The sequence below is a fragment of the Lentzea aerocolonigenes genome (assembly GCF_000955955.1).
Classification (GTDB): Bacteria; Actinomycetota; Actinomycetes; order Mycobacteriales; family Pseudonocardiaceae; genus Lentzea; species Lentzea aerocolonigenes_A.
The window spans coordinates 1-45,169 of record NZ_JYJG01000162.1 but is presented as its reverse complement, the minus strand read 5'-3'; the positions used below and the strand labels follow the sequence as shown (position 1 = coordinate 45,169).

Genomic DNA, 45,169 nt, shown 5'->3' with positions numbered 1-45,169 from the left:
GGCCGAGAACCAGCGCGAGCGCCCCGAACAGCGCCGCGAGCGCCCCGGAACGTCCCGGAACGTCGCGGAACGTCCCGGAACGTCAGGCGAGCAGATCTTTGAGCAGCAGCTCGAAGTCGAGGGCCTCACGCCCGGCCGGCACCACGGCGTAGGTCGAGTCCAGGAACCGGCCCAGCTCGTCCGCCGACAGGTGGAACACGGCGTGCGAGTCCTCGGTGAAGAGCTCGAGCACGAGCACGTCCCCGTGGTCCGGCCGCAGCCGCACGTCACCGATGCCCGCGGGCGACAGCAGCCCGTCCGACAGCAGCTCGCGCCCGCACACCCAGGTCGACTCCTGGTCCCTCGTCTGGAACCGCATGGTGACCGCGTGCGGATCGTCCGAGCGGTACTGGAGGTCGACGTTCATCGGCTCGACCGTGCCGTCCGGCCTGATGAACTCGACGACGGTGGCAGTGCCGATCCGGGTCTCGTTGAACATCGCCGTTCCTCCTCCGCGAGGGTGCTGCCATCCACACGGACGCTGTTCGGGATCGGTTCAACGGTTCCCCGAAAAAAAGTTCGGGCTACGTGCAGGGGCCGGCGCCGACGGACTGGTCCGAGCACCAGCCGGGGTTCTGAGCAGGCGCTTCCTGGGTTGCGAACGGGGTGAGAGCGAACGCGAGAGCCGCCAGTGCGGCGATGAGGATCTTCATGACTCGTGCACGCCCGAGCCGCGACAAAGGTTGCCTTGATCTCCGTGCGGGGTACCTGAAGTCGCATGACCGTTTACGGCATCCACGCGTCACATGAGCAGATCCACCCCACCGCCCTGCTCACGGCCGTGCAACGAGCCGAACAGGCCGGCTTCACAGCCGCGATGAGCTCCGACCACTTCTCCCCGTGGAGCTCCAGACAGGGCCACTCGGGGTTCGCCTGGTCCTGGCTCGGCGCCGCACTGCAGGCCACGAACCTCCCGTTCGGCGTGGTCACCGCCCCGGGCCAGCGCTACCACCCGGCCATCACGGCCCAGGCGATCGGCACCCTCGCCGCGATGTACCCAGGCCGGTTCTGGGCCGCCCTCGGCACCGGCGAGGCCAGCAACGAGCACATCACCGGCGACGGCTGGCCGCGCAAGGACCTCCGCAACGCCAGACTCCGGGAGTGCGTGGACGTCATCCGTGCGCTCCTCGACGGCGAGGAGGTCAGCCACGACGGCCTCATCCGCGTCGACCGCGCGAAACTCTGGACGCTGCCCGACGAGCCGCCACAGCTCATCGGTGCCGCCGTCAGCCCCGAGACCGCGCGTTGGTGCGCCGAGTGGGCCGACGGGTTGATCACGGTCAACGCCCCACCCGAGCGGCTGCGGGAACTGGCCGGCGCCTACCGGGACGCGGGCGGCCGCGGCAAGCTCCACCTGCAGGTGCACCTCAGCTGGGCGGAAGACGACGACACCGCGCTCAAGATCGCGCACGAGCAGTGGCGCACCAACGTGTTCAAACCACCGGTCTGCTGGGACCTGGAACTGGCCGAGCACTTCGACGTGGTCGCGGAGCACGTCACGCCGGAAGAGGTCGCACAGGTCGTCAACGTGTCGTCAGACCTCAAGTGGCACCTCGAGCAGCTGCACAACTACAGCGAGCTCGGATTCGAGGAGATCTACCTGCACCACGTCGGCCAGGACCTGATTCCGTTCATCGACGCATTCGTTGAGGTGACCCGATGATCCGCACGTCAGACGTCTGGTGGAAGAACGCCGTTCTCTACTGCCTCGACGTGGAGACCTTCTCCGACAACGGTTTCAAAGGCGCCACCGAACGCATCGACCACCTCCACGCACTAGGGGTCACGTGTGTGTGGCTGATGCCGTTCTATCCCACGCCCGAACGCGACGACGGCTACGACATCACGGATTTCTACGGCGTGGACCCGCGCCTCGGGTCATTGGGTGACTTCGTGGAGTTCGTTCGCGCGGCACGCGACCGGGGCATGCGCGTCATCGCGGACCTCGTCGTCAACCACACCTCGGACCAGCACCCGTGGTTCCACGACCCCGAGAAGCGCGACTGGTACGTCTGGGCCGACGAGCCCCAGACCGACGGCCCGCAGGGGATCACGTTCCCGGACAAGGAGAACAGCCTCTGGCAGTACTCCGAAGAGGTCGGCAAGTACTACCTGCACCGCTTCTACAAGCACCAGCCCGACCTGAACGTCTCGAACCCGGAGGTCCGCGACGAGATCGCCCGGATCATGGGCTTCTGGATGGAACTGGGCCTGAGCGGCTTCCGCGTCGACGCCGTCCCGTTCCTGCTGGAGCACAACGACCCCACGGACGCCCTCTCGCTGCCCGACCCGCACGACTACCTCACCGACCTGCGCGCGTTCCTCAACCGCCGCAACGGCGAGGGCGTGCTGCTGGGCGAGGTGAACCTGCCGTACAAGGACACGATGGCCTACTACGGCCAGGGCGTCGGCGACGAGCTGACGATGTGCTTCGACTTCGTGGGCATGCAGGCGATGTACCTGGCGTTGGCGCGGCAGTCGAGCGGACCGCTGGTCAAGGCGTTGCAGGAACGCCCGCAGCCGCCGCGCGACGGACACTGGGCGACGTTCGTCCGCAACCACGACGAACTGACCCTCGACAAACTGCCGGAGGACGAACGCCAGGAGGTCTTCGACGCGTTCGGCCCGGACCCGTCGATGCAGCTCTACGGCCGCGGTCTGCGCCGACGGCTGCCGGGCATGCTGAAGGACGACCAGCGCCGCATCCGCATGGTCTACAGCCTGCTGTTCACGCTGCCGGGCACGCCGGTGCTGTTCTACGGAGAAGAAATCGGTCTGAAGGAAGACCTGAAGCTGGAAGGCAGGCTGGCGGTGCGCGTGCCGATGGACTGGGAGGCCGCGAAGGAGCAACGCCACGACCCCGAGTCGTTGCTGACCTGGATGCGCCAGCTCATCCAGCTCTACCGGGAGTGCCCCGAACTCGCGTGGGGCGACTTCCAGGTCCTCGACGCGGGTGACCCGACCGTGTTCGCCCATCGCGCGGACTGCGACGGCGGCACCGTGATCGCCGCGCACAACCTCGCGAACAGGGAGATCACCGTGAGGATCCCGGCGGAAGGCGTGCTCACGGACCTGCTGACCGGCAAGCGGGTGAGGCCCGCGAAGAGCGGTGCCAAGGTCGATCTCGCGCCGTACGACTGCCGCTGGTTCCGCCTGCAGTAGCGAAAGGCGGTCGGCTGGCGACAAACGAGCATGCCGGTTCCCGATCAGCCGACCGCCGACGACAAGCTCGGCTTCGACCAGTTCGCGGTACCGCTGGCGACGAGGATCAGCGCAACCAACCGCGCGGGCACGCCCTGGACCATCGGCGTGTACGGCGAGTGGGGCAGCGGCAAGACCAGTTTCCTGATGATGGTCGACCAGGCGTTGCGGGCTCGCGGCATCAAGCCGATCTGGTTCAACGCCTGGAAGTACGTCCGCGAGGAGAACCTCTGGTCTGCCCTGATCGAGCGGATCATCACCGAATCGAAGCTGTCTGTGCCCTGGTACCGCCGTCCGTGGGCGCGCCTGCGGATCTGGTGGAAGTCGATCGACTTCAGGGCAGGTGCCTGGGAGGTCTGCCGCAAGACGTTCGTGCTGCTGTTCCGGGTAGCGTTACTCGCGGTGCTCATCCTGATGGCGATCAGCCTGGTGCCCGTGCCATCGAACCCCGTGGCGAACTCCCTCGCAGCGAACCCGATCTTCAGTTCACCCGTCGTCCGGGTTCTCGTCGCGTTGTTCGCGGGGCTGGGCGCCAAACCGGACGCGCTGCTCAAGCTCTTCGACATCAAGCTCGGCGCGGACCTCTCGAAGTTCCGCCGCAGCCAGGCCCACCGCGAACAGAGCGCGCTGCTCGACGACTTCAACCGGGAGTTCCGCGGCGTGCTGGACGTGGTGCACGCGTCGAAGCCGTTGGTGGTCATCATCGACGATCTCGACAGGTGCCTGCCGGAGCAGACGCTGCAGATCGTCGAGACCGTGAAGCTCGTGCTGGACGAACCCGGCTGCGTCTTCCTGCTCGCGGTCGACCGGGAGATCATCGAGCACGCGATCGCGGTGAAGTACAAGGACCTGCACGCAGGTGGACGCGAGCTGGGGGAGACCTATTTCGAGAAGGTCGTGCAGCTGCCGTACTCGCTGCCGCCTGCCGCCGAGACACGGGTGGAGGACTTCATCCGGTCGCTGTCGGACGACGTCGACGTGCACGACTGCGTGCCTGTCCTGCGCGGTAGCCCGCCCTACAACCCGCGCCGGATCAAGCGCAGCGTCCAGGCCTTTAGCCTGCTCAAGGAGTTCGCTGACGGCGTGGTGCCGCCCGTGCTCGCGAAACTCGTCGTGATCCAGGCGCAGTACCGGCAGGTGTACCGGGCAGTGGTGGACGACCACACGTTGCTCGCACGGCTGGAAGAGGCCTACCGCACACCCGCAGTGCTGGAACGGGACGAGCCGGACCTGGTGCTGGTGGAACAGGTGAAGCGGTTCTCCGAGCTGTACCCGGCGCTCAGGTCGTTGCTGTCGCTGAAGATCTCGGAGCGGGACACTTTCGTGGGCGTCGACATGGAACGCTACGTGTCGTTCGTGAAGGCCGTGTCCACGGTGGACTCGACCGCGACGGTCGCCGCTGCTTCGCGCACGGACCTGCTGCTCAGCTACGCGGCGGAGGACACAAGGTGGGGCGAGTGGGTGGCCTCCCAGCTGACTGGGCTCGGAGCGGGGGTGTCCGTGGCCGATCCGGACATCGGCGGGTTCGAGGCCCACAGCCGGATGATCCTGCTCGTGTCGCCCGCCGCTCTCACCGACGAACGCACACAGCGGTCGCTGGCGGCGGCGATCGCGGCGCGCCTCGTGGTCGTCTTCGTGATGGTGCAACGGACCGAGCTTCCGGCGTCGCTCGCCGATCAGCCGATGACCAGCCTGCTCGACCTGGACCAGGCGACGGCACGGGCCCGCCTCGCCCGCCGGCTCGACCTCCCGTTGACAGAGGTCAAGACCGCGGGCGCGTTTCCCGGCACCGGCTCGGCGATCGACAACGTTCCGGTGGCACGACTCGTCGAGGTGCCCCGTCCGGCTCTTCAGCGCCAGATCGAGAAGTGCTTCGCCACGGCAGCGGTGGGCAGGCCGACGATCTGTGCTCTGGTCGGCATCAGCGGTGGCGGCAAGACGACCCTCGCGCGCACCTACGCCGAGGCACACACCAGCGCGTACGAGGTGATCTGGATCCTCCGTGCGGACACCTTGGACGAAGACGTCGCGAGGCTGGCCAGGGCGTTGCAGGTGGCGCCGGAGCAGGCGATCCAGAGCCTCACCGCGCGCGGACGGTGGCTGCTCGTCTTCGACGGCGCCGGCAGCCCGCACACCTTGCTCGATCGGCTTCCTGGCGTTGGCGGAGGCGATGTGCTGATCACCTCGACCGATCCGGACTGGGCCGAGTACGGCACGGTGATCGAGGTGCCGGCGATGTTCGGCGACGACTCGCTCTCGCTGCTCGGGCCGGGAGATCTCGACGTCCTCCGCGACATCGCGAGGAAGCTCGGCCACCTCCCGCTCGCGCTGTCTCTCGCCGGTGCGTACATGCGCCAGACCGGGGCGTCCGCAGTCGCGTACCGAACGCTGCTCGAGGAGCGCGGAACGTCCCTTCATCCGGAGCTCAGGAACGTTCTCGGCCCGGTCGACTCCTTCGACCGAGTCACGTCCGATCTGCTGAAGGTGCTGGCGATGACCGCGTTCCCGCTCGACCGGGAGGTGGTGCTGGGGATCCTGGACGTGGACGCGCACAGCTTCGACAACGCGGTTCGCGCTCTGCACCGGGTGTCGCTGCTGTCCTCAGCGGGTCGCTGGCTCGCGGTCCATCTGGTCGTGCGAGCGCTCGTCCGGGATCTGATCCACGACAGCTTCGGCCCCGATCTGATCGATCGCACCCTGACCGCACTCCGCATGAACCCACCTGATGGCGGCGACGGTGTCCTGCCTCTGGTCGAGTTCACCACGAACGTGAAGCTCGTGGTGCGGGTCGCCGAGCGACACGACGTCGCCTTGCGGCTCTGCGCGGATCTGCTCGTTGAAACCGGGAGGCGGTGGCTCGAACGGGGCAGCGACGAACGGGACCTGGCCGAGTACGCGCTGCGGTTGCAACCGGACCACAGCGGCGCCATCAGTCTGCTGGCCGCCGTGCAACAGCGTCAGCCCGCGGAAACGGTGCTCATTTCGCTCGGCGCGGACGTGGACGGCGACCAGACGGTCGCCAAGGTGTTCTGCGTGTTGCAGGAAGGCCGCTCGGAGATGGCTGCTCCGGGAGTCGTCCACCGGTATGCCGTCTACTCACGGCGCTTCGCGCATGTGGACTGCGCGCAACACGAGGAGCGTCTGCGTTACCTCGTCTCGGGGGCCTGGCGGCCTGACTGCGCGCTGATGATCGTCGGCGCGGACGACGGTGTGACCGACCAGGGCGAGGAACAGCTGCTGGTGGCCGCCAAGGTCGGGGTGCGCGCGGTCGTATTCGCCGTCGTCGGACCCGGTCAGGACGACCTGCTCCTCGCGGACCTGGAAGAACTGGCGGCCGAGCTCGCGTTCGAGCACTCGGCTGTGGTCCGGCTCACGAGTCTGGACGACGTGCGCGGGCTGGTGCCGGTGCTGGACCACGACGTACCGGCCGTTCGCGACCGGCCGTTCTTGATGCCGGTTGCCAGGACCGACGTCGCTGCGGGTGAACCGCCGGAGTTCACCGGGCGGATCGTGCGAGGCCAGGTGAGTGTGGACGACGTCGTTGAGCTGAGAGGTCAGGGCGCCGGCGCCACCACGGTCGGGGTTTCCGCGATCAAGTTGGCCGATGAGCTGGTGACCACCGCGTTCGCGGGCGACCTGGTGCGCGTGGTGCTTCCCGCACCCAACTGGCACGAGTTCAAGCCCGTCCAGGTGGTGGCGGCGCCGGGCACGACGCGGATGTGCCAGGAGATCCAGGCGTTCCTGATGCTGCCGTTGCCTCCGGCGGACACCCAGCTGGTCCTGCGCGGGGTGCGCGTGGACGCGAAGCTTGTGGATCTCGGCTCCGCGGATGTGCCGGAAGGTGCCGCCCTGGTCGCGTTGTCGCTGAACGTCCCCGTGGTGCTGGAGGTCGGCGACCGGTTCGGCACCGATCGCGGTTCCGGTGTGGTCACACGACTTGTCAAGTGAAGCTTGCGGATTCTTTACGGTTCACGTGAAGATATCTTCGAGACAGCGTCGTCGACCGAAGGATTTTCAGGTGAGCGCGTACGGACTGCACCGCGTCCTCGAGCCCGCGGGTGTGCTGCCGCAGCAGGCGTGGCGGCTGGACGCGGAACCCGTCCCCGCGGCCGACGAGGTGATCGTCGCGGTCGAGCGGCTCAACCTGGACGCTGCGTCGTTCCGGCAGCTCAGGGAGCAGCACGGCAGCGGTGACGCGGTTCGGCAGGCCGTGCTCGACATCGTTTCCGAGCGCGGCAAGATGCAGAACCCGGTCACCGGCTCTGGCGGCATGCTGCTCGGCACGGTCCTCGAAGTCGGCCCGGAGTCACCGCTCGGCCTCAAGGCGGGCGACCGGATCGCGACGCTGGTCAGCCTCACGCTGACGCCGCTGAAGATCAACGACGGCCTGCAGGACTGGGACGGCGAGGACGAGCAGGTGCCGTGCCGGGGCACCGCGGTGTTGTTCGGACGGTCCATCGCGGCCGTGCTCCCGGAGGACATGCCCAACGAGCTGGCGCTGTCCGTGCTGGACGTGTGCGGGGCGCCGGCGTTGACCGATCGAGTGGTCCGCCAGCACCCCGGCGGGTCCGTGCTGGTGCTCGGCGGTGGTGGCAAGTCCGGTTCGCTCTCTCTCGCGGCCGCACGTCAGGCCGGTGCGACGCGTCTTGTCGCACTCGTCCCCACCGAAAAGGAAGCCGAGCAGGTCCGCAAGGCAGGCCTCGCTGACGAGGTCGTCATCGCGGACGCACGCAACCCCGTCGCCGTGGCCGAAGCGGTCGGCAAGCAGGTTGATGTCACGGTCGTGTGTGTGGACGTGCCGGGGTGCGAGCACGGCGCCATCCTCGCTACCGGCGACGGCGGCACCGTGATCTTCTTCTCCATGGCCACCTCGTTCAGCGCGGCGGCTCTCGGCGCCGAAGGTCTCGCCGCCGACGTGGAGATGCTGGTCGGCAACGGGTATGTGCCTGGTCACGCCGCGTTCGCGTTGGACCTGGTCCGGACCCAGCCGGGTGTGCGCGCGTTGTTCGAGCAACGGCAGACTGCGTGACGTGAGTACGCAACTTTTGGTCGGCGGACGCATCTACGCACCGGATGCGACGGCCATGGCCGTCACGGACGGCGTCATCGTGTGGATCGGCCAGGACTCGGTGGGCCGCGCGCTGCACCCCGACGCCGAGGTCATCGAGCTGCACGGTGCCTTCGTCGCGCCCGCGTTCGTCGACGCCCACGTGCACGCCACGTCCGCCGGACTGCTGCTGACCGGCCTCGACCTGACCCGCACGACCTCCATCGCGGAAATCCTCCAACTCGTTCGCGACGCCGAGGGCCCGATGGTGTGGGGGCATGGGTGGGACGAGACGCGATGGCAGGAGAACCGGCCGCCGACGCGTGCGGAGATCGACGACGCCGCGCAGGGCAAGACGGTCTACCTGTCGCGCATCGACGTGCACTCGGCGCTCGTGTCGTCGAACCTGATCACCGACGACGCGCGCACGGCCGACGGCTTCTCGGACGACGGCCCACTCTCTCGCGCCGCCCATCACGTCGTGCGTCGCGTGGCGCGCGATGCGATCACGTCCGAGCAACGCCAGGCCGCGCAGCTCACGTTCCTCCGCCACGCTGCTTCGATGGGCATCGCATCAGTCCACGAATGCGCGGGCCCGGACATCTCCGGCGAGGACGACCTGCGCGAACTGCTCCAGCACACCGAAGGCCCCGAGGTCGTCGCCTACTGGGGTTCGCACGAGAAGCCGTCAGTCGAGGTCCGAGGCCTCGCCGGCGACCACTTCGTCGACGGCGCGCTCGGCTCCCGCACGGCCGCTCTCACCGAGCCCTACGCCGACGCCTCGACCTCAGGCGCGCTGTACCTGACCGGCCAGCAGATCGCGGACCACCTGATCAAGTGCACCGAAGAGGGCATCCAGGCGGGGTTCCACGTCATCGGCGACGCGGGCATGGCCGCCGTGATCGAGGGCTTCGAGATCGCGGAGAAGGCCCTCGGCACGCCCGAGCTGGCTTCCGCACGCCACCGCCTCGAGCACGTCGAGATGGTCTCGTCGGAGCAGGCCCAGAAACTGGCCGGGTGGGGCGTCATCGCCTCGGTTCAGCCGCTTTTCGACGCCGAGTGGGGCGGGCCGGCAGGAATGTACGTTCAGCGCCTCGGGGCTGAGCGCGGAGTGGGGCTGAATCCCTATTCACGTCTTGCGGCGGCGGGCGTCGTGCTGGCGTTCGGCTCGGACACCCCGGTGACCGCCATCGACCCGTGGGCCGCCGTGCGCGCCGCCGTGCACCACAAGACCGATGGCCACGGAATCTCGCCGCGCGCTGCTTTCACCGCCCACACGCGCGGTGGCTGGCGTGCGGCGGGCGTGGACGACGGCCTGACCGGCACGTTGCAGCCCGGCGCTCCCGCGACCTACGCGGTGTGGGAGACGGGCGACCTCGTGGTGGCGGCCAGTGACTCGCGAGTCCAGCGCTGGTCGACCGACCCGCGTTCTGGTGTTCCCGGGCTGCCCGACCTGACCGGTCCGGCGCCCGTCTGCGTGCGAACCGTCCTGAACGGCCGGACAATTCACGAGAGGAAGTGACTCATGGCGTTGCTCGACCTCGACCCCAAGGTCGTCGCCACCGCGCGCGGACTCGCGGCGCGGGCGGCGGAACCGGTGGTGTCCATCGCGAAGGCGCACACCACCGTCGCCGTCGAGCGCGCCACGCTTCGCCTGGCCGGCATCACCGGCGCGGACTCCACCCACCGCGCCGGTGACGTGCCGTGGGTCAACCGCGTGATCGACACGGTCCGCGAGCAGTGCGGGCTGGAGCACGGCGTGGTGCTCCCGGCTTTCCAGGCCCTGAAAGAACACAACCTCGGCAGCCTCACCGAGCTCGCGGAAGCCACCGCGGCGGGCCAGATCCAGTTCAAGATCCCCACTGGCAAGGAGCTGACGGCCGCCAGGAAGGCTGCCACCTCCGCCGTCGCCAAGGGCCTCAAGACGGTCGACCGCAACCGGGTCCAGCGCGACAAGCTCGTCGCCAAGTGGGGAGATCCGGCGCAGCGGCCGTGGATCTACCTGATCGTCGCGACCGGCGACATCGACGAAGACGTCGTGCAGGCCCAGAACGCGGCCCGGGCAGGCGCTGACATCATCGCGGTGATCCGCTCGACCGGCCAAAGCCTGCTCGACTACGTTCCGGAAGGCGCCACGCACCACGGGTTCGCGGGCACGTACGCCACCCAGGAGAACTTCCGCATCATGCGGGCCGCGCTCGACGACGTGTCGAAGGAGGTCGGCCGGTACGTGCGGCTGACCAACTACGCGTCCGGCCTGTGCATGCCGGAAATCGCTGTGCTGGCCGGCCTTCAGCGGCTCGACATGATGCTGAACGACTCGATGTACGGGATTCTGTTCCGCGACATCAACCCGATCCGCACGTTCGTCGACCAGCGCTTCTCCCGCCAGGTCCACGCCCGCGCGGGAATCATCATCAACACCGGCGAGGACAACTACCTCACCACCGCGGACGCCGTCGACGCCGCGCACACCGTCACGGTCAGCCAGCTCCTGAACGAGCACTTCGCCCACGAGGCGGGACTGCCCGACCACCTGCTGGGCCTCGGTCACGCCTTCGAGATCAACCCGAGGGTGCCCGACTCGTTCCGGCTCGAACTCGCCCACGCGCTGCTGGCCCGCGAACTCTTCCCGGACGCACCGCTGAAGTGGATGCCGCCCACCAAGCACATGACGGGCGACGTCTTCAACGGCTACCTGCTGGACGGGTTCTTCAACCTCGCAGGCGTCCTGACAGGACAGTCCATTCTGCTCGTCGGCATGATGACGGAAGCCGTCGTGACGCCGTTCCTGTCCGACCGCGACCTCGCGCTCCAGAACGTCCGGTACGTGCTGAACGCGGCCGGCAGCCTCGCCGAGGACTTCCGGCCGGCCCCGGACGGCTTGATCGTCAAGCGCGCCCACCAGGTTCTGGGCGAGGCAGTGGATCTGCTGGAGCGCATCGTGGACGACGGCCTGCTGAACGCGATCGCGGACGGCACGTTCGGCCTCATGAAGCGCCCAGCGGACAAGGGCAAGGGCGCGGACGGCGTCATCGAGAAGGCAGAGGCGTACTTCAACCCGGCGAGCGACATGCTGGAGGCCCAAGCATGAGCAGGTATGTGAGGCCGTACGGCGACACCACCGGCGACGGCATGGTCCAGACGTCGTTCACGCTGCCGATTCCCTTCGGCCCCAAGGCGGACGGCGCGGCGCAGCAGCTCGCGAACAAGATGGGCATGGACCCCGCCATGGTGGTCCACTCGCACCCGATCGGCGACGACTTCACGTTCTTCGTCGTCTACGGCTCGGTCAAGCACATCGTGGACATGGACGACGTCAAGGTCGTCGAGCGCGAGTACCCGCTGCTGACCCCGTCCGAGGTCAACACCACGCTGAAGAAGGTGTTGCGGCGCAAGCTGGTCGTCGTCGGCGGCTGCATCGGCACCGACGCGCACACCGTGGGCATCGACGCGATCCTCAACATCAAGGGCTTCGCGGGCGAGAAGGGCCTGGAGTACTACCGCGAGCTGAAGGTCGTGAACCTCGGCGCGCAGGTGAGCGTCCCGGAACTGGTGCGCAGCGCCCGTGCGGAGAAGGCCGACGCGGTGCTGATCTCGCAGGTCGTCACGCAACGGGACGCGCACATCCTGAACACGCAGGAGATGTCCGCGGCGTTCCGCGAGGCGATGGGGGACAAGCGGCCGCTGCTCGTCGCGGGCGGACCGCGGTTCGATCCCCTGATGGCAGGGGAACTAGGGGTGGACAGGGTCTTCTCACGCGGCACCACGCCGGGTGAGGTCGCGAGCTACCTGGTGCACGCGATGCAGGAGAAGAAGGGGGTCGCCGCGTGAGCGGGGCTTTGGTCGAAGGTTTTCAGGTGACGCACCGCCGTTACGTGCCGCACTCGCACGCGCACTACGGCGGCAACCTGGTCGACGGTGCCTACGGGCTCGGCATGTTCGGTGACGTCGCCACCGAGCTGCTGATCCACACGGACTCGGACGAGGGGCTGTTCGCGGGGTACAGCTCGGTCGAGTTCGCGGCACCCATCCAGGCCGGCGACGTCGTCGAGGCCACGGCGACGTTGGTGCGCATCGGAAAGCGCTCGCGTGAGATCGAGTTCGAGGCGCGCGTGGTGTGCCGGTCGGCGCCCGAACGCGGACCTTCCGCGGCCGACGTGCTGGCTGCGCCGATCGTCGTAACCCGTGCTCGTGGCACGGTCGTCGCTCCGAAATCCGCAGAATAGGTTCGAACCGGCAGGCGTCCTGCTTCCGGATCCCCGGCCGTGGGAAGGGAGCAGGACAATGCCAACCAGACGAACAGCAGTCCGACATCTCGTGCATGAAGCATCAGGAGCAGCAGCCGGGGGAGGAGTACTTCGACGAAGGTAAATGGGACACCGTCGTCTCGTTATCCATCCTCCGCTACTACACCACGAACGGCACAAAGGCCTACTGCGACGGCAAAGCAGCGTCAGCGGCTGACCAGGGCTGGCGCAAGCTCTACGTGCGGATGGGTGCGGACCAGACCAATCTTCGGTGAATTGACCGCAACCTCAGCCGCGTTCCTCCGTTGGTCAATACAGAGGTAGTTACATGCGGGGAGGGGCGGGGCGCAGTGAAGATCGACCACCACGGGGACACACCTCCGTACGAGCAGGTGCGGGTGCACTACGCCCACGCCATCTCGAACCGGGAACTGCCGGTGGGCGCCAAACTGCCTACGGTGCGCGCATTGGCGAAAGACCTGGGTCTGGCGGTCAACACGGTGGCCCGCGCCTACCGCGAGCTGGAGGAGGCCGGCCTCGTCGAAACCCGAGGCCGCGCGGGCACCGTGGTGAGCGCGAACGGCGACAACAACCGCGAGCGCATCCGTGCGGCGGCGGCCCAGTACGCGTCGATGTCGGCGGAACTGGGCCTCACGCCGCACGAGGCCCTCGACATCGTGCGGGCGGCCTTGTCGCGGTTCTGAGCTACCGCAGGACCATCACCGCGCGTCGAACAGCTCGCGCGCATCGGCGGCCAGCCGCGCCATGTCCTCACCGGCGTGCAGCCACGTCGTGACTGCCGCTGTCCAGGCGTGGCTCACGGTGTCCGCGAGTGTCCACTGCAGCTCGACACGTCCGCGCGAGTGAAAGCGTGCCGTCACGGCGAACTCCTCGTCGTACGACCGCCACGCCCGCCGGTCGTCCCAGCCCAGGAAGTCCGCCGCGAGCTGTTCGAGGAACCGCGCGAACCCGTCGTGGTCCAGCAGTTCGACGCCGCGCCGGGCTTCGAGGCCGTTCGCGCGGAGCTCCACCGACATCGTCGTGATGTCCTGGTCGAAGGCCACGCAGTCGCTCAGCCGGACCTGGGCACCGGTCGTTTCGACGCAGGTGATCACTACTTCCACGGCGCCCAAAATACGCCCCCGGGATCACCCGTTCGCGCACCTCCTGATGCGTCTTGACACAACTAGGCTGCCCCGTGGATCGTGAATAACTGATTCGTCAGTCAATTTAGGAGTGCGAGATGGGGCGGACCGTCAGGGACGGCCTGCGGCTCACGGCCGAACAGGAGCAGTTCGTCGAGCTGGCCCGCGAGTTCGCCGCCAGGGAGATCCGTCCGCGGGGGCGTGCCGTCGACGAGGCCGACACCGAGTCGCCGCTCGACGTGTGGGAGAAGGCGTCCCGGCTCGGGCTGACCAGCTTCATGATCCCGGAGAAGTTCGGCGGCGGTGGCGTCACCGACCTGCTCACCCAGGTGCTCGTCCAGCAGGAGTTGTGCCACGGCGACATCGGCATCGGCAACCTGATCACGTCCAACGGCTTCTTCAGCGCGCCGATCGAGCACCTCGGCACGCCTGAGCAGCAGGAACGTTTCCTCAGTCCACTGGGGACGCAAGCACCGCCGCTCACCGCCGTCGCCGTCACCGAGCCCGGCAGCGGGTCGGACGCGGCGGGCATCCAGACGTCGGCGCGACGCGAAGGCTCCGAGTACGTCCTCAACGGACAGAAGACCTGGATCTCCAACGCGCCGTACGCCTCGACGTTCGTGATCTTCGCGACCGTGGACCCGTCGAAGCGGTCTCGTGGGGTGACCGCGTTCGTCGTGCCCCGGGAGACGGCCGGGCTCACGGTCGGACCGCCGTTCCAGAAGATGGGCCAGCGCGCGATCGTCAACGCCGAGGTGTTCCTCGACGACGTGCGGGTGCCGGTCGAGAACCGGCTCGGCGACGAGGGCCAGGGGTTCGCCGGGCTGATGCGCACGTTCGACGCGTCGCGCATCCTCATCGGCGCTGCCACCACCGGTCTGGCGCGCGCCGCTCTCGACTTCGCTGCTGACTACGCGCGCGAACGGCAGCAGTTCGGCGTGCCGATCATCCAGCACCAGGCGGTGGCGTTCCGGCTCGCGGACATGGCCACCCGCGTCGACACCCGTGCGCGCGGCCGCGTTGTACGACGAGGGGCACGCGGTGGCGCAGGAGTCCGCGATGGCCAAGCTCGTCGGCTCCGAGAACGCCATGTGGTGCACGCACGCCGCGGTGCAGACCCTGGGCGGCTACGGCTACTCGCGCGAGTACCCGGTCGAGCGGTGGATGCGCGACGCCAAGCTCGAGGAGATCGAGGAAGGCACCTCGGACATCCAGCGCCTCGTCATCTCCCGCGGCCTCGGTGCGAGATGATCTTCTCCGACCCCGCGTCCGTCGCGGTCGTAGGTGCCAGCGACGACCCCGCCAAGTGGGGCCACTGGCTCGCGCGCGGTGCGTTGGCCGGCCTTGACCGGCGGGCCGTGCACCTCGTGAACCGCAGTGGTGGCTCGGTTCTCTCACATCCGACGGTCCGGTCCTTGTCGGAACTGCCTGAGGCGCCCGAGCTGGTGGTCTTGGCCGTGCCTGCCGCTGTTGTGCCCGCGGTGGTGGACGAGGCTCTGGCCGTTGGTGTGCGCGGGTTCGTCGGCATCACCTCGGGCATCGACGAAGGGGTGATCGGCCGGATTCGCGAGGCCGGGGCGCGTCTGCTCGGGCCGAACTGCCTGGGGGTGTTCGACGCGGCGACGTCGTTGCACCTCGCGTGGGGGCAGTTCCAGCCCGGCTCGTTGGGCGTGGTGTCGCAGAGCGGGCAGGTCGGGCTGGAGATCGCAGGGCTCGCGGCGGCGTCGGGCATCGGGGTGTCGCGGTTCGTGTCGGTCGGCAACCAGGCTGACGTGACGGCGACGGAAGCGTTGCTGGAACTGGTTTCCCACGACATGACCGCGGTCGTCGGGGTGTACCTGGAGAGCTTCGGGCCGGGGACCATCGCGGCGATGTCGTCCTTGCGAGCGGCCGGGAAACCGGTGGTGTTGCTGACCGTCGGATCGTCCGCCGCTGCCCAGGAAGCCGCCCTGTCACACACCGGAGCGTTGACGTCCTCTTCGGACGTTGTGGACGCGGCCTGTCGCCGTGCTGGTGCGGTGCGGGTTTCGACGCCTGCCGCACTGGTGGACCTCGCCGCTGTTGTGAAGTCCGGGATTCCGCGCGGGCGCCGGGCCGGGATCATCTCCGACTCGGGCGGCCAGGGGGCGATCGCGGCGGATCTCGCGGTGGCCGCTGGACTTTCGGTGCCGGGGTTGTCCTCCGGGCGGAACCCGATCGACCTCGCCGGCGCGGGGGAGCAGGACATGGCGAACTACACCCGCGCGGTCTCGGCTCTGGTGCACGGGGGCGAGGTCGACACCATCGTGTTGTCCGGGTACTTCGGCAGCTATGGAGCGGACACGCCGTCGCTGGAGTCCGCCGAGGTGTCGGTCGCGGCCTCGATCTGTGCTCTGGCAAGGGAAACAGGCGTCTTGGTGACCGTGCACAGCATGTGCGCGGACTCCGCTGCGGTGCGGGCGTTGCGGGCGGGTGGCGTGCCCGTGCAGCACACGATCGAGCGAGCTGTGGCTGCGCTGGGCGACGCTGCCCGGTTCGGCGCGCTCTCTCGCCCGCTCGTCGGCCCCGCGAGCGGCCCGGAATTGTCGGTGCTGCCTGGGAGAATTGAATCAGGGGACCCCTTCGGAGGGGACCCCTGCGCGAGCCTGCCGTACCAGCCGGGCTATCTCGCCGCCCGCGAGCTGCTGAGCTTCGTCAGATTCCCCGAGGCGCACGCGGTCACCAGCCTGGCCGACGTCGAGGCCACCACCCTGCGCGGGCCGTACGCGCTCAAGGCCGACTGGCTGGCCCACAAGAGCGAGCACGGCGGCGTGAAGATCAACCTCGCCGACCCGGCCGCGGCGTTCGAGGAGATGGAGTCGAGGCTCGGCCCCGGCACCTACGTCCTCGAGGAGATGGACACGCGCGAGCACGCGGTCGAGCTGATCATCGGCGCGAAACGCGATCACTCGTTCGGCCCAGTGATTCTCGTGGGGGCGGGCGGCATCCACGCAGAGTTGTTCAAGGACACCGCGATCGAGCTCGCGCCCGTGACTCCCGCCACAGCGCGGGACATGCTGGCACGCCTCATGACCGCCCCGCTCCTGTCCGGCCGGCGTGGCGCACCACCCGTGGACGTGGCAGCGTTGGCCCAGGTGATCGCCCAGATCTCCGAGACGCTCGTGGCCAGACCGGACCTGGCGGAGATCGAGCTGAACCCCGTGCGCGTGGGCCCTGACGGCGTGCTGGCCGTCGACGCGCTGATCATCCCTTCGGGGGACACGTTGAACGACACGAGCGGACGCCGCGTGGCATGAGCATGACCGTTCCTCGCATGAGCGGGGGTGACGCCCTGGTGCGCGCACTCGTCGCGCACGGCACCGAGCTGGTGTTCGGCATCCCCGGCACCCACAACCTCGGCATCTACCGCGCCCTGGCCGAGCACGACGTCAAGCACGTCACGCCGCGCCACGAGCAGGGCGCCGGTTTCGCCGCCGACGGCTACGCCCGCGTCACCGGCAGACCCGGCGTCTGCCTCACCACGAGCGGCCCGGCGGTGCTCAACGCCATGACGGCGGTGACCCAGGCGTACTCCGACTCCGTGCCGGTCCTGCTCATCTCGCCGGGCATGCCGCTGCGGCACCCCGGCCGCGGCAACGGCACCCTCCACGAGGCCCGCCACCTGAGTGCCGCGCTCGAAGCCGTCATCGGCTACTCGAACCGCGTCCACAGCGTCGCCGAAATCCCCCTCGCGGTCGCACAAGCCTTCGCGCACATGACATCCGGCCGCCCCCGCCCGGCCCACCTGGAGATCCCGCTCGACCTCGTCGACGCCCTCGAGAAGGTCAACGAGGTGGCCCCGGTCATCGTCGCCCACCCACCGGCCGACGCCGTCACCATCGCCGCCGCGGCAGGCCGTCTCAACGCGGCCACCCACCCCGGCCTGATCATCGGCGGCGGCGCGAAGGGCGCGGCCGAGGAGATCACCGCCCTCGCCGAACGCCTCGGCGCCCCGGTCGTCGCCACCGCCAACGGCAAAGGCACCTTCTCCGAACGCCACCAGCTCTCCATCGGCGCGGGCCTGCACCACAAGGCGGTGGCCGAGTTCGTCGCCGAATGCGACGTCGTCCTCGCCATCGGCACCGAACTGGCCTCCACCGACCTCTGGAACGGCCCGCTGAAGTTCTCCGGCGACCTGATCCGCATCGACGTCGACCCAGCGCAGATGATCACCAACGCCCTCCCGGACTACCGCCTCGTCGGCGACGCCCAGGCCACCGTCACCGCCCTCAACCAACGCCTCGGCAAGACCAAACCCAACGAGGAAGCGGTGAAACGCGCCGAACGCTGGCAGAGGCTCTTCCGCAAACACGCCAGAACCCAAGGCGCTCCATGGCTTCCACTGATCGAAGCAATGCAGGAAGTCCTGTCCCCAGGCGCCATCGTCGCCGCCGACAGCGCAATGGCCTGCTACTACGGCACTTTGTCCAACCTGCCCCTCGAAGCCCCGGCCAGTTTCCTGTACCCGACGGGCTTCGGCACCCTCGGCTACGGCCTCCCGGCGGCCATCGGCGCCAAGATGGGCGCCCCGGACCGTCAGGTCATAGCCCTGCACGGCGACGGCGGCGTGATGTTCACCCTCCCCGAACTCGCCACCGCGGCCCAGGAACGCCTGCCCCTGCCCGTGATCATCGCCGACAACGGCGGCTACGGCGAGATCCGCAGAGAGATGGCCGACCGCAGCGAACCCGTCCACGGCGTCACCCTCCCGGGCATCGACTTCGCCAAGGTCGCCAAGGGCCTCAACTGCCACGGCCTGACCGTGGACGACGAGGACAAGTTCGCCACAGCCCTGCGCAAGGCCTTCACCGCCGACCGCCCCACCGTGATCCACGTGGTAGGTGCCCTGGCAGGCGCGTGAAGTCCTTGATTTGGCACGAAATGCACCGAGTGATCGTGAGACCATCCCCGGATGGCGGAGGATGAGCTCAGGTTCAGCATCCAAGCCCGCGGCTGGGCATCGGCCACGATCCTGCCGGCCGGGGTCAAGGACCTGATGTGGGCCCAGGAGCAGGCCGCGGACCTCCTGCCGTACCAGCTCCCCGGTGCCCGCAGGCCGACGCTCGGGACCGTCTACGTGCGCCAGGACATCGGCAACGACCTCGACGAGGCCCCGGCCGACCAGCCGCCTGCCCCGGCCTACGACGAGCACGGCCTGCTCGTCGACGCACCGGTCGCGCCGGTCGCGAGGGCGGTCGTGCGGCCACCCTCGAAGTCGGTCCGGTCGGCGCTCGACAACGACGACCACCTGGTGATCACCGGCGGCCCCGGCCAGGGAAAGTCGACCCTCACGCTCCGGCTCACCGCGGACATCGTCAGGGCCTGGTCCTGTACCGGCGAGGCCCCGATCGCGGAACCCGTGGTGCCCCTGCGCCTCCCCGCCCGGCTGCTCGCCACGCATCTGGGGCAGTCGATCTCCGAAACGCTCGCGACGAGCGCTTCCGCCGAATACGGCCGCTACCTGACCGGACCACTCGATCCCGCGCTGTTCGCCCGGCGCGTGTCCGGCCACCGCTGGCTGTTGCTGATCGACGCGCTGGACGAGGTCGCGGACACCGAAGCCCGCGCCGCGATCGTGCACACCCTGGCCGCTTGGGCGGGCAAGGACCCGTATCGCGTCGTCCTCACGACCAGGCCCGCGGAAGGCGGCGCGCTCTCCGCCCTGCAACGCGCCGGTGCGATGCGCTACGAGCTGCTGCCGTTCGACGAGGAGGGGCTGCGCCGGTTCGCCGGGTGCTGGTTCGGCGACGAGGACCAGACTCGCACGTTCCTGCACCAGATCCGCGACGCCCACCTCACCGAACTGGTCGCGGTACCGCTGCTGGCCACCATCGCCGCGATCGTCTTCGAACGGCACGGTGACCGGCCGCTGCCCGGCAACCAGTTCCAGCTCTACGAGTCGTACCTGGGATTCATCTCCTCTTCGCGCTCCACACCGCCGGCGTTCGAACGCCATCGCACCGCCCTGGTCGAAGTCCTGGGCCGCAGCAGGCGCCGCTCCGACGTCTCCCTGAGCACGGCCGTGCGGCGCTGGGTCGAGTGTCACCCCGGCGCGGGCACCGCCGACGAGCTGATCGACCACCTCACCGCCGCGGGACCGTTCGTCCAACGCGGCGGCGACCTCGCCTTCCTGCACCACAGCTTCGCCGAACACGTGGCGGCGACGGCAGAGGCCCGCGAACTGCCCGCCGAGTTCGACCCCAGGGACCCGGCCGTCGCCGAGCTGCTGCACGCGGCGAAGTCGTGGGAGGCGGGCCGTTTCGCCCGCGCGGTGCTCCTGCACTACACGCACCTGCACCCCGACCAGGCGGACGAGCTGCTGCGCCGGCTGCACGGCGGAACCTCGGAGCAGCACCTCATCGCCGCCCGGCTGCTCTGCAAGCACCTGCCCGCGAGCGCGCCGGTGGTCGACGAGTTCCTGACCACCGTGCGCGGCTGGGCGATGACCACCCAGTACCGCGCCGCGAACATCCTGGCCAGAACCAGCAGAGCCACTCATCACCCCGGACTGGCCGACTGGCTCGCCGACCTGTTCCACGACGAAGAGGCGCCCTGGGAGTCACGCGCGGAAGCCGCGACCGCGCTGGCGGTGCGGCTGCGCGACCGGCGTGCGAACGAGGCGATCGCGTTCCTGCGTGCGGGCGTCGAGAACGCCTCAGCTCCGGCAGAACATCGGCTGATCGCGGCGGAAGCCTTGGCGGACAGCGGATCCACCGCACGGGACGCGGCCGAACGCGGCCTGCGCTCTGTCCTCGGCGACCCGTACGCGACGGGGTCCGATCGCCGTGGTGCCGCCGTCGTGCTCGCGGCGTTCGGCGGCGAAGCCCGTGACCACGCGGTCGCCGCACTCCAACGGACCGTGTCCGATGTGGACACACCGGTCGCCGATCTGGTCGAAGCCGCACTGGGACTGATCGAGATCGGCCTGGAGTTCCACGAGCAGTGCGCGGAGATCTTCCTGTCCGTGCTGCGCGATCGGGCACACAGCGTGGAAGGCAGGAAGAAGGCAGCGGTGGGCTTGGCGTCGCTCGGTGACCCGCAGTCGGCGTCACAACTGCTGGAGAAAGTCGCCACCGACCGGAGGCTTCTCCCCAATCTGCGTGCCAACGGAGCGAACGCGCTGGCATCGCTCGGCCCGCGACAGCGTGTGGTCGCGGCGGAACTGGTCGCGACCCAGTGCGGCGGCGCACCCGCGGAACGCCAGTCGCTCACAGTCCACCTCAGCACGCTTTGTCCCAGGGACGTCGCGGCCGAGCACCTCAGGAGGATGCTCTCCGACCCGGCGGAGCAGTGGGGGAGCGTCATCTCGGCGGCGGGCGCGCTCGCGGAGCTGGGACCCGCGTTCCACGACGAGGCGGCCGGGCACCTCCGGTCGGTGCTCGCACACATCGGCCGGTCTCGCTACCTCTTCGTCTCCGCCCTGCGTGCGTTGGCGAGGCTGGGGGAGCCGCATCGCGCCGACGCGATCGCGCAGATCCGTGCGTCGATGGTAGATCTGGGCGTTGATCCGACGAACCGCTGTTACCTCGCGAGCCAGCTGATCCAATGTGGTCCTGAGTACCACGCCGAGGCCGTCGACGAGCTCCTGCTCATCGCGCGAGGCGAGCGGGACCCGGAGGTCGCCTTTCTGGCCTGGCAACAACTGCACTCGTACGGGCCGGCGTGGCGTGAGCAGGCGGGTGCGGAAATGCTCGCGATCGCGCGGGATCAGAACCTGCCCGTGCAGCTCCCCAGCCTGGGATCAGCCTTCTCCGGTGCCGACGTCACCCGGCGCGAGGCAGCCGCTGACGTGCTCACCACCTTGCTGCACGACGACGAACGGACGTTGCGCACACGGCTGCAGGCGTCGCAGGCACTCGTCTGGCTCGGCGGAGCGTTCCACCGCAGAGCAGTGGACGGCGTGGTCCGCCTGCTGCGCTCCGGGGCTGTTCTCGACACGCCGTTCGTGGCCAGGAAGTTCGCGTCGTCGGGGCCCGGCATACGCGCCTCGTTCGCCGAAGCGCTCCACGAGATCCTCGACGACAACGACCAGTCCCGTATCCAACCCGCTTTGGAGGCGCTCGACATCCTCGGCTGCGACGTGCCGGTTGGGGTGATGCGCCGGTACGTCGACGACCAGACGGCTGATCTCGACGACCGGGCGCGCGTGGCGCTGATGCTCACGAGGATCGACCGCACTTGGCTCCCCACCGCGGTGGACCGCGTGTTCGGCGCGTGTGGTGCCATGCCGTTGAGCACTTGGAGGGCGCTCGTCGACGATCTCGCCGCACTCGGAGCCGACGTGAGTGCCAGCCTGTGGGCGCTGGTCCGCGATCCCGATAGGGAATACCAGGAGGTCACCGCTGCCGCGTGTCTACTGGGCACACCTGCGCTCTCCTTGCTGCGCAAGCACGCCGAGTGTGAATGCGGCAGCTTCCTGGCACGGTCGAACGCCTACCTGAGCCTGGCGAACGAGCTGGATCCCTCCGCGCGGCAGGAGGCGGTCGACTTCCATCTGTCGGTCCTGAGGGACGCCGATGAGCAGGTCGTTGTCCGATGCGGTGCGGCAGAGGCGCTCGTAGAACTCGATCGCGTCCATCTGCCGACGATGATCGAGGTCCTCTGGAGGCTCGCGGAGAGCGTTCATCTGACAGTGGACGAGCGCGCTTTCGCCGCCATGGCACTGTCGAGAGTGGACACACCGGTGATACCGCGGCTGGTCGGGTTGATCGTCGCGCTGGCCCGTGATCCAGAGTTGGGAGATGCCATCGCCGGGTGGCTGGCCCGCACGTCGGTGTTACCGCGCAGGCTGCGAACGGAGGTCGAGCGGTTCCTGCTGGCCGACGGTTCGGTCTCGATGGCCCATCGTGGCCCACGGCCCGACATCTGGGACGACCTCCCTCTGCGGGCAGAGGCGGAGAAGGCGGTCCGTGAGGTGATCTCCGGCCCGGAGAGCTGGTCCAACGATCGCCGGGAGGCCGCGCTGGCCCTCGCCAGGCTGTCCGTGCGAACCGATCATGAAGCGCTCGATCTCCTGTTGACGCAGGGAACGACGACGGCGCTCGTGAAGGCCGCCGAGCTGGGCGCGTGGGCACGCGTGCACGGCGATGCGGCCGCGATCGTCCACGATGAAGCACGTCCGATGCGTGAACGCCGGAAGGCAGCGCTGCTCATCGGCGCCATCTCCGCCGAGCCGTCGGTGCACGACTTCCTCCTGGCCGATCGGGATGCGCCGTGGCGAATGCGCATCGACGAACTCCGTTACGCACGTGCGTTCGGTGAGCTTCGGGCGATCCGCGACAACCCGATGGCCATGCCCGCCCAAAGGTGGCGAGCCGTCGAGTTTCTGGGGGACCTCTCAGCGGACGACCGGACGGCCTGTGCCGCCGCACTCACCGCGATCTCGGCCGATCCCGCCGCCGTACCGGCGTTGCGCCGCCGCGCCGCCGCCGATCTCGCCAGCATGGGCGAACTGGGGCGAGCCCAGGCGAAGGCGGTGCTGGAGGCGATGGTCAGGGACGACGGCCTCGGAGTGAACCTGCGTCGTCTCGCCGCGGAGGACATCTGCTCGCGCTGGCCGACCAGGCGCGAGGCGATGTTCAAAGTGCTGCGGGAGTTGCTCCCGATCGCCCGGCCGTTGGACCTGTCTCTTATACACATCCGTCCGCGGTGATTCCCGAGTTGTCGGCCATCGCGGACGATGCCGGGTTCGGCCCGCTGGTCCGGTTGAAGGCGGCGCAGCGGTTGCTCTGGCTGCGACGTGATCTGCGCAGCCGCGCTGTGCTGGTGGCTCACGAGGTCGCTTTCGACGAGAAAACTCCTCGGCATGTGCGGGTGATCGCGGCCGGTTGTGTCGCCGAGTGGAGTGACGAGTGCCGCGAAGAGGCGCGGGCGTTGATCCTCAAGCTGCGCGGTCGCTGAGCCGTTCGCGTGATTGCGCGGCTCGATAGGTTCTCCCACAACGATGTGAGGAGGCCTCGATGCTGGCGGCGGCGATGGCGTTGGTGGCTGTGGCGGTGGTTCCACCTGGACCGGTCACCGTCGAGGTGGTGAGCGTGGGCGGCACGGGATGTCCGCAGGGGACGACGAACGTGGCGATGTCGGAGGACAACGAGGCGTTCACGGTGACCTACAGCGACTTCTTGGTGCAGGCCAAGGGGAGTGAGGCCAAGAAGAGTTGCACGATCGAGCTCGAGCTCAACCACGCGGACGGCTATGCGTACGGGATCGCGGCCACGGACTACCGCGGGTTCGCCAGCCTGGAGCAGGGTGCGAAAGGCACCGCGCGCAACAGTTACCACTTCCCGGGGTTTCCTACGCGGCACAGCATGCACACATATCAGGGGCCGATGAGTGATAACTGGCAGGTGACGGACAAACCTGACTCGGTGGCTCACGGGCCGTGCAAGGACAAGAAGCCGTTGAGCATCGAGACCGAGCTGAAAGTCACCGGCAAGCGGAACGTGAGCTTCATGACGATGGACTCGACGGATTCGAGTGTCAGCACGACGTATCGCCTGCAGTGGAAGAAGTGTTGAAGGAGCGCAGGCGGTGCATGACGGAGTTGCCGCCGCGGCCGAAGTGGTCGTGCAGCATCATGTATTCGGCGTACAGGCGGGTGTAGCCGGAAACCCTCGCGGGGTCGGGGGAGTAGACGTCGCGGCGCACTGAACCCATTGCCGCGGAAGCATCCTGGATCGACGGGTACGCCCCGGCGGCGACGGCTCCGTGGATCGCGGCACCCAGGGCGGCGCCTTCCGCGGAGCCGATCAGGGACACCGGCATGCCCAGGACGTCGGCGTAGATCTGCATGAGCACGGGGTTCTGCGTCAGGCCGCCCGCTGCCACGAACGACTCCACCGGCAGGCCCGCCTCGCGGAACGCCGTGACGATCGTGCGCGTGCCGAACGCGGTGGCTTCCATGAGCGCGCGATACACGTCCTCAGCGCGGGTGGCGAGGGTCTGACCCAGCACGAGGCCGGACAGTGCATGGTCGACCAGGAGAGAGCGGTTGCCGTCGTTCCAGTCGAGGGCGACCAGTCCGTGCGAGCCGACCGGGCGGCCGTCCCCGAGGCGCGACAGCAGCGTGTGGACCGAGATTCCCTCGGAGGCGGCGGTGGCGGAATAAGACGCGGGCACCTGGTGTTCCACGTACCAGGCGAGGATCGAACCGGCGCCGCTCTGGCCCGCCTCGTAGCCCCAGTGGCCAGGCACGATGCCGCCGTCCACGACACCGCACATGCCGGGTACGGGACGCAGCGAAGAGCCCACCATCATGTGGCAGGTCGAGGTGCCCATCACGGCCACCAACCGGCCGGGCGAAGCAGCTCCAGCAGCCGCAACGGTGGCGTGCGCGTCGATGACCCCGCACGCGACCGGAGTGCCCTCCCGAAGTCCCGTCAGCGCAGCGCCCGAAGCGGACAGGCCGCCGACCCGCGTGCCCAACGGCACGATCGGCGCGTCGAGCTTCTGAGCTGCGAAGGAACCGAAATCCGGGTGCAACTGCGCCAAAAGGGCTGGCGACGGGTAGCCGGACTGGTACAGTCCCTTGTAACCGGCGGTGCACGCGTTGCGCACATAGGTTCCGGTCAGCTGCCAGACGATCCAGTCCGCGGCTTCCGCCCAGTGTCCCATGCTGGCGTACACATCAGGTGCCTCTTCGAGCACCTGCAGCGCTTTGGGGAACTCCCACTCCGCTGAGGTCAGTCCTCCGTACATCTCCATCCACTGCTCTGACGCGAAAACGGCGTTGAAGCGCGCGGCCTGCGAAGAAGCCGCGTGGTGGCGCCAGAGTTTCGCCAGGGCGTGCGGGGACGAGGACTGCAGCGGTGTGCCGTCCGCCAGCACCGGAAGCACGGTGCTGGCGGTGAAGTCGGTGCCGATGCCGATCACGTCCGAGGGGGACGCGCCGGCCTCGCGCAACGCCAAAGGCACTGCTCGCAAGGCATCCAGGTAGTCCGAAGGCACCTGGAGCGCCCACTGCGGCTCGGGTTCCAGCACGCCGTGCGCGTAGTCCACGGCAGCGCTGCCCAGCTCGGCCCCGTCCGAGACGCGGACCACCACGGCCCGCGCCGACAGGGTGCCGAAGTCGATCCCCACCACCAACACTTTCCACACCCTCCCGAAAGGACGGACACCATGCACATCGGTGTTCTCGACATCCGAAACAACAAGGCCTTCCTCGTCGACGGTCCAGTCGTACCGCAAAACCTCGTCAAGCAACACGATCTGCGGCGAGGTGACCAGATCTCGGGCGAAGCCCACGAGGACAAGCTGGTCAGCGTCGACACCGTCAACGGGCGCAAGCCGCACAACAGGCCCAGGTTCGCGGACCTGACGCCGCTCTACCCCAACGAAAGGCTGCGGCTCGAGCACGACCCCGACGAGCTCACCAGCCGCACGATCGACCTGGTCATGCCCGTCGGCAAGGGCCAGCGCGCGCTCATCGTGGCGCCGCCCAAGGCCGGCAAGACGATCGTGCTGCAGCAGATCGCGCAGGCGATCGCCAAGAACAACCCCGAAGTCCACCTGATCGTCGCGCTGATCGGCGAGCGGCCAGAAGAGGTCACCGACATGCGCACCACGATCCCCGGCGAGATGTTCACCTCGACCTTCGACGAGCACCCCCGCGAGCACATCCGGGTCGCGGAACTGGCCGTGGAGCGTGCCAAGCGGCTCGTCGAGGACGGCCAGGACGTCGTGATCCTGCTCGACTCCGTCACACGCCTCGGCCGTGCCTACAACCTCGCCGCACCGAACGGCGGCCGCACCCTCAGCGGTGGCATCGACTCCGGCGCCATCACGCCGCCCAAGCAGTTCCTCGGCGCCGCCCGCAACATCGAGGAAGGCGGCTCACTCACGATCTTCGCCACCGCGCTCGTCGAGACCGGCTCGCTGGCCGACACGGTGATCTTCGAGGAGCTCAAGAGCACCGGCAACGCCGAGCTGAAGCTCGACCGCAAGGCCGCGCAGAAGCGTGTCTACCCCGCGATCGACCTCCACCAGTCCAGCACCCGCAAGGCGGAACTCCTGGTGAGCCCACAGGAACTGGCCATCACGGACACGATGCGCCGGGCCATGGCGGACCGCGAGATCGACGTGCTTCTCGAAGGACTGCGCAAGACCCGGAGCAACGCGGAGTTCCTCATGCAGATGTCGAAGTGAAGTCCCGGTGCAGCTCTCGGTCCAGCGCCCGCGTAGGCGCACCCAGCGCGTAGAACAGCAACCCGATGCCGACCACGATCAGCAACGGAACGACCTGCGACAACGTGTAGGCGGTCCGCTCACCCTCGAACGCCGACGGCAGCTCCAGCGGCCAGATCAGCACGACCACGGTGAACGCCACCAGCCCGGTCGTCAGAACCGTTGTCAGCAAGGCGAAAGGCGCGCGGAACGGCCGCGGTGCAGCAGGGAGGCGTCGCCTCAGCACCAGCATCGACGGGAACGTCAGCAGGTAGCTGATGAACGTCGTCGAGATCACCAGCGCGAGCCCGGCGGTGAAGTACTTCTCGGAGTTGCCGCCCGTCAGGTTCAACGCCGTCACCAGCACGACGGAGGCCAGCAGTCCGGAAAGGACGTTCACCCGCAACGGTGTGCCGTGCCGGGCGGAAAGCCGTCCCAGGTAAGCAGGTCCGGCCCCGTCGGCACACGCCACCGCCTGCGCCCGGTGCGCGCCGATCGCCCACGAGACACCGGACGTCAGCACACCGATGATCAACCCGGCCGCACACACGGTTCCCAGCACCGCGCCCGCACCGGTCAGTGTCACGGTCCCATCAGGCGAGACCGAGCCGCCGTACACGGTCAGCACCTGCTTGGCGGCATCGATGAACCCGCCCAGCCCCTGAATGCGATCAGCCGGCACCACCAGCAGGATTCCCAGAATCGGCCCGCCGTACAACAGGAACGACGCGATGCCCGCCCGCAGGATCGCGAACGGCACGGTCTTCTGCGGATCGGTCATCTCCTCCGTCGCGGCCGAGGGCAGCTCGAACCCGACGTAGTTGAAGATCAGCACGGGCACCAGCGCCACGAACCCGGCCCACGTCGGCACGAAGTCCCCGCCGGACAACGGTTGCACGCCGTTCTTGACGGCGTAGACGACGACCGACAGCGTGAAGAAGCCCAGCAGCACGATCCGCGCGATCGCACCCGCGATGGGCACCCACTTGCCGATCCGCAACGACGTGGCGACGGCGAGGACGCCGATCCAGACGAACGCCAGCCCCGCGACGTGCTTGCCGACGAGTCCGAGCGGGAGGAAGAACTTCTCGAACGTCGTCACCGCGATGATCGCCAGCGTGCCGCCCATCCACAGCGGGTTGGACAGCCAGTACAGCACCTGGTTCACGCCGGCCGCCATCCGGCCGAACGCGAGCTTGGTCCACACGTAGGGCCCGCCCTCGACCGGGAACGCCGTGCCCAGCTCGGTGGTCAGGAACCCGTACGGCAGGAAGAACACCACCGCCAGGATCACCATCCAGACGAGGCCCTGTGGCCCGTTGGCGGCGACGCTGCCGATCGTGTCCAGGCCGACGAGGGTGCAGAGCAGGTAGAACGTCACGTCCACCCGGCGGAGTGACTTGCGCAGGTGTGTTCGTTCGCTGAGCCAGTTGCCGCTGAGAGGCTGTACCTCGCTCACGGGCCCTCCAGGTGATTAACTGAGTCGTCAGTCAGTTATAAGGTGGACCATGTGACCGCGGTCATACGCTGAAGTCAAGGGGTGTAGGCGATGAGTTATCTCCAGGTCACCTGGACCGATCCGGCCACGGGCGCGCGCGGCTACCTCGTCATCGATCGACTCGTGCGCGGTGTCAGCAGCGGCGGGCTCAGGATGCGTGCCGGCTGCACGCTCGACGAAGTGCGCGGACTCGCCGAGGGAATGACCGCCAAGGAAGCCCTCAACTACGACCCCGACGCGCGCTACGTGCCGCTCGGGGGCGCGAAGGGCGGCATCGACTTCGATCCGTACGACCCGCGGGCAGAAGAGGTGCTCACGGCGTACCTGTTCGCCATGTCCCCCTACATCGAGCGGTTCTGGACGATGGGGGAGGACCTCGGGCTGCGGCAGTCCACGATCGACACCGCCATCGAGAAGATCGGCCTGCAGTCGTCGATCCAGGCCGTCTACCCGTTGCTGGACGACGAGCAGAAGGCCCGCCAACGGCTCGCGGACGCCTTCGCGGTCGACGTCGACGGCGTGAGCCTGGACGAGCTCGTCGGCGGTTACGGCGTCGCGGAGGCCGCGCTGGCCGGCATCGAGCGCCTGAACCTCCGGAACCCCACGGCCGTGATCCAGGGCTTCGGCTCGATGGGCGGCGCCACGGCCCGTTACCTCGCCAGGGCGGGCGTCAAGATCGTCGGGCTCGCTGATGTCCACGGTGTGGTAGCCAACCCCGCCGGGCTCGACGTGGAAACCCTTTTGCTGTCCCGGGATTCGCACGGCGGGATCGACCGCACCGAGTTGCGGCCGGACGACCTGCGGCTCGACCGCGACAAGTGGCTCGACGTCGAGGCGGACGTGCTCGTCCCGGCCGCCACCAGCTACGCGATCAACGCGGACAACGCGGCATCGGTGCGCGCCAAGCTGATCGTGGAAGCCGCCAACATGCCGGTGACCGCGGAAGCCGAAGCCCTGATCACCGCGTTGATCATCCCGGACGTCGTCGCGAACTCCGCCACGAACTCCTGGTGGTGGTGGACGTTGTTCGGCGACATCGAGGCCACCGCGGAGTCGGCGTTCGCGAAGATCGGCACGAACATGCGCAGGCTCGTCGCGAAGATCGTCGACGCCGAGTCGCCGCGCAAGGCCGCCGCCGAGATCGCGGCAGCGGCGGTGCGGGAGATCGAGCAGCGGTTCTAGCCCCTACCTCGGCTCCACGTACGGGCGGAGCTGAGCGACCACCTCACGCGCGTCCGCATGTCCGATGATCTTCACCTCGTCCTCGTGCCCCGGCTCGTAGCTGACCACCGACGGGCAGGTGTACTGCGTGCCGGGAAGGTCGAACCGCCCCAGCGGTTTCTTGGTCGCCGCCTCGTAGACCACGTACGTGGAGGTCGTGCGGAAGACGGGGATGCGGCCGAGCTTCCCGGAGTCGTCGGGGCAGCTGGTGGCGTTGTACTGCAACGAGTGCGTGTACTCGCACACCACCAGCTGCGCCTTGTCCCGGTACTCCCACTCCGGTACCTGCTGCTGTCCGAACAGATAGGAGACGTTGTGGCCGTCGGAGACGAGGATGGTCGGACGCGGACCTGACGCGGAGAGCGGCTCGGTGCGACCGTCCAGTTGCGACGACTCCAGCACGGCGCCACCCCGGTCGGTGGGGCAGAACGCGGCAGGTTCGGGTTCGTCCTTGCCAGAGGCCAGCACGATCAGCGTCACGGAGATGCCGACGATCGCCAGCACGGCCACGCCCATGACTGTCGCCAGCACGATGCCGCCCGTACGGTTCATGCCGGGCAGGGTCGCACGGGCCGCTTACCCGGCGCTGACTCAGCCGAGCGGGCCGAACAGCCAGGCTCCCGGACCGTCCAGGTCCTCCGAGAAGTAGTACGCCCTGATCGCGGCCAGCAGGTCATCGGTGCCGATCAGGCCATCGCCGTCGTGGTCGAGCCGCGCGTGGATGACCCGCGCGTCGGCCGGGGGCAGGTTCATCAGCGCCCCCGACCACCGCACGTACTCGTCCACGCCGAGCTGGCCGTCGCCGTCCTGGTCGGCGACGGCCATCAACGCGTCGAGGAACGGCAGATAGCTGTCGTCGAACGACTCCGGCCGCTCCAGCAGCCGCCGGGTGAAGGCCAGCTTGTACTCGGTGAGGCTGATCTGGCCGTCGTCGTTCGTGTCCGTCATGGCGGAGAGGTGGTCCCACACACCCAGCAGGTGCTCGTGGAACCGCCTCGCCCGGCGGTCGTCGTCGCTCAGGCCGAACGCCGCGGTGGTCCGTGACCCGGCCCGTTCGAAGTCCGAGCGCTGGATGAACCCGTCCTGGTCGCTGTCGTAGGTCTCGAACCTGCGGGTGAGCTTGCGGTCCAGGAACGCCGTGATGTCCATACCACTTAGTACCCTGTCAGCGCTTCCTCCGACGAGCCGGGGCGCCCACGTAGTCCGCCAGGTGCTCGCCGGTCAGCGTCGACCGGTCGGCCACCAGGTCGGCGGGCGTGCCCTCGAACACGATCTTGCCGCCGTCGTGACCAGCGCCGGGACCGAGGTCGATGATCCAGTCGGCGTGCGCCATCACGGCCTGGTGGTGCTCGATCACGATCACGGACTTGCCCGAGTCGACCAGCCTGTCCAGCAACCCCAGCAGCTGCTCGACGTCGGCCAGGTGCAGGCCCGTGGTCGGCTCGTCCAGGACGTAGATGCCGCCCTTGTCCGCCATGTGCGTGGCCAGCTTCAACCGCTGCCGCTCACCGCCGGACAACGTGGTCAGCGGCTGACCCAGCGAGAGGTAGCCCAGGCCGACGTCCGCCAGCCGCGCCAGGATCGCGTGTGCCGCAGGGGTTTTGGCCTCACCGGAGCCGAAGAACTCCACGGCCTCGGCCACCGGCATCGCCAGCACCTCGGAGATGTCCTTGCCACCGAACTTGAACTCCAGCACGGCCTGGTCGAAACGCTTGCCCTCACACACATCGCACGGCGACTCGATGGTCGCCATGATGCCGAGGTCGGTGAACACCACGCCCGCGCCGTTGCAGTTCGGGCACGCGCCCTCGGAGTTCGCGCTGAACAGGGCGGGCTTCACGCCGTTGGCCTTGGCGAACGCCTTGCGGATCGGCTCGAGCAGCCCGGTGTAGGTCGCGGGGTTGGACCGCCGCGAACCCTTGATCGGCGTCTGGTCGACCACGATCGCGCCGGAGTCCTTCGGCATCGACTGGTGGATCAGCGACGACTTGCCGGAGCCCGCCACACCCGTGACGACCGTCAGCACGCCCAGCGGAATGTCGACGTCGACGTCACGCAGGTTGTTCTTGGCAGCGCCCCGAATTTCGAGCACGCCCGACGCCGAACGCACCGACGACTTCAACGACGACCGGTCGTCCAGATGGCGCCCGGTCACCGTGTCGCTCTTGCGCAGCCCGGCCAGCGTGCCCTCGAAGCAGATCGTGCCGCCATTGCGGCCGGCGCCGGGACCGAGGTCGACGACGTGGTCCGCGATCGCGATCGTCTCCGGCTTGTGCTCGACGACGAGCACGGTGTTCCCCTTGTCCCGCAACCGGAGCAGCAGGTTGTTCATGCGCTCGATGTCGTGCGGGTGCAGCCCGATCGTCGGCTCGTCGAACACGTACGTCACGTCGGTCAGCGCGGATCCGAGGTGCCGGATCATCTTCACGCGCTGCGCCTCACCACCGGACAGCGTCCCAGCAGGACGGTTCAGCGACAGGTACCCGAGGCCGATCTCGACGAACGAGTCCAGCGTGTGCACGAGCTTGTCCACCAGCGGTGCGACGGACTTGTCCTTCAGGCCGCGCATCCAGTCGGCGAGATCGCTGATCTGCATGTCGCACAGGTCCGCGATCGACACGCCCTTGATCTTGGACGACCGCGCGGCCTCGGTGAGCCGCGTGCCGGAGCACTCCGGGCAGACACCGAACGTCGCGGCGCGGTCCACGAAAGCGCGGATGTGCGGCTGCAGCGCCTCGCGGTCCTTCGACAGCATCGACTTCTGCAGCTTCGGGATCAGGCCCTCGTAGGTCAGGTTGATGCCGTTGACCTTGACCTTCACCGGGTCCTTGTACAGGAAGTCGTGCAGCTCCCGCTTGGTGTACTTGCGGATCGGCTTGGCCGGGTCGAGGAAGCCGGACTGCGCGAAGACCTGCACGGTCCACTGGTTGTCGACGCTGTAGCCGGGCACCTTGATCGCGCCTTCCTGGATCGACTTCGACTCGTCGTAGACCTCGGTGAGGTCGATGTCGGAGATCTGGCCGCGGCCTTCACAGCGCGGGCACATGCCGCCGGTGATGGAGAACTCGCGGCGCTCCTTGACCTTCTGGCCGCCCTTCTCGATCACGACCGCACCCGCGCCGGAGATCGAGGCGACGTTGAACGAGAACGCCTGCGGGCCACCGATGTGCGGCGTGCCGAGTCTGCTGAACAGGATCCGCAGCATCGCGTTCACGTCGGTCGCGGTGCCGACGGTCGAGCGCGGGTCGGCGCCCATCCGCTGCTGGTCGACCAGGATCGCGGTGGTGATGCCCTCCAGCAGGTACACCTCCGGGCGCGGCAGGGTCGGCATGAAGCCCTGGATGAACGCGCTGTAGGTCTCGTTGATCAGCCGCTGCGACTCGGCGGCGATCGTGCCGAACACCAGCGAGCTCTTGCCGGAGCCGGACACGCCGGTGAAGACCGTCAGGCGCCGCTTCGGGATCTCGACGTCGACGTCTTTGAGGTTGTTCACGCGCGCGCCCTGCACGCGGATCAGGTCGTGGGTGTCGGCTTCATGCGTCATGGCGGAAAACCTAACTCCGCGACCCTGCCCGTGCTTCTTGATTCGTGATTGCTTACCCGCGAATCCGGTAGTGGTAGGTGCAGACCTCGCGGAACCCCGTGCGTTCGTAGAGCCGGAACGCGGACGTGTTCGCCTTCTCCATCTGCAGATATAAGTGGTTCGCCTCGCGCGCGGCCGCCCATGAGGCCAGTGCGGCGAGCACGGACCGTGCGGCGCCCTGACCTCGTGCGTGGGGCAACGTCGCCATGCCGAACACCCCGGCCCAGCCCTCCTCGGCCACCGCCCGCCCCACCGCCACGACCTGGCCGTCGACTTCGGCATATGCGTAGGCACTCGGGTGCTCGACCCGGCTGAGCAGGTCGCGTTCGGCGCTGACGTCGCGCGTGGTCACCGCCTGCCACGCCGTGAGCCACTCGTCGGTCGGCCGCGCGCTCACCTCACCGGCATCCGCGCGCGCCTGCCTGATGACCTCCGCCGTGGAGGCGATCTGCAACGACATGTCGTGGCCCCGTGCGTAGCCCCGCCCGTCCAGCAGCGCGTCGAGACCCTCGCCGCACACCCCCGGCGTGATCTGGAACCGCGCCCCGGACCCGCGTTCGGCGCAGAACTCCTCGGCCTGCACGACCCGGTCCTCGCGGTCGTGCGGCAGCACCGCGCTCACCCACCAGGCGTCGCCGGGGGAGTGCCGCAGCCACCAGCCACCCGCTTCTTCGACGTGCGCGGCCGGCTGGGCGCGCGCCGCGTACTCCTGCAGCGTCTTCAGCAGCACGTCAGTCCAGCGAGCCCAGCAGCCAGTTGCCGGCCTCCGCGGGGTCCTCCGAGAAGTAGAACTCCCGGATCGCCTCCAGCAACGCCCTGGTGGACAGCAGCCCGTCGTCGTCCGAGAGCAGGTCGTGGATGCCGCGCGCGTCGGCCTCCGACAGGTTCAGCAGCGCGCCCGTCCACGTGACGTGCTCCTGCAGCGTCAGCTTGCCGTCGCCGTCCTCGTCCGCGATCGCCATGATCGCGTCCAGGAAGGGTGTGTAGCCGTCGTCGAACGACTCCGGCGTCTCCAGCAACCCGTTCGCGAACGCCTTCTTGTACTCCTCCAGGCTGATCCGCCCGTTGTGGTCCTGGTCCGTCACGGAGTGCAGCTGGTCCCACAGCCCGGCCAGCATGGCGTGGAACCGGACCGCCTTCGGGTCGTCGCCGGACAACCCGAAAGCCTTCGTGGTGCGCTCGCCCGCCTGTGTGAAGTCGTCCCGCCCGATGAACCCGTCGCCGTCGGAGTCGTAGGTCCGGAACCGGCGGGCCAGCTTGCGGTCCAGGAAGGCGGTGATCTCCATGAGGTTCTTCTACCGCATTGCGGGCCGCAGGAACACGGCTGTGTTCAGTCCGGAATTGCAAACGTTTTCAGGCTTTACCGCTTCCCCAAGCCGGAAAACGCGCTCGCGACGATCACCATGCCGATCACGGCGATTACCGCGGCAACGCCACCGGCCGCCGGTTTCGACACCTGCTGAACGTGCGCGACCGGCCGTGGAGGGGCCAGTTCGTCAGGTTGCGAATGCGCTTGTCGCGGCTCCGGGGGCAGTGGTGCGTTTATCGAGTCGACCCGGACCAGCGCGCTTTCCGCGATCGCCGCACCCGCTCCGGCACCCGTCGCCGTCAACCGGGAATTCACCGGCGCGGCCACGAGGCACGTGTAGGTGAGGCGTTGGTTCGGCCCCAGTTCCGGGAACGTCCGGCGGCACACGGCGGGCTCGCCGTCGACCTGGACGTCCTTGACCGGCCAGTCGGACGGGTTCCCGACCGTGATCGTGACCGTGACGAGCTCGCCGTCCCCGGCCCGGTCCTTCGACCACAAGGCGGTGATCGTCAGCCTCGGATAGATGACCCTGACCTGCACGGACGCGCTGGCGTCGACCTTGCCGCCGATCTTGTCGGTGGCGGTGACCGTGGACGTGAGGGTGCCGGTCTCGTCGCCTGCCGGGGCAGTGCACTCGACCGTGGCGGTGGCGCCGGGGTCGAGCTGGCGTTGCATCGGGGTGCAGCCGTTGGCGGCCGTGCGCGCGTTGAGGTCGAACAACGCGGTGTCACCGGCGTTCGTGACAGTTGTTGAGAACTTGATTACTTGTCCGGGGAGTGCGGTCATCGGTTCGGTTGTTGTTGTCGCACGCAATGCCGGATGGAGCACGTCGACCTTTGCCGACTTCTGGATGACAAGCGGGTCACCGGCGAGGCTGGTGCCGTTTGCGGTGACCGTGGTCTGGTAGTCGTCCTCGGCTGCTTGTGCGGTGCAGGTGCGGGTCGTTTTGGCGTGTGGGGCAATTGTGCCGATTTTCTGGCCGCACACGGACACGTCGGCCGCCGGAGCGTCACCGGTGTTGGTGACGATGGCGGTTTGCGACACGTTGTCCTTCGGGTGAGCCGCCGGTTGTTCCGGGTCGATCGCCAAGGTGAGTTCGGGCAGCGGGAACGACCAGGCGATGTTCTGCACGAGGAACGCGTCCTCTGCCCTCCTGAACGTCAGCTCGGCGCTCTTGGAGCCGGGTTCGAGGACGTCCTCGCCGATCGTGATCGTGCGGGCGTCGACGCTCATGTTGTTGGGGGTCGCGGCGCCCTGGGCCTGCGAGACGAACGCGTTGCGGCCGCCGATCGAGGTGTCGCCGACCAGCAGCTGGTCGCCGTCGGTGGCCCAGTCGCCCTCGTAGGCGGTGAACCCCAGGCGGAGGAACCCGCCCGCGGGGTGCGTCGGGGCGATCGGGGTGCTCAGGACCGGGCGTTCGGTGGTGAGGCGGACGTGGCCGCCGTGCACTGAGACGTGGCGCTTCGCCGGTGCTTGAGCGGTGGCGTTGGGGAACTTCCAGACGACCGTCAGGGACCAGCCGCCGAAGCAGTCGAAGCCCTGGGGCGTCCAGATGCCGCCGACGGTGACGGTGCCCGGCCTCGCGGCTCTGGTGACGTCGGCTTCGGCGCTGTAGAAGGCGTTGTCGGTGTGCGCCAGGCTGTCCTGTTCGTCGACGGCGAACCGGTCGGGGGTGATCTTGGCGCCGTTGAAGGTGACCGGGTCCTGGGGTTTGCCGGGTGGGTCGGTGGCGCCGTGGCAGGTCGCGTCGCCCGCCCAGCCGAGCTTGGCGTAGGCGATGGTCGCGCCGGCGGGGATGGTGAGCTGGGCGCTGGACGAGTTGAACGTGCTGGAGTCGTTGTCGGTGTCGGTCCACGACATGCGATGGCCGTTGTTCTGCGCTCCTGGCCCGTGACCCTCGCGGTTCAGCGCGTCCACACAGGACTGCGGCGGGTACTTGGGGTTCGGCCCGGCCTGCTCGGGTGTGGGGCAGGTAAGGACGCTGTTGCCGATGACCGTGACGTCCCCGTACACCGCCTCGTCGAACTGGGTGTGCCACACCTCGGCTGCCGCGACCGGTGGACCGGGGGCGAGCAGCGGAACCAGCAGGACGACGGCGATGAGGATCGGTACGCGCATGCGACGCCTTCCCGGTCGGGGTCGGCGCACAGGTTGACACGCTTCTGACGGCTTGTCACCGCTCGTTGATCACGGCCTCCTCACTCTCCGTTGAGGACGGTCGGGTCGCGGTTCTCCTATTCGTGTCCAACGGATTCTTGTTAACGCTCCCATGTGGACCAGCGGTGTGCTTGATCAACGCCGGTTGCTCTTGACGGGCGGGTGAAACCGCCGAGAAGCGTGGTGTTGGTGGTCAAACGGTGTCCGCTGTGGGGAGATGGAGGCCATGTGGACCGCGCCAGTCATCGTCGTCGCGTCGGTGGTCGTCACCATCGCCGCCTGTCTCCTGTTCGGCCGCTCCCGCGCACACGACCAGGCCGACGACCGCGACGCCGACTCGCGTGGGTTTTTGGGGGCGGTGATCTCCGGCCTGTTCATCGTCGCGCTGGCGTTCTACACGGTGATCGTGTGGGAGGACAACGGCACCGCGGAGGACAACGCCGCCCGCGAGGCCGCCGCCGTCGCCGACGCCTACTGGCAAACCGGCGTGATGCCGCAGCCGCAACGTGATCACATCCGCTCGCTGCTCGTCGAGTACCCGAAACTGGTGGCGGACAAGGAATGGCCCCGTCTGGCTTTCGGTGAGTCCGACGAGCGGACGACCTCGACGCTGAACTCGCTGCACACCGAGATCCTGTCGCTGCCCTCCACTCCGGACCAGGGGAAGTCGGCGCGGGAACGGGTTTTGGAGCGGCTGCGGGAGATCACGGACCTGCGGCGGGACCGGCTGGATCAGGCCGGCGGGCTCGACAACATGGGCAAGCTGACGCTGATCGCCACGATCGTCGGGGCCATCGGCATGATCGTGTTCCCGTTGCTCATCGGGTTCACGGCACGGGCGCGGCACGTCGTGCAGATGTCGGTCACCGCAGCTGTGCTCGGGTTCGTGTGCGCGTTGTGCTTGGGGATGACGCATCCGTTCAACGGGGTGTTGCGGGTGCAGCCGGAAGCCTTCACGAGCGTCACGGAGGAGCTCGCGGGTATTCCGGCTGAGCAGGGCGGATGAGGTCCCTGAGATGATCCCCGCATGTGGGGACGCAGGAGCGCGGCGCGGCGGCTGGCCGAGTCGGCGGGGTTCAGCTGGAAGAACATCGGTGACCAGAGCGAGTTGAGTGTCGCGAAGATGGCGGCGTACGTGGCCGCGAACCGGGCGATGCCCGACGACGTGCTGCCGACGGTGGGGCGGGTCGCGGAGAAGCTGGCCGCCGAGGAAGCGAACTACGAACTCGTGGTGGCGCTGGTCGAGGACCTGCAGAACCTCGTCTCACACGGCTTGGGGCACTTGCGCACGGCCGAGGAAGTCCGGTCGGTGCTCGGACCGCAGTGCCTCGTCGTGTGGGAGGCCGTGGAGAAGTTCTGGGCGAGGGTCGCCGAGTGGCGCCGGGGCACCGGTGAGCCGCTGCGGTCCAGTGCGGACATCCTGTCCGTCGAGAACGAACAGCTGCGCGCGACGTTGTGGACCTCGAACAGGAGCCTGGGCGACGACACCCGTGTCGGCACGGCGGAAGCGCTCCGGTACGAGAAGGCGGGCGGCATCGAGATTCCTGGCTACCGCGAGCTGCTGGCTCCGTGACGCGAGCCGCCCACCCCGCGGGATGGGCGGCGTTCTCGCGGTCGATCAGTAGCCGCGGTCGGGCATGATCACCCAGAGCACGAGGTAGACGACGAACTGCGGTCCGGGCAGAAGGCAGGACAGCAGGAACAGAAGGCGCACCGTGCCGGCCTTCATGCCCCAGCGCTGGGCGAGCCCCGCGCAGACACCCGCGATCATCCGGTTGGTCCTGGGCCTGCTCAAAGCAACTGTCGTGGTCATATACCGAGAATGCCCGCGATAGTCCATCTGTTGCATCGGGGATGAACCCTGATTTCACCCGGACGTGTTACAGCAGGTAACCCCGAGGCTCTGACCTGCGACTCCACGGTTGTCCCGAACCTTGGGGAGGCGAGATGCGCGTTGATCTCCTCGTCGACACGGTGCTCATCGCGGTCTACGCGCCGTTGCTGTGGCACGCCTGGCAGTGGCTCCGCGCGAAGGAACGAACAGCCCCGCCGTCACCGCTCAGAAGCCTCACGCTCGCGGACAGCCCGTACCCGCGGGCGGTGCCGATCGCGGTGCTGGCGGTGGCGCACCTCGCGCACAACCCGGTGAGCTTCCTCGCGCTCGGGTTCCTGGCGCTCGTGGCCGTGGAGTCCGCGTGGCGCAACCGGGAGCGGTGGGTGGGTCAGCACCTGTGGGCGTTGGGGCGTCTCCGGGTTCCCGCGGCGACAGTCGTGCTCACCGCCGCGATCCTGCTGTTCGGCGACACGAGATCGCTCAGGCAGCCCGGGGTCGGGCTGGCGATGTGGATCGCCGCGCTCGCGACGGGTGCCAGCGTCTGGTTCGTCGCGCGCAGGCTGGTGCTGACCTCGTGGCCGCAGAAGACCTGGCGGAGCGCCCGGCCCGAGCTCGGATCCCTGATCCGGCTCGGGCTGTGCGTGCTCGTGGGTGCGGTCGGGTGGATCTACGGGCCGCGCCAGCTCACCGGGTACGCGGTGGTGCTCGGGCTCGTCGTGCTGCTCGGCCTCGTGTGGGTGGTGTGGGAGTTGGAGGACACCGAGGCCGCGAAGAGCAAGCTCGGTGAGGCGGACCGGATCCGGGCGAGATCAGCGATGAGGCCGAGCGCGCAGCAGCGGCCCGCGGTCATGCGGATGGCGCGCGCACTCGCCATCACACCACTCACAGCTCTGGGTATCGCCTACCTGCCGATGGCTTACGAACCGGACGGTGTCCTGACGGCGATGCGGGTGCTGGTGCTCACGACCGTCGCGATCCTGTTCGGCGACTGGCTGATGGCGCGCAGCTCCAAAGGTGCCGAGCACGCGCCGCACCACTGGTGGTTCACCGCCGGGATCGTCCTCGTGTCGGTGACGAGCCTTGTCGCCGTGGGAACGATCGGGCGGACGCTGCCGCTCGCCGTGGTGTTCCTGATGTTCTGCGGGCTGCTGCTGAGCGAGGCGCAGCGGTTCGCGGAGACCGTGCCGGTGCCGAAAGGGTTGCTGTTCCTGGGTTTCACGCGCACGCCGGTGGCGTTGCTGATCGTGTTGTGCGTGCTGGCCAGCGGGCTGGGCTACCCGACGGACGCGGTGGAGAGCTGGTCGACGAACCTCAGGCAGGTGGTGCGCATGGCGTCCACCGTCATGGCCTTCGAGCCCGCCAGCACCTGAAGCGCCAGCCCGTCCAGCATGCTGACCAGCATGTTCGCCAGCTCGACCGGGTCGCCGGGCGAGTGGATGTCGCCGGAGCGCTGGCCGTCGCGGAAGATGCTCGCCACGATGTCGCGCCACTCGCCGTAGAAGCGCTCGTTGAGCTCCTGCAGCTCGGGGTTGCGGATGGCCTCGACCCAGAGCTCGGCCCAGACCTTCCACGCCTCGACGGTCTCCGCGCCCTCCGGCAGGTACGACTCGACGACCATGCGCAGCCGGGACAGCGGCGGCTCGTCGGACTCGAGGATCCAGCGGCGGCGGCTCACCGAGAGTTCGAAGCAGTGCTCGAACGCGGCGTCGGTCAGCTCGCGCTTGGTCTCGAAGTAGTAGTGGACCGTGCCGCCGGACACGCCGGCGTCCTTGGCCACGTCGGACACCCGGAGGTGGCGGAAGCCCTCTGCCGCGATCACCTTGCAGGTGGACGCGAGGATCTGCGCCTTGCGTTCGGCTTCCACGCTTGGACGGGGCATCCGTCACCTCCTGGTTTGCTCCGAACCTTACCGAAACAGGGAACGAAGCTTGCGCTTGTCGACCTTTCCGACCTTCGTCAAGGGCAGCTGGGGCACGATCGTGAGGCCCCTGGGCTGGTAAAGCTCACCCAGTTCGGCCACCACCGAATCGCGAATGCTGTCGAAATCGACATCTCGGTCCGTCACGAGGAACACGTGGACCGCTTCGCCGAGTGCCTCGTCCGGCTGCGCGACCGCCGCTGCCTGCCGGATTCCCGGGAGCGTGACGAGGAAGTCGTCGAGCAGGCGCGAGTAGACGTTGTCCGAGGTCCGGCCGGTGACGATCACGTCCTTGCTGCGGTCGTTGAGGTACAGGTAGCCGTCGTCGTCGAAGTAGCCCATGTCGCCGGTGTTGAACCAGCCGTCGCTCGCCTCCTGCAGCGTCGGCTCACCCCAGTAGCCCTCCATGACGAACGGGCCGCGCACCCACACGTCGCCGTCGCGGGTCTCGACCTCCATCAGCGGGTTCTTCTTGCCGACCGTGCGCAACGTCGTCTCGTTGGCCAGGTCGACCTCGGCGGCGGGCATCATCGTGATGGCGTGGGCCTCGGTCATGCCGTAGCCCTGGTTGATCACAGGACCCCACTTCTCGATCGCCTGGCGCAGCCGCTTCGGAGCGAGCGGGGAGCCTCCGACGATCACGTGGAACTGCGGGCCGGGGCACTCCGGGTGGTCGAGGACCTCGTACATCATCGGCGGCACGAAGATCGTCATGTTGATCTGCTCCTCGCGGGCGAGGCGCACGAACGTGTCCGCGTCGAACTTCGACGGGCCCAGCACCAGCTTCGACCCGGTGAGCAGCGCGGTCATCGTCGCGCCGGCACCGCTGCCGTGGGTGATGAGTGTGTTGGACAGCATGTTCATCGGGGGCATGTTGGCGCGCGTCTCCCACAGCGCGGTCCGGCCGGAGCGGTGCACCGCGAGCTTCGGCAGCCCGGTCGTGCCGCCGGTGTACATGACGGTCGCGTACTCCGGTTCCGGCACGCGTTCGACGGGGTCGCCGGGGAGGTCTTGGAGGTGCCAGCCGTCGAGCTGCGTGCCGAACGACGGGTCGACCACGACCGCGGCCACCTCCGCCTTCTTGATCAACGCTTCGAGCTCGCTGCGGCCCGGTTCCGGTGGCACGTAGACGAGACGGCCGCCCAGCAGATGGACGGCCAGGTTCAGCAGGACGGCTTCCGGGGTGTTCCCGACGTACACCGCCACGCCGTCGCCAGGCTTGATGCCGCGCTGGACGAGCCCGTCGGCGAGGCGGAACAGCAGGTCACGGGCTTGGGCGCGGGTGAGTCTGGTGTCGCCGCCGACGATGGCGTCGCGTTCGTCGTCTGTGGACAGTCGTTGCAACACAAGATCGACGTAGGTCATACGACCTGTGTACTCCCGGTACTCGTACGCTGTTCGGGTGGTTGCACCCCCGATCGCGCCGGAATCGTCGGAATTGCCCGCGCGCAGGCGAAAACTGACCCTGCCGCTGCTGCTGCGCGTGGCACTCGCCGTCGCCGGCGGTGTGCTGGTCTACCTGAGCTTTCCGCCCCGTCCGCTGTGGTTCCTCGCGCCGGTCGGGTTCGCGCTGCTCGCCCATGTGATCTACGACAGGCGGGCGCGCGCCGGGTTCGGTTACGGGCTGCTGTTCGGGCTCGGGTTCATGGTGCCGCTGCTGCGCTGGACCGGGGAGTTCGTCGGGCTGATCGCGTGGCTGCCGCTCGCGCTGGCGTGTGCGTTGATGATCTCGATCGGCACGACGGCGATGTCAGCGATCTCGCGGGTGCCCGGCTGGCCGTTGTGGGCCGCGTGCCTGTGGGTGGCGGACGAGGCGTTGCGCGGCGTGTTCCCGTTCGGCGGCTTCACCTGGGGCAAGATCGCGTTCGGGCAGCCGGAGGGGTGGTTCCTGCCGCTCGCGTCGCTCGGCGGGGCGCCGCTGGTGTCGTTCGCGGTGGTGTTGACCGGTTTCGGGCTGTTCTGGGTCTTCAAGAACTGGAAGCTCGGGGCGCCGCTGTTCGTGGTGCCGCTGGTGATCGGGTTCGTGGTGCCGGTCGGGGTGGACGCCTCCGCCGGGACCGTGACGGTCGCCGCGATCCAGGGCAACGTGCCGCGAGCCGGGCTCGACTTCAACTCGCAGCGCCGCGCCGTGCTCGACAACCACGCGAAGAAGACCGTGGAACTGGCCGCGGACGTCGCGGCGGGCAAGGTGAAGCAGCCGGACATCGTCATCTGGCCGGAGAACTCGTCCGACATCGACCCGTTCCGCAACGCCGACGCCGCCGCCGTGATCGACGCGGCCGCGAAGGCGATCAAGGCGCCGATCGCGGTGGGTGCCGTGGTGGTCGACCGGGGTGACGGGCTGCCGCGCAACCAGGTGGTGCTGTGGGACCCGGAGAAGGGGCCGACGGACACCTACACCAAGCGGAAGCTGCAGCCGTTCGGCGAGACGATGCCGATGCGCTCGTTCTTCCGGCTGTTCGCCTCCGAGGTGGACCGGGCGGGTGTGTTCCAGGCCGGTTCGGACCCGGACGGTTTCGTCATGGGGCCCGCGAAGGTCGCACTTGACACATGTTACGAAGTGGCGTTCGACTCAGTGGTCCGCGACTCGGTGAAGGCCGGCGCGACGATCATCGCGATCCCGACGAACAACGCCACGTTCGGCCTCACGGAGATGACCTACCAGCAGCTTTCCATGTCACGGGTGCGTGCCGTGGAGCACGGCCGGGCGGTGGTCGTGGCGGCCACCTCGGGGGTCAGCGCGATCGTCGGGCCGGACGGTTCCGTCACTCAAAAGACTGGCCTCTTCGTGCCAGACGCCCTGGTCGCGACACTGCCACTCAGGTCACAGACTACGCTGGCGACTTGGCTAGGAGCCTGGCCCGAGTGGGTGCTGACCGCTGCGGGCCTTGTGGCGTTGGCGCTGGGCTTCACACGACGACGGAAGGACTCGAATGGCGCAGCAGCCTGACCAGGAACTCGGGCAGGTGCTGGTGGTGATCCCGACGTACAACGAGCGGGACAACATCGGAAAGATCGTCAAGAGACTGCACACGGCACTGCCCGACGTGCACGTGCTGGTGGTCGACGACGGCAGCCCCGATGGCACCGGCCAGCTGGCCGACGAGATGGCCGCCGCCGACGACCGCGTCCACGTGATGCACCGCACCGAGAAGGCCGGCCTGGGCGCCGCGTACGTCGCGGGCTTCCAGTGGGCGCTCGACCGCGAGTACGGCGTCATCTGCGAGATGGACGCCGACGGCTCGCACGCCCCGGAGCAGCTGCACCGGCTGCTGGACGCGCTGCCGTCCGCGGACCTCGTGCTGGGCTCGCGCTGGGTGCCGGGCGGCGAGGTCGTGAACTGGCCGGCGAAGCGCAAGTTCCTGTCGCTGGGCGGCTCGCTGTACTCGCGGCTGGCGCTGGGCGCCTCGATCCGGGACATGACGGGCGGCTACCGGGCGTTCCGCGCGGACACCCTGCGCAAGCTGAACCTCGTCTCGGTCGCCTCCGCCGGCTACTGCTTCCAGATCGACCTGCTGTGGCGGACCCTGGAGCTCGGCTTCCGCGTGCGCGAGGTGCCGATCACGTTCCTGGAGCGCGAGTTCGGCGAGTCGAAGATGAGCGGCAACATCGTCCGCGAGGCGCTGATCCGCGTGACGAAGTGGGGCCTGCGCCGCCGGGGCAACCAGGTGAAGGCGCTGTTCTCCGGTAAGAAGTAGTTCCACCCCGTCCCGGACCGTCTGCAACGGAGGGTCCGGGACGGATCGCGTTCTCTGGGGAGATGACGTGGAACAGCTTTCGATATCAGGTGTCGGCGTGAGCGCGTTGTGCCTGGGCACGATGTACTTCGGCACGACCGTGGACGAGGAGCGGGCGTTCGCCGTGCTCGACCGGTTCGTCGAGGCGGGCGGCACGTTCATCGACACCGCCAACACCTACTCGTTCTGGGTGGACGGCGGCACCGGCGTGGAGAGCGAGGAGCTGCTGGGCCGGTGGCTCACCTCCCGCGGCATCCGCGATGAGCTCGTGCTGGCCACCAAGGTCGGCGCGCTGCCCGATCCGCCGGGTGCGGCGTGGCCGGAGCACGCGGAGGGGTTGTCGCGTGAGGTCGTGCGTGCGCAGCTCACGGCCAGCATGCGGCGCCTCGGCACCGACCACCTCGACGTGTACTACGCGCACATCGAAGACCGCCGCACGCCGTTGCACGACACCGTGGCCACATTCGGGGAGTTGGTGACCGACGGCCTGGTGCGGGCCACCGGTCTCAGCAACCACGCGGCGTGGCGCGTCGCCGCGGCACGGGAGATCGCTCGGGCCCGAGGAGTTCCGGGGTTCACCGCGGTCCAGCAGCGGCACACCTATCTGCGGCCGCGGCCGGGCGCGGAGTTCGGCGCGAATCCGCACATCAGCGACGAGATGCTGGACTACGCGCGCACGGAGTCCGACGTGACCGTGCTCGGCTATTCGGTGCTGTTGTCCGGCGCGTACACCCGTGCCGACCGGCCGTTGCCAGAGCAGTACGACCACGAGGACAGCAGGCGGCGGCTGGAAGTGCTGGCCGAGGTGGCTGCCGAACTGGGCGCGACGCCGAACCAGGTCGTCCTCGCGTGGCTGCTGGGCGGCGACCCGCCAGTGCTGCCGATCCTCGGCGTGAGCTCGGTGAGCCAGCTCGACGAGTGCCTCGGCGCGCTCGACCTCGTGCTGGACGACGAGCAGCGGAAACGCCTCGACGCCTGATTGGCCGGTCCGGCGGTTGCGAGCGCAACCACCTGCCCGCAGTGTTGACGCCATGGGCTTTTTTTTTTTTTT

The 45,169-nt window shown here is 68.5% G+C and carries 37 protein-coding genes and 2 pseudogenes; 25 read left to right on the top strand and 14 right to left on the bottom strand.

What is annotated here, in order from left to right; translation table 11 throughout:
• Nucleotides 1-82: 82 nt before the first annotated feature.
• Together UK23_RS23310 and UK23_RS54640 are read right to left on the bottom strand one after the other, a co-directional pair.
• On the bottom strand, nt 83-478 hold the full coding sequence (locus UK23_RS23310) for an SsgA family sporulation/cell division regulator (protein WP_045313732.1): 396 nt from the start codon (nt 476-478) through the stop codon (nt 83-85).
• Between the two features lie 85 nt (nt 479-563).
• Nucleotides 564-692: a hypothetical protein gene (locus tag UK23_RS54640; protein WP_269112299.1), complete on the bottom strand. Its 129-nt coding sequence runs from the start codon at nt 690-692 to the stop codon at nt 564-566.
• Between the two features lie 65 nt (nt 693-757).
• On the opposite strand from UK23_RS54640, the gene UK23_RS23305 reads away from it, so the two are divergent.
• The 10 genes from UK23_RS23305 (at nt 758) to UK23_RS23260 (ending at nt 13,241) form a co-directional block, all read left to right on the top strand.
• Nucleotides 758-1,702 carry a TIGR03885 family FMN-dependent LLM class oxidoreductase gene (locus tag UK23_RS23305; RefSeq protein WP_045313731.1) on the top strand — a complete coding sequence of 315 codons (945 nt, stop codon included), beginning with the start codon at nt 758-760 and terminating at the stop codon, nt 1,700-1,702.
• Nucleotides 1,699-3,201 carry an alpha-amylase family protein gene (locus UK23_RS23300; protein WP_045313730.1) on the top strand — a complete coding sequence of 501 codons (1,503 nt, stop codon included), beginning with the start codon at nt 1,699-1,701 and terminating at the stop codon, nt 3,199-3,201. The genes UK23_RS23305 and UK23_RS23300 overlap by 4 nt, the downstream gene beginning before the upstream one ends.
• A gap of 30 nt (nt 3,202-3,231) precedes the next feature.
• The gene (locus tag UK23_RS23295) at nt 3,232-7,188 is read left to right on the top strand and encodes a P-loop NTPase fold protein (protein WP_045313729.1); all 3,957 of its coding nucleotides are present in this window, start codon (nt 3,232-3,234) and stop codon (nt 7,186-7,188) included.
• A 70-nt stretch (nt 7,189-7,258) separates the two neighbouring features.
• Entirely contained in the window at nt 7,259-8,269 is a 1,011-nt protein-coding gene (locus UK23_RS23290; protein ID WP_045313728.1) for a hypothetical protein, read from the top strand.
• Nucleotides 8,262-9,809: an amidohydrolase gene (locus tag UK23_RS23285; RefSeq protein WP_045313738.1), complete on the top strand. Its 1,548-nt coding sequence runs from the start codon at nt 8,262-8,264 to the stop codon at nt 9,807-9,809. Before UK23_RS23290 ends, UK23_RS23285 begins: the two co-directional genes overlap by 8 nt.
• 3 nt (nt 9,810-9,812) lie before the next feature.
• Nucleotides 9,813-11,381, top strand: coding sequence for a lysine 5,6-aminomutase subunit alpha (locus UK23_RS23280; RefSeq protein ID WP_045313727.1), 1,569 nt, complete (start codon nt 9,813-9,815; stop codon nt 11,379-11,381).
• The gene (locus UK23_RS23275) at nt 11,378-12,121 is read left to right on the top strand and encodes an OAM dimerization domain-containing protein (protein WP_045313726.1); all 744 of its coding nucleotides are present in this window, start codon (nt 11,378-11,380) and stop codon (nt 12,119-12,121) included. The genes UK23_RS23280 and UK23_RS23275 overlap by 4 nt, the downstream gene beginning before the upstream one ends.
• Nucleotides 12,122-12,147: 26 nt before the next feature.
• Entirely contained in the window at nt 12,148-12,516 is a 369-nt protein-coding gene (locus UK23_RS23270) for a hotdog fold domain-containing protein (RefSeq protein ID WP_231114630.1), read from the top strand.
• A gap of 95 nt (nt 12,517-12,611) precedes the next feature.
• Complete coding sequence (locus UK23_RS23265) at nt 12,612-12,812, top strand: hypothetical protein (RefSeq protein WP_052684959.1); 201 nt, start codon at nt 12,612-12,614, stop codon at nt 12,810-12,812.
• 75 nt (nt 12,813-12,887) lie between these two features.
• Nucleotides 12,888-13,241, top strand: coding sequence for a GntR family transcriptional regulator (locus UK23_RS23260; protein ID WP_045313724.1), 354 nt, complete (start codon nt 12,888-12,890; stop codon nt 13,239-13,241).
• Nucleotides 13,242-13,256: 15 nt separating this feature from the next.
• Here the strand turns inward: UK23_RS23260 and UK23_RS23255 are convergent, their stop codons facing one another.
• The gene (locus UK23_RS23255; protein WP_156213323.1) at nt 13,257-13,661 is read right to left on the bottom strand and encodes a DUF6228 family protein; all 405 of its coding nucleotides are present in this window, start codon (nt 13,659-13,661) and stop codon (nt 13,257-13,259) included.
• A gap of 119 nt (nt 13,662-13,780) precedes the next feature.
• Here UK23_RS23255 and UK23_RS55055 point away from each other — a divergent pair.
• From UK23_RS55055 to UK23_RS23230, 7 genes and pseudogenes are all read left to right on the top strand, one after another.
• Nucleotides 13,781-14,671 (top strand): annotated as a pseudogene (locus UK23_RS55055) (acyl-CoA dehydrogenase family protein); the annotation flags it as partial.
• Between the two features lie 70 nt (nt 14,672-14,741).
• On the top strand, nt 14,742-14,933 hold the full coding sequence (locus UK23_RS55050) for an acyl-CoA dehydrogenase family protein (protein WP_419503898.1): 192 nt from the start codon (nt 14,742-14,744) through the stop codon (nt 14,931-14,933).
• Nucleotides 14,930-16,957, top strand: a complete 2,028-nt coding sequence (locus tag UK23_RS55045) for an acetate--CoA ligase family protein (RefSeq protein ID WP_045313736.1) — start codon at nt 14,930-14,932, stop codon at nt 16,955-16,957. The genes UK23_RS55050 and UK23_RS55045 overlap by 4 nt, the downstream gene beginning before the upstream one ends.
• 17 nt (nt 16,958-16,974) lie before the next feature.
• Nucleotides 16,975-18,561, top strand: coding sequence for a thiamine pyrophosphate-binding protein (locus UK23_RS23245; RefSeq protein ID WP_196777835.1), 1,587 nt, complete (start codon nt 16,975-16,977; stop codon nt 18,559-18,561).
• Between the two features lie 51 nt (nt 18,562-18,612).
• Nucleotides 18,613-23,352, top strand: coding sequence for an NACHT domain-containing protein (locus UK23_RS23240; RefSeq protein WP_045313721.1), 4,740 nt, complete (start codon nt 18,613-18,615; stop codon nt 23,350-23,352).
• On the top strand, nt 23,349-23,600 hold the full coding sequence (locus UK23_RS23235) for a hypothetical protein (protein ID WP_045313720.1): 252 nt from the start codon (nt 23,349-23,351) through the stop codon (nt 23,598-23,600). Before UK23_RS23240 ends, UK23_RS23235 begins: the two co-directional genes overlap by 4 nt.
• A gap of 59 nt (nt 23,601-23,659) precedes the next feature.
• The gene (locus UK23_RS23230; RefSeq protein ID WP_045313719.1) at nt 23,660-24,217 is read left to right on the top strand and encodes a DUF4360 domain-containing protein; all 558 of its coding nucleotides are present in this window, start codon (nt 23,660-23,662) and stop codon (nt 24,215-24,217) included.
• Here the strand turns inward: UK23_RS23230 and UK23_RS23225 are convergent.
• Entirely contained in the window at nt 24,180-25,796 is a 1,617-nt protein-coding gene (locus UK23_RS23225) for a ribulokinase (protein WP_045313718.1), read from the bottom strand. The genes UK23_RS23230 and UK23_RS23225 overlap by 38 nt on opposite strands.
• Nucleotides 25,797-25,826: 30 nt before the next feature.
• Here UK23_RS23225 and rho point away from each other — a divergent pair.
• Nucleotides 25,827-26,843 (top strand): annotated as a pseudogene (gene rho / locus UK23_RS23220) (transcription termination factor Rho); the annotation flags it as partial.
• Here the strand turns inward: rho and UK23_RS23215 are convergent.
• Nucleotides 26,824-28,320 (bottom strand): APC family permease, encoded by a 1,497-nt coding sequence (locus tag UK23_RS23215; protein ID WP_052684958.1) that lies wholly within the window; start codon nt 28,318-28,320, stop codon nt 26,824-26,826. The pseudogene rho and the gene UK23_RS23215 sit on opposite strands and share 20 nt — an antisense overlap.
• A 90-nt stretch (nt 28,321-28,410) precedes the next feature.
• On the opposite strand from UK23_RS23215, the gene UK23_RS23210 reads away from it, so the two are divergent.
• Nucleotides 28,411-29,541 (top strand): Glu/Leu/Phe/Val dehydrogenase dimerization domain-containing protein, encoded by a 1,131-nt coding sequence (locus tag UK23_RS23210; protein WP_045313716.1) that lies wholly within the window; start codon nt 28,411-28,413, stop codon nt 29,539-29,541.
• A gap of 3 nt (nt 29,542-29,544) precedes the next feature.
• Here UK23_RS23210 and UK23_RS23205 read toward each other — a convergent pair whose 3' ends face one another.
• From UK23_RS23205 to UK23_RS23180, 6 genes are all read right to left on the bottom strand, one after another.
• Nucleotides 29,545-30,132, bottom strand: coding sequence for a hypothetical protein (locus tag UK23_RS23205; RefSeq protein WP_156213322.1), 588 nt, complete (start codon nt 30,130-30,132; stop codon nt 29,545-29,547).
• A 39-nt stretch (nt 30,133-30,171) separates the two neighbouring features.
• The gene (locus UK23_RS23200) at nt 30,172-30,729 is read right to left on the bottom strand and encodes an EF-hand domain-containing protein (RefSeq protein ID WP_045313714.1); all 558 of its coding nucleotides are present in this window, start codon (nt 30,727-30,729) and stop codon (nt 30,172-30,174) included.
• 16 nt (nt 30,730-30,745) lie between these two features.
• Nucleotides 30,746-33,124 carry an ATP-binding cassette domain-containing protein gene (locus UK23_RS23195; RefSeq protein ID WP_045313713.1) on the bottom strand — a complete coding sequence of 793 codons (2,379 nt, stop codon included), beginning with the start codon at nt 33,122-33,124 and terminating at the stop codon, nt 30,746-30,748.
• Between the two features lie 52 nt (nt 33,125-33,176).
• A complete protein-coding gene (locus tag UK23_RS23190) occupies nt 33,177-33,893 on the bottom strand; it encodes a GNAT family N-acetyltransferase (protein ID WP_045313712.1) in 717 nt (238 codons plus the stop codon).
• Nucleotide 33,894: 1 nt separating this feature from the next.
• Entirely contained in the window at nt 33,895-34,449 is a 555-nt protein-coding gene (locus tag UK23_RS23185; protein ID WP_045313711.1) for an EF-hand domain-containing protein, read from the bottom strand.
• A gap of 74 nt (nt 34,450-34,523) precedes the next feature.
• Nucleotides 34,524-36,590: a DUF7507 domain-containing protein gene (locus tag UK23_RS23180; RefSeq protein WP_045313710.1), complete on the bottom strand. Its 2,067-nt coding sequence runs from the start codon at nt 36,588-36,590 to the stop codon at nt 34,524-34,526.
• A gap of 265 nt (nt 36,591-36,855) precedes the next feature.
• On the opposite strand from UK23_RS23180, the gene UK23_RS23175 reads away from it, so the two are divergent.
• Both UK23_RS23175 and UK23_RS23170 read left to right on the top strand, forming a co-directional pair.
• Nucleotides 36,856-37,635 carry a DUF4239 domain-containing protein gene (locus UK23_RS23175; RefSeq protein WP_196777834.1) on the top strand — a complete coding sequence of 260 codons (780 nt, stop codon included), beginning with the start codon at nt 36,856-36,858 and terminating at the stop codon, nt 37,633-37,635.
• Nucleotides 37,636-37,656: 21 nt separating this feature from the next.
• The gene (locus tag UK23_RS23170) at nt 37,657-38,202 is read left to right on the top strand and encodes a hypothetical protein (RefSeq protein ID WP_045313708.1); all 546 of its coding nucleotides are present in this window, start codon (nt 37,657-37,659) and stop codon (nt 38,200-38,202) included.
• Between the two features lie 45 nt (nt 38,203-38,247).
• Here the strand turns inward: UK23_RS23170 and UK23_RS50505 are convergent, their stop codons facing one another.
• Complete coding sequence (locus UK23_RS50505; protein WP_045313734.1) at nt 38,248-38,442, bottom strand: PspC domain-containing protein; 195 nt, start codon at nt 38,440-38,442, stop codon at nt 38,248-38,250.
• 134 nt (nt 38,443-38,576) lie between these two features.
• On the opposite strand from UK23_RS50505, the gene UK23_RS51830 reads away from it, so the two are divergent.
• Nucleotides 38,577-39,833: a hypothetical protein gene (locus UK23_RS51830; RefSeq protein ID WP_045313707.1), complete on the top strand. Its 1,257-nt coding sequence runs from the start codon at nt 38,577-38,579 to the stop codon at nt 39,831-39,833.
• Here UK23_RS51830 and UK23_RS50485 read toward each other — a convergent pair.
• Both UK23_RS50485 and UK23_RS23150 read right to left on the bottom strand, forming a co-directional pair.
• Nucleotides 39,737-40,342, bottom strand: coding sequence for a TetR/AcrR family transcriptional regulator (locus UK23_RS50485; RefSeq protein WP_082114896.1), 606 nt, complete (start codon nt 40,340-40,342; stop codon nt 39,737-39,739). The two genes, UK23_RS51830 and UK23_RS50485, sit on opposite strands and share 97 nt — an antisense overlap.
• A gap of 27 nt (nt 40,343-40,369) precedes the next feature.
• Nucleotides 40,370-41,746: a class I adenylate-forming enzyme family protein gene (locus UK23_RS23150; RefSeq protein ID WP_045313705.1), complete on the bottom strand. Its 1,377-nt coding sequence runs from the start codon at nt 41,744-41,746 to the stop codon at nt 40,370-40,372.
• Nucleotides 41,747-41,783: 37 nt separating this feature from the next.
• Between UK23_RS23150 and lnt the strand changes: the two genes are divergently transcribed.
• From lnt to UK23_RS23135, 3 genes are all read left to right on the top strand, one after another.
• On the top strand, nt 41,784-43,331 hold the full coding sequence (gene lnt / locus UK23_RS23145; protein WP_082114902.1) for an apolipoprotein N-acyltransferase: 1,548 nt from the start codon (nt 41,784-41,786) through the stop codon (nt 43,329-43,331).
• Entirely contained in the window at nt 43,315-44,079 is a 765-nt protein-coding gene (locus UK23_RS23140; protein ID WP_045313704.1) for a polyprenol monophosphomannose synthase, read from the top strand. The genes lnt and UK23_RS23140 overlap by 17 nt, the downstream gene beginning before the upstream one ends.
• Nucleotides 44,080-44,146: 67 nt before the next feature.
• Entirely contained in the window at nt 44,147-45,097 is a 951-nt protein-coding gene (locus UK23_RS23135; RefSeq protein WP_045313703.1) for an aldo/keto reductase, read from the top strand.
• The last annotated feature ends 72 nt before the right edge of the window (nt 45,098-45,169 follow it).

Bases quoted from the DNA above. Each gene is read 5' to 3' on its own strand.
- UK23_RS23170 (WP_045313708.1), top strand. From the start codon at position 37,657: ATGTGGGGACGCAGGAGCGCGGCGCGGCGGCTGGCCGAGTCGGCGGGG.
- UK23_RS23175 (WP_196777834.1), top strand. From the start codon at position 36,856: ATGTGGACCGCGCCAGTCATCGTCGTCGCGTCGGTGGTCGTCACCATC.
- UK23_RS23265 (WP_052684959.1), top strand. From the start codon at position 12,612: ATGAAGCATCAGGAGCAGCAGCCGGGGGAGGAGTACTTCGACGAAGGT.
- UK23_RS23230 (WP_045313719.1), top strand. From the start codon at position 23,660: ATGCTGGCGGCGGCGATGGCGTTGGTGGCTGTGGCGGTGGTTCCACCT.
- UK23_RS51830 (WP_045313707.1), top strand. From the start codon at position 38,577: ATGCGCGTTGATCTCCTCGTCGACACGGTGCTCATCGCGGTCTACGCG.
- UK23_RS23275 (WP_045313726.1), top strand. From the start codon at position 11,378: ATGAGCAGGTATGTGAGGCCGTACGGCGACACCACCGGCGACGGCATG.
- UK23_RS23310 (WP_045313732.1), bottom strand. From the start codon at position 478: ATGTTCAACGAGACCCGGATCGGCACTGCCACCGTCGTCGAGTTCATC.
- UK23_RS23240 (WP_045313721.1), top strand. From the start codon at position 18,613: ATGGCGGAGGATGAGCTCAGGTTCAGCATCCAAGCCCGCGGCTGGGCA.
- UK23_RS23300 (WP_045313730.1), top strand. From the start codon at position 1,699: ATGATCCGCACGTCAGACGTCTGGTGGAAGAACGCCGTTCTCTACTGC.
- UK23_RS23210 (WP_045313716.1), top strand. From the start codon at position 28,411: ATGAGTTATCTCCAGGTCACCTGGACCGATCCGGCCACGGGCGCGCGC.
- UK23_RS23150 (WP_045313705.1), bottom strand. From the start codon at position 41,746: ATGACCTACGTCGATCTTGTGTTGCAACGACTGTCCACAGACGACGAA.
- UK23_RS23180 (WP_045313710.1), bottom strand. From the start codon at position 36,590: ATGCGCGTACCGATCCTCATCGCCGTCGTCCTGCTGGTTCCGCTGCTC.
- UK23_RS23205 (WP_156213322.1), bottom strand. From the start codon at position 30,132: ATGAACCGTACGGGCGGCATCGTGCTGGCGACAGTCATGGGCGTGGCC.
- UK23_RS55050 (WP_419503898.1), top strand. From the start codon at position 14,742: ATGGCCAAGCTCGTCGGCTCCGAGAACGCCATGTGGTGCACGCACGCC.
- UK23_RS23200 (WP_045313714.1), bottom strand. From the start codon at position 30,729: ATGGACATCACGGCGTTCCTGGACCGCAAGCTCACCCGCAGGTTCGAG.
- UK23_RS50505 (WP_045313734.1), bottom strand. From the start codon at position 38,442: ATGACCACGACAGTTGCTTTGAGCAGGCCCAGGACCAACCGGATGATC.
- UK23_RS23140 (WP_045313704.1), top strand. From the start codon at position 43,315: ATGGCGCAGCAGCCTGACCAGGAACTCGGGCAGGTGCTGGTGGTGATC.
- UK23_RS23295 (WP_045313729.1), top strand. From the start codon at position 3,232: ATGCCGGTTCCCGATCAGCCGACCGCCGACGACAAGCTCGGCTTCGAC.
- UK23_RS23185 (WP_045313711.1), bottom strand. From the start codon at position 34,449: ATGGAGATCACCGCCTTCCTGGACCGCAAGCTGGCCCGCCGGTTCCGG.
- UK23_RS23245 (WP_196777835.1), top strand. From the start codon at position 16,975: ATGAGCGGGGGTGACGCCCTGGTGCGCGCACTCGTCGCGCACGGCACC.
- UK23_RS54640 (WP_269112299.1), bottom strand. From the start codon at position 692: ATGAAGATCCTCATCGCCGCACTGGCGGCTCTCGCGTTCGCTCTCACC.
- UK23_RS55045 (WP_045313736.1), top strand. From the start codon at position 14,930: ATGATCTTCTCCGACCCCGCGTCCGTCGCGGTCGTAGGTGCCAGCGAC.
- UK23_RS50485 (WP_082114896.1), bottom strand. From the start codon at position 40,342: ATGCCCCGTCCAAGCGTGGAAGCCGAACGCAAGGCGCAGATCCTCGCG.
- UK23_RS23195 (WP_045313713.1), bottom strand. From the start codon at position 33,124: ATGACGCATGAAGCCGACACCCACGACCTGATCCGCGTGCAGGGCGCG.
- UK23_RS23280 (WP_045313727.1), top strand. From the start codon at position 9,813: ATGGCGTTGCTCGACCTCGACCCCAAGGTCGTCGCCACCGCGCGCGGA.
- UK23_RS23305 (WP_045313731.1), top strand. From the start codon at position 758: ATGACCGTTTACGGCATCCACGCGTCACATGAGCAGATCCACCCCACC.